The organism is Allobosea sp., assembly GCF_017308015.1.
In the GTDB taxonomy this organism is placed as follows: domain Bacteria; phylum Pseudomonadota; class Alphaproteobacteria; order Rhizobiales; family Beijerinckiaceae; genus Allobosea.
Window position 1 is genome coordinate 1 of sequence record NZ_JAFKFW010000011.1, and the last position, 55,664, is coordinate 55,664.

The window sequence follows — 55,664 nt, forward strand, 5'->3', positions numbered from 1 at the left end:
CAACCGCCCCAGACGATTCACTATCGTCTTCTAGCAGGGGCTGCGCCCCGGATCATCCATCGGGCGGATGTGTCAGGGCAGGTGAGCGGCATTGCCGCGACGTCTCCCCTGTCCCCGTTGCGCGCGATCTCAGATCGACTCGATCAGCAGCTTGCGCGCTGCATCGACCGTGAGCTCGACCGGGTTCCCGCCGGTCGAGGGATCGGCCACCGCAGCCTCAGCCAGCTCGTCGATCCTGTCGGTGCCGACGCCGAGGGCGGCGAGCTTGTCCGGGATGCCGAGGTCAGCCCGCAGCTTCAGCACGAAATCATAGAAGCCGTCGAAGCCCCCGGCGATGCCGAGATAGGCGGCGGCGGCCGCGATCCTCTCCTCGATCGCCGGGCGATTGAAGCGCAGCACAGGCGGCATGACGACCGCATTCGTGGTGCCGTGATGGGTGTGGTAGACCGCGCCGACCGGGTGGGAGAGCGAATGGATCGCGCCCAGCCCCTTCTGGAAGGCGACGGCGCCCATCGCGGCAGCGGCCATCATCTGCGTGCGCGCCTCGATATCCCCGCCATCGGCATAGGCGCGCGGCAGGTAGGTCTTCACCAGCCGCATGCCTTCGAGCGCGATGCCTTGGCTCATCGGATGGAAGAACGGCGAGGAATAAGCTTCCAGGCAATGCGCGAAGGCGTCCATGCCGGTGCCCGCGGTGATCGTCTTGGGCATGCCGACCGTCAGCTCTGGGTCGCAGATCGTCACGCCCGGCAGGAATTTCGGGTGGAAGATGATCTTCTTGGTATGGGTCTGCGAATTGGTGATGACCGAGGCGCGCCCGACCTCGGAGCCGGTTCCCGCCGTGGTCGGCACCGCCACGATCGGCGCGATGCCCTCGACCGAGGCACGCGTCCACCAGTCGCCGACATCCTCGAAATCCCAGACCGGCCGGGTCTGGCCGGCCATGAAGGCCACGCATTTGCCGAGATCGAGGCCGGAGCCGCCGCCGAAGGCGACGACGCCGTCATGCCCGCCCGCCTTGAAGGCGCGCACGCCGTCATCGAGATTGCGGTCGTTCGGGTTGGGGTCGACATCGGCGAAGATCGCCCGGCCGAGCCCGCCGGCTTCCAGGATGTCGAGCGCGTTGGCGGTGATCGCCATGCTCGCGAGTCCGCGATCGGTGACCAGCAGCGGCCGCTTCATGCCGAGCGCCTTGCAGTGATCGGCCAGTTCCCTGATCCGCCCGGCGCCCAGCTTGACGGCGGTCGGATAGCTCCAGTTCGCGGTGATCGGCATCAGCCAGCTCTCTTCAGATGGTAGGATTTCGGGCGGGTGAGGTTATGGAAGCCGATGACCGAGAGCGAGCCGCCGCGCCCGGTCTCCTTGACGCCGGTCCAGCACAGGGCCGGGTCGAGATAATCGGCGCGATTCATGAAGACGGTGCCGGTTTCGAGCTCTTGTCCCAATCGGGCTGCGCGCTCGGCATCGCCGGTCCAGAGCGAGACGGTGAGGCCGTATTTGGAATCGTTCATCAGCGCGACGGCCTCGGCGTCGCTGCGCACCTTCATGATGCCGACAGCCGGACCGAAGGTCTCCTCACGCATGATCGTCATGGAATGGTCGACATCGACCAGAACCTGCGGCGCGAGATAGGCGCCGCCATCGTCCTGCGGGAAGAGTTTCGGATCGACCAGCGCGCGTGCCCCTTTCGCGGTGGCCTCCGCGATCTGCTCGCGAACCACCTGCGCGAAGCGCTTGTGGGCCATTGGCCCGAGCGAGGTCTCAGAATCGAGCGGGTTGCCGAGGCGGTAGTTCGAGACCCAGGCGACCGATTTCTCGACGAAGGCGTCGTAGAGGCTCTCGTGGACGTAGATGCGCTCGATGCCGCAGCAGCACTGCCCGGAATTGAAGGTCGCGCCGTCCATCAGCGTGTCGACCGCCTTGTCGAGGTCGGCGTCCTCCGTGACATAGCCGGGGTCCTTGCCGCCGAGCTCCAGCCCGATGCCGGTGAAGGTGCCGGCAGCCGCGCGCTCGATCGCCTGCCCGCCGGCGACCGAACCGGTGAAGTTGATGAAGTCGAACTGCTTCCCGGCGATCAGGCGCGACGAAGTCTCATGATGGAGGAAGACATTGGCGAAGACCTCTTCCGGCACGCCCGCCTCATGGAATGCCTGCGCCAGTCGCTCGCCGGTCAGCAGCGTCTGGCTGGCATGCTTGAGGATGACCGCATTGCCGGCGATAAGCGCCGGCGCGACCGAGTTGATCGCGGTCATATAGGGATAGTTCCACGGCGCGATCACGAAGACGACGCCATGCGGCTCTCGCGCGATGAAGCGCTTGAACGCCTCGCTGTCCTCGATCACGAGCGGCGCCAGCGCCTCGTTCGCGATCGAGGCCATGTAATTCGAGCGCTCGTTGAAGCCCCTGAACTCGCCGCCATACTTCACCGGCCGGCCCATCTGCCAGGCGAGCTCGGTCACCACTTCGTCGCCCATCTCGTTGAGCCGCGCGACGCCCTTGAGCACCAGCGCGATGCGCTCGTCGAGCGGGCGCCGCGCCCAGGCCTTCTGCGCCTTGCGGGCGCGGGCGACCACGGCCTTGGCACCGTCGAGGCTCAAGGCCGGCCGCTCGGCATAGACCGAGCCGTCCACCGGCGACACGCATCGGATCATCGTCATCGTCACTATCCGTCTGGCTGAAATTCGCTGATGAAGGGAGGTCGGGTCAGGCGCGTTCGAAGCCGCGCTTCACTTCCCAATCGGTGATCCGGCGGTCGTATTCCTCCTGCTCCCATTCGGCGGCGCGGACATAATGGTCGATCACCTCGTCGCCGAAGGCCTTGCGCAGCATCTGCGAGCCCTTCAGCGCGACGGTCGCGTCGCGCAAGGTCTTCGGGATTTCGCGGATGTCCCGGCCGCCATAGGCGTCGCCGACGAAGGCCTCTTCCAGCTCCATCTTCTTCTCGATGCCGTCGATGCCGGCGGCGAGCAGCGCCGCCATGGCGAGATAGGGGTTGAGGTCCGAGCCGCCGACCCGGCATTCGATGCGGATGCCCTTGGTGCCGGCGCCGCAGAGCCGGTAGCCTGCCGTGCGGTTGTCGGCGCTCCAGATCGCCTTGGTCGGCGCGAAGGTGCCGGCGACGAAGCGCTTGTAGGAGTTGATATAGGGCGCGAGGAAACCGGTGATGTCGGAGGCATGCGCGAGGAGCCCCGCCACATAGTTCCGCATCAGCGGCGACATGCCGTATTTCGCTTGAGCATCGAGGAAATGCGGGGTCTTGCCGTCGGCGCTCCAGAGCGACTGGTGGATATGCGAGGAGGAGCCTGCATGCGCATTGCTCCACTTGGCGAGGAAGGTGATCGACTTGCCCTGCGCCCAGGCGATCTCCTTGCAGGCGTTCTTGATGATCGCATGCCGGTCCGCCATCGTCAGGGCGTCGGCATAGCGCACATTGATCTCCTCCTGCCCGGCCGAAGCCTCGCCCTTGGAGTTCTCGACCGGGATGCCGGCGCCCTGCAGACCGTTGCGGATCGCCCGCATCACCGCCTCTTCCTTGGTCGTCTGGAAGATGTGGTAGTCCTCGTTGTAGCTGCTCGCAGTCTTGAGATCGCGATAGCCGCTGGCGCAGGCGTTTTCGTAGGTCTGGTCGAACAGGAAGAATTCGAGCTCGGTCGCCATATAGGCCTTGAGCCCCATCGCCTCGAGCCGCTTGACCTGCTTCTTCAGCACGGCGCGCGGCGAATGCGCGATCTCGTGCCCATGATGGTCGAGCACATCGCACAGCACCAGCGCGGTCCCTTCGAGCCACGGCACGCGGCACAGCGTCGAAAGGTCCGGCTTCATCGTATAGTCGCCATATCCGGCGGCCCAGCTCGTCGCCGCATAGCCGGCTACGGTTTCCATCTCCATGTCCGTGGCGAGCAGGTAGTTGCAGCTATGCGTCTCGTGATGCCCGCTCTCGACGAAGAAGGCGGCATGGAAGCGCTTGCCCATCAGGCGCCCCTGCATGTCGACGAGACAGGCCAGGACGGTATCGATGCGGCCGGCAGCGACATCCTCTTTCAGAGCATCGAACGTGTAGGCTTGCGTCATGCCGATCATCCATCCCCCGATGCACGATCTTCACACGGGAATGCGTCCGGCGGAATAGCCGGCTCGCATGTTTTCGCGCGCTGAGCGCGGCTGCATTTTGCCGCCGGATGCAGAGTTCGGGTCAGCTCTTCTGAAGCCTGCCGCCGCATCCCGTTTCCAGGTTTTCCCTCCTGTTTTCGCCGGGAGGCCGAGCGCCGGAATGAATGGCAGAACCGGACGCGCTTGATACGCGGTGATCCGTGAGATGGCCGCTGTGCCCCTTGGCGGCTGCGGCGTCCCGGCTACGCCCAGTGGCTCTCGCGAGAACCTGGAAAGGCAGATTCAGCGCAAGGGCGCCGTATCCTTCGCCCGAGACGCGGCATGCTCTCTACGGGATCGGGCTCGCGATCCCTGCGCGTGGACCGCGCCTGTCGGGTTCCGGTGCGCGCACCCGCCTCTTGGTCTGCTGCTCGCCTCACGGCTCTCAGTTGCGCTTCCGCCTGGCCCGAAAGCGATCGAGGAGACCGAGGCACCATAGCGCGAAGCGCGCCATCGGCTTTTGCAGGATCGGCACGTCGGCGGCGAGAAGCAGCAGCCCGAGCGGCAGCATCCAGGCGCCCAGCAGGGGCAGGAACGAGAAAACCCCTCCGGCGATCAGGCAGATGCCGGAGGGAATGCGGACCAGCCGGGATGCGGGATGGCGCAGCCATCGCAGGCCCGTGGCGAGCCTGGGAGGCAATTCACTCTCGATGCGCTTGAAGGCCCGGCGCAGTTCCTGCCTGGGGGAGAGCGTTTGCATGATCCCGCTTGTCATCTCGCTGGGCTAGCGGACGACGAAACCTTGCCGGCGCCCTCTCGACGTCCGGCAGGTGCAGTCGTCCCCGAGCGTCGCGGGCCGCGCCAGGGCACATTGTCGAGCTGCCGTCCGGCAATGGCGTCCGGGGCCGTTCGTCCGCTCCGCCCTGCGATAGAGCCTGGGCGGTGACGGGCTCGGTTCGTAGAAGCGCGGATTGGCTGCTCCGAGCGGCGGCCCTGCTCCCGGAATGCCGCCCTGGCTCGAATGCAGCCGCAGATCCGGCACATGATCGGTGATCGACGGCGGTCCCAGCCCTTGCCGCGGACCGCCGGGATACAAGGGGGCGTTGCCGGGCGTCGCGTCGAACTGGGCGCTGGCGGGCAGTGCAGCCAGCACAGCCAGCAGGGTCGCCGTTGCTGCGAGGAGGGTGCGCATCATGCTGTGCCTGTTTTCCCGGAATGATCGACTCGTCTGGTCGTCCAAAGCGATGAGCATAAGGCCGGTCTCGTGATCGTGCCGCTTTTTCAGGTAGCCGTGCTGCTCGGTCAGGTTGACCTCCAGGGTTGGGCGGACGATCCCCCTGTTGAGATGTCCCGCGATGGCGCTGCCATCGCGGCGGCCGAGAACGGCATGGACATGGACTCCCGGTGTGCCATCGGGCTCGACGGCGATGTCTCCGGCGAGCGAGGCGACCTCTACGTGCTCGTCGATCGGGATCGGTTCATGGGTTTTCGTCGCCCGGTCGAAGAAACTGAGCTCGGCGCGTTCGAAAGCGCCGATCGCCTTGAAGCTTGCGGCCGTCGGACGCTTGTCGCGGGCGAAGATCTTCACTGCGGCCAGAGCTTCGTTGCCGGCATCCAGGATGATGGCGAAAGTCTTCTGTCCGTCGGCTTCATGGATCTGCTTGTCTCGCATTGTCCAACCATCTTGCTCGGGTCAGCTTGGAACGCGAGGCGCAGGGTCGTGTTCCGGACTTCGGTGCTCCGGGTTGGAAGGTGCGACTGAGCATCCGCGCCGGCATTGCGGTCGTCCATCGCCGGCACCGCGACCGTCGAGGCCGGCCAGCGCGGGAGGTGGCCTTCGGCGCGTATAAGTCCGCCGAATAGAGGCCGGAAATATATCATAGTGCGCGGGCGCTCCGTTCCCGAGCCTGCCCGCTAAGATCGAGGCGGCGCCGAGAAAGGCGCTCGGTTGTCGAACGCACCTGTCTTCGGGGCCTGCGGTTGCGCCAGCCGGCAAAAACGGGGAACCAGGATGACCGCTCATTTTCCGGCCGGACGATTCCTTTCGGTGGCAGCCGCCGCCGTTGCATTCGCGCTTGCTGCCGCAACGCCCGCCTCCGCCCAGCAGGGCAGCATCGCGCTGCCGGCAGCGCTGAAATCGGCCGGGCATATCGTCGTCGGCATCGAAACCACCTACCCGCCGATGGCTTTCAAGGATCCGAAGACCAACGAGCGGGCCGGCTTCAATGTCGAGCTTGTCAACGCAATCGCCAAGGAACTCGGCGTCACCGTCAAATGGGAGGAGATGAGCTTCGAACAGCTCATGACCTCGCTGACGACTGGCCGCATCGATATGATCGGCACTGCGATCAGCGATCTGCCGTCCCGTCGCGACAAGCTTACCTTCGTCGACTATCTCGCGACCGGCGCGCAGCCCTTCGCCCTTGCGGCCAAGGCCGGCGAATTGAAGAGCAATCTCGACCTCTGCGGCAGGACGGTCGGCGCGCCGCGCACCACCAGCTATATGCCGGTGACGGCGGCCTGGAGCGAGAAGAACTGCATTGGCGCCGGCAAGCCCGCGATCATGGTGAACGGCACCGCTGGCGCGACCGCGACCCGGCTCGAACTCAAGCAGGGCCGGCTCGACGCCGCCGTGCTCGGCCCGGAATATGTCGCCTATCTCATGGCGGATGAGCCGAACACCTACGCCTTCGTCGGCGAGCCCCTGAACAAGACGCTGTTCGGCTTTGCCTTCGAGAAGAAGAACGCCGAATTGCGTGACGCCGTCGCCAAGGCGACCGCGGCGGTGATGAAGAATGGCGGCTATCAGCAGGCGCTGAAGAAATTCGGCCTCGAACGGCAGAGCCTCTCCGAGCCCACGATCGACGCCGGCCAGTGATGCCGGCCCGGGCGATCGGCGGCGACAGGTCGATGAAGGCTGCTGTGCTCACACAATTCGGCGGGCCGGAGGCGCTGGTCTGGGACGATGTCCCGGCTCCGCGCGCCGGGCCGGGCGAGATCGTCCTGTGCGTCCATGCCGCGGCGTTGAACTATGCCGACCTCCTTCAGCGCCGCGGGACCTATGGCATCGAGCACAGCCTGCCGCGCATCATCGGCTATGAATGCTCAGGGATCGTCGCGGAGATCGGCGCCGGCGTGAGCGGCTGGAGCGTCGGTGATCCCGCCTGCGCCCTGGTCTCGAGCGGGGCCTATGCCGGCCTCGTTGCGGCGCCTGCGGCGCAGGTCCTGCCGGTTCCGGCCGGTATCGATCTGATTGAAGCCGCCGCCTTGCCCGAGGCGGCCTGCACCGTCTGGTCGAATGTGCTTGATCTCGGCGCCCTCAAATCCGGCGAGACCCTGCTCGTCCATGGCGGCGCCGGTGGCATCGGCTCCTTCGCCATCCAGGCCGTCAAGGCGATCGGCGCCCGCGTCTTCGCCACGGCCGGCAGCGCCGACAAGCTGCAGCGCTGCCGCGATTTCGGCGCCGACCGCGCGATCTCCTATGCCGACGAGGATTTCGTCGCCGTGATCGAGGTCGAGACCGGCGGGCACGGCGTCGATGTCATCCTCGACAACATGGGGGCCGCCTATCTCGGCCGGAACGTTGCGGCACTGGCCTTCGATGGTCGGATCGCGATGATCGGCTTGCAGGGCGGGCGGGATGCTGCGATCAATCTCGGTGCGATGATGCGCAAGCGCGCCGCTTTGTTCACGACCTCGCTGCGTGACCGGCTGCCTGCGGCGAAGGCGCGGATCGTTGCCGGCGTTCTCGATGATCTCTGGCCGCATGTTGCCGCCGGCCGCATCCGCCCGGTCATCGACCGCAGCTTTCCGCTGGCGGAGGCCGCCGCCGCCCATCGCTACATGGAAAGCGGCCGCCATGTCGGAAAGATCCTGCTGATTGCGCCGGAGACCGGCCGAGCCGGCAAGCCTTTCGCCTGAACACCGCCTTCCACCGAAGACCTCAAGCCATCGGGGCCAGATGACCGCAGAAACCGAAAACCTCATCATCGTTCCGCGCCGGCATTTCGGGCGGATCATCGGCGCGGCCGTGGTCTGCATCGCACTTGCCGCGATCGTACGGGCCTTCGCCGTCGGCCAGATTGAGTGGGATTACGTCGCCGAATTCCTGACCGTGCCGGCGATCCTGACAGGCCTTGTGAACACGATCGTCATGGCGATCCTGGCAATGGTGCTCGGCATCACGCTCGGCGTCATCTTCGCGGTGATGCGGCTCTCTGCCAATCCCGTGCTGTCGAGCACGGCGATCGGCTATATCTGGTTCTTCCGGGCCGTGCCGGCGCTGCTGCAATTGCTGCTCTGGTTCAACCTCGCGCTGGTCTTTCCGACCATCGGCATTCCCGGCCTGGCCTCGTTCAAGACCGTCGACGTGATGACGCCCTTCGTCGCGGCTTTGCTCGGCCTCGGCATCCAGCAGGGCGCCTTCACCGCGGAAGTGGTCCGCGCCGGCCTGCTCTCGGTCGATAACGGCCAGTACGAGGCCGCGCAGACGCTGGGCATGACGCGGCTCCAGCTCCTGCGGAGGATCATCATGCCGCAGGCCATGCGCGTGATCGTGCCGCCGATCGGCAACGAGTTCATCGGCATGGTGAAGCTCACCTCGCTCGCCAGCGTCATCCAGTTCGCCGAGATCCTGCACAGCGCGCAGAACATCTACTACGCGAACTCGCGGGTCATCGAGCTGCTGATCGTCGCGGCTATCTGGTACCTGGTCGTGGTCACCGTGCTCAGCCTGATCCAGGGCCGGATCGAGGCCTATTACGCCCGCGGCGTCGCCGCGCCGGCGCAGCGCTGAGGAGCGGCACGATGACCGACACCCTCTCCCAGGTCCGTACGACCGATCCGGATCATCTCGCCGCCGGCGCCCCGCTCGTCCTCGCCCAGAAGGTGGAGAAGCATTTCGGCCCGCTCAAGGTGCTGAAGGGCATCGACATCGCCGTCCCGAAGGGGGAGGTGCTCTGCATCATCGGCCCTTCCGGATCGGGCAAGAGCACCTTCCTGCGCTGCATCAACCAGCTCGAACGCATCGATGGCGGCGCGCTCTGGGTCTCCGGCGAGCGCGTCGGCTATCATCGCGAAGGCAATAGGCTCTACGAGCTCGACGACAAGGCCATCGCCCGCCAGCGCCGCTCGATCGGCATGGTGTTCCAGCGTTTCAACCTGTTCCCGCATCTGACCGCCCTGCAGAACATCATCGAGGGGCCGGTTCAGGTGCTTCGCGAGCCGGCCGCGGATGCGACGGCGCGGGCGCTGTCTCTGCTGGAGCGCGTCGGTCTCGCCGACAAGCGCGATGCCTATCCCTCACAGCTCTCCGGCGGCCAGCAGCAGCGCGTCGCCATCGCCCGTTCGCTCGCCATGCGGCCCGAACTGTTGCTCTTCGACGAGCCGACCTCGGCGCTGGACCCGGAACTGGTTTCTGAGGTGCTGAAGGTGATGCGCGATCTCGCCGAGACCGGCATGACCATGATCTGCGTCACCCATGAGCTCGGTTTCGCCAGGGATGTCGGCCGCCGTGTCGCCTTCATGGACCAGGGTCAGATCGTTGAGATCGGCGACCCGTGCATCGTGCTGTCCGATCCCAGGGAGGCGCGCACCCGCGCCTTCATCAACGCCGTCCGTCACTGATCAAAGAAGGGGAACGCCATGTCGAAGACATCCATCCTGCTCGGCCTGACCGCCATCGCGCTCTGCGCCACCGCCGGCTTCGCCCAGGCCCAGAGCCTGCCGGCGCGCATCCTGGAGAAGAAGACGCTCTCCGTCGCCAACGTGCCGAACTATCCGCCGCTGGAATTCAAGGACCCCAAGACCGGCACGCTGACCGGTCTCGACATCGATCTCGGCAATGCGATCGCCCAGAAGCTTGGCATCGCCATCAAGTGGGAGGAGATCAGCTTCGAGGGCATGGTCCCGGCGCTGACCACCGGGCGCGTCGACATGATCCTGTCCGGCATGAGCGATCTGCCGAGCCGGCGCGAAACCCTCGATTTCGTCGATTATCTCGCCTCGGGCGCCCAGTTCTACACCAATGCCGACCGCAAGGACGAGTTCAAGGACCTCGCCGCGCTTTGCGGCAAGAAGGTCGGCGCAAGCCGCCGCACCTCCTTCCCGAAGGAGATGGAAACCTGGAGCAAGGCGAATTGCGAGGCCAAGGGCAAGCCGGCCATGCAGATCGTCGGCACGGAAGGCTCGGCCGATGCCCGCACGCAGTTGCGCCAGAAGCGCCTCGATGCCGCCGTGCAGGGCAGCGAGACCTTGCCCTACCTGATGAACCAGGAGCCCGGTGTCTATGCCATCCTCGGGGCGCCCTTCACCACTGTCTATCAGGGCCTGGCCTTCGCCAAGAAGGACACTGAACTGCGCGACGCTGTCGCCAAGGCGTTCGCCACGATGCTGGCCGACGGCACCTATGCTGCCGTGCTGAAGAAATGGGAACTCGGCGAGGCCAAGGTCGACAAGCTGATGATCAACGGCGAAGCCAAGAACTGATCGCGCCCGTAACCTGCATCCATTCCGCCCCGGCCATCCGGCAGGGGCGCTTTTTCTGAAAGACGCCTCTCATGCTGACCGACTTCCCTCACCGGATCGCCAACCCCTCCGACCCGGCACCTGACTATCCCTGGCCGGCCGGCTATCGCTGCGCCGTGTTCCCGGCCTTCGACGTCGATGCCGAGACGGCCTGGCTGCAGTACGACGCCAAGAACACCGACCGGCTGGTGACGCTGTCCTTCGGCGGCTACGAGGAGCGGGTCGGCGTGCCGAAGATCCTGGAGCAGCTCCGCCATCAGGAGATCAAGGCGACCTTCTTCATTCCGGGCTGGGTCGTCGAGGTTCACCCTGCAATGTGCGAAGCCATCGTCAAGGACGGGCACGAGGTCGGCCATCACGGCTATTCGCACAAGCGCCCCGATCCCGACGACTTCACCGTCGACAAGGAGGAGATCGACAAGACGCTCGACATCTTCAAGCGCATCCTCGGCGTAACGCCGGTCGGCTACCGCGCGCCCTCGGGCGAGAACTATGACGAACTGCTCGGCTATCTCCGCGATAAGGGCATCCTCTATTCCTCCTCCTTCCGCGACGACATCCGGCCCTATCGCCACAAGCTGCGCGACGGCTCGAAAGGCCCGATCGAGTTGCCGGTGGACATGTATTTCGACGACTGGCTCTACGGCCTGTCGCAGCGCTTCTCGCCGCGCCCGATGTTCCCGAAGGAGCATGTGCTCTCGATCTGGAACGATGAACTCGACCAGCTCCGCGAATGGGGCGGCCTCGTCTCGATGGTGATGCACCCGCAGGTCTCGGGCCGGCCGATGCGGATCGGCATCATGCGCGAATTCCTGGCACGGGCGCGCGGGTTCGGCGACGTCTGGATCGCGACCGGTCAGCAGATCGCCGAACATTTCCTCGCGCAGGAGAAGAAGGCGGGTTGAGCGCATCCGTGTAACCTCTTCCGGGCAACCGCCGTCATTCCCGGGCTTGACCCGAGAATCTCAGCTCGACAGAGGTGTCCGGACCTCCACGTCACGAGATGCACGGGTCAAACCCGGGCATGATGCACTTTCCGGCTTCCAACGTCACGAGATCGCCATGACTACCCGCATCCGCAACGCCGACATCGTCATCGCTTATGACGGGGCCGCTGACGACCATGTCTATCGCCGCAATCTCGATGTCGTCTTCGACGCCAGCGGCATCCTCCATCTCGGCGACGGTTTCACGGGCGAGGTTGCGCGCGAAATCGACGGCAAGGGCTTCATGGTCATGCCGGGTCTCGTCGACATCCATTCCCACCCGTCGAGCGAGCCCGGCAACAAGGGCATGACCGACGAGGTCGGCACGCCCAAACTCTATAATTCCTCGCTCTACGAATTCCTCTGGCTCTTCCGCGCCGATGCCGAGGGCATCCCGCACCTCAATCACGTTGCCTGGTCGGAACTGCTGATGTCCGGCACGACCACGCTGGTCGACGTCTCCTTCCCGAGCGAGGGCTGGGTCGATCGCGCGGCGGCAAGCGGCCTGCGCATGGTAATGGCGCCGATGTATCGCAATGGCCGCTGGTTCACCCGCAACGGCTATACGGTCGAGTACGAACTCGACGACGCGGCCGGCCGCAAGGCGATGGAAGATGCCTTCAAGGTCATCGACGCCGCTCTGGCGCATGAATCCGGCCGGCTCTCCGGCATGGCCTGCCCGGCCCAGATCGACACCTGCACGGAAGAGCTGTTCCGCGCCTCTATCGCGGCTGCCTCCGAGCGGAATATCCCGATCCAGACCCACGCCGCCCAGTCGATCAGCGAATTCCACGAGATGGTCCGTCGCAGCGGGCTCTCCCCGGTGCAGTGGCTGGACAGCATCGGCTTCCTCGGGCCGAACGCCTCGATCGCCCATGCGATCTTCCTCGACGACCACCCCTGGGTGCGCTGGCCGACCCGTACCGATCTCGCCCGTCTGGCCGAGACCGGCACCTCGGTCGCGCATTGCCCGACCGTCTTCGGCCGCCGAGGCGTCACCTTGCGCGATCTCGGTCGCTATCTGAAGGCCGGCGTCAATATCGGCATCGGGACCGACACCTTTCCGCACAACATGCTGGAGGAATTGCGCCATGCCGGGGTTTTCGCCCGCATTACCGGCGAGAACCATGCCGTGGTGACGACCGGACAGGTCTTCCGCGCCGCGACTTTGGGCGGGGCGAAGCTGCTCGGCCGCGACGATATCGGCCGGCTGGCCAAGGGGGCCCAGGCCGACCTCGTCATGATCGACCTGACCCATCCGATGATGCGCCCGACACGTGACCCGCTGAAAAGCCTGGTCAATGCGGCTGCCGACCGCGCCGTCGCCCATGTCTTCGTGCAGGGCAGGCAGGTTGTCGCCGACGGCAAGGTCCTGACCATGGACTATCAGGCTGCGTCCGATGGAATGGAGCAGGCGCAAAGGCGTGCGCTCGCCAAGGCCTCCTCGCTCGACTGGGCCGGGCGCTCGGTCGACGAGCTTGCGCCGCCGAGCCTGCGCTGGGCCTGAGACTGGCCTATGATTTGCTGAACGAATAGAGTTGGCCTGCTCTATTCGGGATGCTCCTATGAACCTTCGCCAGATCGAACTTCTGCGCGCCGTCGTCCGTTGCGAGACGACGGTGCGCGCCGCGCAGGAATTGGGACTGTCGCAGCCGGCCGTCAGCAACGCGATCAAGCATCTCGAGAGCCAGGTCGGTTTCCCGCTGTTCGAGCGCGTCAACAACCGCCTCTTCCCGACGGCCGAGGCGCGCGCGCTCTACAAGGATTCGGAGCCGATCTTCGCCCTGCACGCCGCCTTCGAGGCAAGGGTGCAGGACATCAAGGAGAATCGCGCCGGCCATATCCGCATCATCGCGACGCCCCCGCTCGGCTATGGCGTCCTGCCCGCAGCGCTGCGCAATTTCCTCGTCAAGCGGCCGAAGGTGCGGGTTTCCTTCGATATCCGGCGTTTCGAGCATGTCGTGGAGAGCGTCGAGAACGGTACCGCAGAACTCGGCTTCGTCATGGGGCTGGACGACGATCGCGGGCTCGATGCCGAAACCTTCTTCGCCGGCAACATGGTCTGCGTCATGCGTCCCGAGCATCCGCTCGCGGTCAAGGCGACGGTCACGCCCGAGGATCTGCGCGAAGCACCCTATATCGCCCTCGAACAGGGAACCCGCATGGGGACCATCGTCCGCCGGGCCTTCGCCCAGGCCGATGTGCCGTTCCGCTTCTCCGTCGAGGTCCGCTACTGCAACACGGCCTGCGTGCTGGCGGAAAGTGGCGTCGGCGTCGCCGTGGTCGATCCGTTGTCCCCGGTTTTCAGTGGCCATTACGACCTTGCCATCCGCCCGTTCGCCCCGGCTTCGGAGGTCCGGGCCTCGGCCGTCCGCTCGCGCAAGCGTCCGATCTCGCGTGCGGCGGACGCCTTCCTGCGCGAGGTCCGGCTCGTCGCCGCGGAAACGGCCGCAAAGCTTGGCGCCGGCTGAAGTCGGCAGCGCTATTCAGCTTGCGAATGTCGCCCCGGAAATCCGCATAGATGGCGCCATTGTCCGGCCGGACCGGCTGGCCCAAAGTTCTCCGGCTGCCGTCCGGCAGCGCGTATCAAGAGATGAAGCAGGCTCGATCCACGCACGCCGATCACCGGCACGTGACCGGGCCGCGCCCACACCTGACCGGACCGAGATGACTGCAACAGCCAGGACGCTCCACACCGACGCGGCGATCGCCGCGGCCGTCGCCTCCCAGCGCGACTGGGTGGAGGGCCTCTTCGGCCGGCTGGCGACCGGCAGTCGTGATGCCCCTGGCATCACGCGCGACACCTATGGCGCCGGCGAGGATTTCGGCCATCGTCTGCTGGCGCAGCATGGCAAGGCATACGGGCTCGCCGTGTCGCGTGATTTCGCGGCCAACACCTATGTCACCCTGCCGGGCCGCGACGCCACCGCTCCACGTATCCTGATGGGCTCCCATCTCGACAGCGTGCCGCATGGCGGCAATTTCGACGGCGCGGCGGGTGTCGTTGCCGGCCTGGTGATCATCGAGACGCTGCGCGCGCTCGGCATCGCGCCGCGCTGCGACGTCACCGCGATGGGCGTGCGAGCTGAGGAGAGCGTCTGGTTCCAGGTTTCGTATATCGGCAGCCGCTCCGCGCTCGGCACCCTGCCGGATGGGGCTCTCGACGCGAAACGCATCGACGACGGCCGTGTCCTCGCCGCGAGCATCGATGCGAGCGGCGGCGATTCCGATGCGATCCGCCGGCGTGAGCGCCATCTCGAACCCGCGACGGTCCGGGCTTTTCTCGAAGTTCATATCGAGCAGGCGCCGAGCCTGGTCGAATCCGGCCTGCCGGTCGCGATCTGTACCGGTGTGCCCGGCAATTTCCGCTATCCCGACGCACATATTGTCGGGCGCCACGACCATGTCGGCACGCCCCGCCGCTTCCGCCGCGACGCCGCGATGGCCGGCGCCGATTTTGCCGTGATGCTCGATCGGCTCTGGCAGGACGAGGAGGAAGCCGGTTTCCCGATGGCCGTCACACTCGGCCGCTTCCACACCGACCCGGCCGTCCATGGCCTGACCACGGTGCCAGGCAGCTTCGCCTTCAGTCTCGACGTGCGCGCCTATGACCCCGCGGTGCTGGAACGCGTCGAGGCTAGGATGCTGGCCGGTATCCGCGAGATCGAGGCGCGCCGGCATGTCGGCTTCGAACTCGGCGCGCGCGCCAGCGCCGCCGTAGGCCCGGTCGATCCCGCCATCGTCGCGGGGTTTGAGGCGGCGGCGCAGCGGCAGGGCATCGCGACGATGCCCCTCGGCAGCCCGGCCTCTCACGATTCCGCGGCCTTTGCTGCAGCCGGCGTTCCTATCGCGATGCTGTTCGTGCGCAACGAGCATGGCAGCCACAATCCGCGGGAAGCGATGGGGATCGACGATTTCCTTGCCGCCTGCACCATTCTGGCGGATTGGGTCGTGCGAGAGGTCGCCTGAACCGGCAGGCAATGCCATGCTGAACCACAGATTCTTCACTTCGGACCCATCGCGATGAATCGCCGCCCCCGCATCCTCGTCATCAATCCCAATTCCAACGAGACGGTCACCGAGGGTTTGCGGCAGGCTCTGATCCCGCTCGCCTTCGCCGAGGGGCCGGAAATTCTCTGCGAAACCCTGCGCGAGGGGCCGGCCGGCATCGAGACGCAGGAACATGTCGAGAGCGTCACCCTGCCGCTGCGCCGCCGGGTCGAGGCCGCCAACAATGTCGATGCCTTCGTCATCGCCTGCTATTCCGACCCGGGACTCCATGTCGCCCGCGAAGGCACGGCCTGTCCTGTTTTCGGCATCGCCGAATGCGGCGTGCTCACCGCCCTGACGCGCGCCGACCGCTTCGGCGTCATTGCGATCAAGTCGCGCTCGATCCCGCGCCATATCCGCTATCTCCGCCAGATGGGGCTGATGGACCGTCTGGCGGGCGAGCGTCCGCTCGAAATGTCGGTAGCGGAGAGCGCGTCCGGCGAAGGTACGCTCGAGCGCATGATCGCGGTCGGGCGGGAATTGCGGGATGCGGACGGTGCGGGCGCGGTCGTCATGGGCTGCGCGGGCATGGCGCGCCATCGCCGGCCGCTGGAAGATGCGCTGGGCATCCCCGTGATCGACCCGACGCAAGCCGCGGTCGCCATGGCGATCGGCACCTTGATGGTGCGTTGAGAAGGACGAGGGCAGATGACGGCGAACTATGATCTGGTCATTCGCGGCGGCACGGTCGGCAGCGCGACGGGCAGTTTCCGCGCCGATGTCGCGGTCAAGGACGGCAAGATCGCGGCGCTCGGCCTCGGCCTTGCGCCCGGCGTCCGCGAGATCGACGCGACGGGCAAGCTCGTGCTGCCGGGCGGCATCGATACCCATGCCCATGTCGAGCAGGTTTCGGCCGGCGGGCTGCTCAATGCCGATACCTTCGAGAGCGCCACGGCCTCTGCCGCTTTCGGTGGCAACACCACGCTGATCTCCTTCGCCGCCCAGCATCGCGGCCTCGATCTGCGGAAGGTCGTCGACGATTATGCCGCGCTCGCCCGGCGGGGAGCCTTGATCGACTATGCTTTCCATCTCATCGTCGCCAATCCGGACGCCAAGACGATCCAGCAGGATCTGCCCGCCCTGATCGGCGAGGGCCATGCCTCGATCAAGGTCTTCATGACCTATGACCTGATCAAGGTCGACGACGAGCCGCTGCTCGACCTGCTGTTGACGGCCAGGCAGCACCGGGCGCTGGTCTGCGTTCATGCCGAGAATCACGGCATGATCTCCTGGATGGCCAGGAAGCTGGTGGAGAAGGGCTATGTCGCGCCGAAATACCACGCGATCAGCCATCCTCGCGGCTCGGAGGCTGAGGCCTTCAACCGGCTGATCACGGCGGCCGAACTGCTCGATGTGGCCATCATGATCTTCCATGTCTCGACCGCCGAGGGCGCGCAGGCTATCCGCGACGCGCGCGGGCGCGGCCTCAAGGTTTTCGCCGAGACCTGCCCGCAATATCTCTTCCTCACTCGGCACGATCTCGACAGGCCCGGTCTCGAAGGCGCGAAATGGATATGCTCGCCGCCGCCGCGGGAAGAGGCGGATCAGGACGCGCTCTGGCAGGCGCTGGCGCTCGGCGATATCCAGACGGTCTCCTCCGATCACGCCCCCTATCGCTTCGACGAGACCGGCAAGCTCTCCGCTGGCCCGAACCCCAGCTTCAAGCAGATCGCCAGTGGCCTGCCGGGCTTGGAAACGCGGCTGCCTCTGCTTTTCGATGCGCTGGTCTCGCAGGGCCGGCCGGAATTCTCGGGGCGCGGGCTCGAAGCCTTCGTGAACCTGACGGCGACCGCGCCTGCCGAAATCTACAACCTGCCTGGCAAGGGCGCGCTCAAGCCCGGCTACGATGCCGATATCGCGATCTGGGATCCCGGCAGGCAAGTGACCATCACCGATGCGGCGATGCATGATCTGACCGGCTTCACGCCCTTCGCGGGCCGCAACGTCACCGGCTGGCCTGAACATGTTCTCGTCCGCGGGCAGGATGTCGTCAGCGGCGACACGCTGCATGCCGCTCCGGGCTCGGGCCGCTGGCTGGCGCGCACTGGCGGCCATGCGGCGACCCCCACCGGCCGGCTCGTCGCCGATATGGATCCGCAGCGGAATTTCGGCGCGCGTCTGCTCGACTGAAGGTCTGGTTGCCGCGGGTAAAGATGATGAAATTCTTCGGGAGGCGGCCGGGTTGTTCCCGGTATCTATTGTCGACAAGAAATATGCAATATACGGTGGCCGCATCGGGCCGCCGTGGATATCTGCCATTCGTCGGGGCGCCGGGCCGCATGCGGACACCGAGCGAAAGAGGATGATGACCGATGAGCATCGGGGTGGGAGGTTCGAGCTTCGAAGAGGAACTGGCCGGGCTCGAAGCGACGGTCGCCGGCATCGCGCCGATCGCGGTCGGCGAATTCAAGGAGCGGATCGCGAAGGTGCAGCGCCTCCTGCGTGAGCAGGGCTTGCAAGCCCTGTATCTCGATAGCTCGGTCAATCTGCACTATTTCACCGGCATCCAGCTCAAGTTGACCGAGCGACTGCACGGCGCGATCATTCCGGCCGAGGGGGAGGTCGTCTACCTCAGCCCGGCGTTCGAGGAACCCAAGACGCGCGAATACATGCAGTTCGGCGACGATGTGCGCTGCTGGGAAGAGCATGAGGATCCGACCGCGCTGGTCGTGGAGACCATCCGCAGCCTCGGCTACGAAAATGGCTCCATCGCGCTCGATCCGGACACGCCGTTCTATACCGTCGACGGGTTGCGCAAGGCGGGAAACCGCTTCGACTTCACGAATGGTGGCGCTGTCACGGCCGCTTGCCGCCAGTTGAAATCGGCGGCCGAGATTGCCCTGATCCAGCGCGCCATGGATATCACCATGGCGGTTCATCGCGCTGCCGCGCGCACCCTGCGCGTCGGCATGACGACGACGGAACTCGTGGAATTCCTGGAGAAGGCCCATCGCAAATTCGGCCTGAGCCTGACATTCGGTGCCGCGCAGTTCGGCGAGGCGACCGCTTACCCTCATGGCGTGCCTCATCCCCAGACGCTGGCCGAAGGCGACATGGTCCTCGTCGACATGGGCGCCAGGGTCGGCGGCTACCATTCGGACATCACCCGCACCTATGTCTTCGGTGAGCCGACGGAGCGTCAGCGGGAGATATGGAACCTGGAGAAGCGGGCTCAACTCGCCGGCTTCCAGGCGGCTGTGCTCGGCGCGCCGTGCGAGGCCGTCGACCGGGCTGCGCGTGCCGAGATCGAAGCAGCCGGCTTCGGCCCCGGCTACAAGGTGCCGGGCCTGCCGCACCGGACCGGTCATGGCCTCGGCCTCGCGATCCACGAGGAACCGTTCATGGTCACCGGCAATCTCACGCCGCTGGCGCCGGGGATGTGTTTCTCCGTCGAACCGATGATGTGCATCTACGGCGAGTTCGGCGTTCGCCTCGAGGATATCGCCTATATGGCGGAAGACGGTGCACGCTGGTTCACGCAGCCGGCCCACAGCGTGGACGATCCGTTCGGCTACGAGGCCTGAGCGTTCCGGCGGCGGTTCGGCGCTCACGCTAGGCCTGCACCATCGGCACCGGCTCGCTTCCATCACGGTTGCGCGGAAGGTGCTGACGGTGACAGTGAGGCAATGCCGATTCTCAGCGATATCCCCGCCGACATCCGGCGCGCCGCCTGCGCGTTTCATGAGGCCGGCCATATCGTCGCCGGCTGGCAGCATCGGCGCTACATCACGCATGCCTGGCTGCGGCCGCCTTACGGCTTCTCCGGAGAGACCTGTTTCGAGCCCTACCAGCGCGGCTTCCGGAGCGACAGCCCGGTCGATCGCGAACGTGCCGAGATCGAGATCATCATCCTGTCCGCCGGCTATTGCGGCGAGATGATCTACTGGAACGGCGCTGGGCTGAAATGGTATCCGGGCGCCATCGCCTCGCATGAGGACGATCTCAGGCAGATGAAGCCCTATCTCGCGCTGCTGCGGCTGCCGGACGAGGCTGCGCTGCGAGCGCGCTGTGCCAATGCGGCGACCGCCATTCTGTACCGCCCGGCGATGCTCGCGGCTCTTGCCGCCATCGCCCGGCGATTATCCGACCGCCGCCGCATCGATCGCGGCGAGGTCGATGCGATCCTCGGGGGAGCGGCGAGCTGATGACCGGCGCGCGCCCGAGCCGATGACCGGCGGTTGGTTAGGCCGCCTTCTTGCCGGCGTCGAACGGCACCTCGATATCGACCGCGAGCGTCGAGACCTGGGCGCCGCGTTCCATCCGGACGCTGACCTTGTCGTCGTCGATCTGCATGTGCTTCGAGATCGCGCGCAGGATTTCGTCGCGCAGCTTGGCGAGCAGATCGGCATCGCCACCGGTCGCAGCGCGCTCATGGGCGAGCAGCACCTGCAACCTTTCCCGGGCGGCGGGGGCCGAGCGTGGGCGGGAGAAGAGACGAAGCAGGTTCATGCCGCCTTCCTTCCGAAGATCTTGCCGAAGAAGCCGCGCTTCTCGCCGGGGACGGAGACCGGGATCTGCTCGCCCTTGAGCCGGCGCACGGCATCGAAATAGGCGATCGAGGGGGCGCTGCCCTGATCGGCCAGTGTGACCGGCGAGCCGATGTTGGAAGCGCGCAGCACGTCCATGCTCTCCGGGATGATGCCGAGCAGCGGGATCGACAGGATTTCGAGGACGTCGTCGACCTTCAGCATGTCGCCACGCTCGGCCCTGACCGGGTCGTAGCGGGTGAGCAGCAGGTGCTTCTCCATGTGCTCGCCATTCTCGGCCTTGACCGTCTTGGAATCGAGCAGGCCGATGATCCGGTCTGAATCGCGGACCGAGGAGACTTCCGGATTGGTCACGACGATCGCGATGTCGGCATGGCGCATCGCCAGCGTGGCGCCGCTCTCGATGCCGGCGGGGCTGTCGCAAATGACCCAGTCGAAATTTGCCTTGAGGGCGCCGATCACCGCCTCGACGCCCTTGGCCGTCAGGTTCTCCTTGTCGCGGGTCTGCGAGGCCGGCAGCAGGTAGAGCGTTTCGACCCGCTTGTCGCGGATCAGGGCCTGGGTGAGCTTGGCCTCGCCCTGGATGACGTTGACGAGATCGTAGACCACCCGCCGCTCGGCACCCATGACCAGGTCGAGATTGCGCAGGCCGACGTCGAAATCGACGACCACCACCTTTTCCCCGCCCTGGGCGAGCGCGGCGCCGAGCGCGGCCGACGATGTCGTCTTGCCGACGCCGCCCTTGCCCGATGTGACGACGATGACCTTGCCCATTGACCGCTCCTTGTGACTGTTGATGCCTTCGCCTCAGGCGAGCGCTTCGACCTTGAACGCTTCGCCATCGAGCCAGATCTGCACGGGCTTGCCGCGGAATTCGGGGCCCATGTCCTCGGCCGTCTTGTAGTAGCCGTCGATCGCGATCAGTTCGGCCTCGAGCTTGCGGCAGAAGATGCGTGCGGCGGCATTGCCCATGGTGCCGGCCATCGCCCGCCCCCGCAGGGTGCCGTAGACATGGATCGAGCCGCCAGCGACGATCTCGGCGCCCGAGGCGACCGAGCCGACGACGGTGACGTCGCCTTCGAGAAAGACCAGCGACTGGCCCGAGCGCACCTGCTGCGTCACGATGATCGACGGCACTGCCTTGGGCAGGTCGGGCATGACCGGCTCGGCGGTGGCGACCTCGGCCTTGACCGCTTCAGGCGCGGCGGCCGGTGGTTCGAAATCGGCGGTCGGGCGTCCGTCGGCCATGGCCGGCGGCAGGTCCGAGCCGAGGAGGGCGGGGGAGGCGCCCTCGATGCCCATGATCCGCACCTGGCGCGTGCCGAGCTGGCTGACGAAGCCGCGAAGCTGCGCCCGGTCCACATCCAGGCCGGTGATGTCGAGAACGACGGGGCGCCGCAGGAAGAAGCCGGCGGAACGCGAGGCGAGATCGTCGAGCCGCGCCAGCCAGTCCTCGAAGGGCAGCTCCGGGGTCAGCGTCAGCGCAAGATAGGACCGCCCCTTGAGGCGGATGGGCCGGGGTTGAGTTAACACGTCGGTTATCTTGGTAAATTTTCGGTTGCTTCGGTGTATCGATGGAATGGTTAACAGATGGTAAACCGCGCCCTCGAACGGGCCTGCTCGATACCGACTGTTGGAAGCTGTCCACAGCCTCGTGGCGGCGGAACGAAAAGGCCGGAACGCGCCCAGGTCAAGGCAGGAGCGCAAGGGGCGCGATGCTTTAATAAACTGATTTTAAAAGGGTATTTTCACCGCTCCGGGGGCGGGGCTTCTGCCCGCTCCCGGAGTGGTGGTGCAATGTCGTAGAATGCCGGAGCGGCTACCCCTGAAACACTTCCGGGTAGGCGTAGAGCCCCGGCGCACCGCCCGTATGCCAGAAGACGACGGTCTCGTCGGGGCCGATGGCGCCGCTCCTGAGCAGCGCGATGAGCCCGGCCATCGCCTTGCCGGTATAGACGGGATCGAGAAGGATGCCTTCCGTCCGCGCGACCAGTTCGACGGCCTCGATCATCGCGGGCGTCGGCTGACCGTAGCCGGGCCCGACCTGCGAATCATCGATCTCGAGTGCGGTGTGTTTGCCCCGCTGCCGGCCCTCCAGCGCAAAGATGTCGCCGACCAGCCCCGAGACGATCGTGCCGGCCTGCTCGGCCGAGCGCGAGACGCTGACGCCCTGCACCCGGCAGCCAAGTCCGGCATCCTCGACGCCGGCGAGGATGCCGGCATGGGTGCCGCCGCTTCCCGTGGGAACGACGAGATGGTCGACGCGGACACCTTCGGTCTTCGCTTGCTCGGCCAGCTCCAGGAGGGCGTCGCGATAGGCGATGCTGCCCAGCGCGTTGGAGCCGCCGACGGGGATGAAATAGGGGCGCTTCCCCTGTGCCTTAAGCTCCGCCACAGCCTCATCAGCGATGGCGGTTGCATCGCCGCCGGCGGGGAGCAAGCGAATCTCTGCGCCGAAAATCCGGTCGAGCAGCCAGTTGCCGTTCGTCCGGTAGGATTCGCTGCGGTTTGCCACCGAATCGGTCAGCAGCAGCACGCAGGCGAGGCCGCTGCGGGCGGCGGCGGCAGCCGTCTGGCGGGCATGGTTCGACTGGATCGCGCCCATGGTGACCAGCGTATCGGCGCCCTGTTTCAGGGCCTCTGCGACCAGGTATTCGAGCTTGCGCACCTTGTTGCCACCGCCGGCGAAGCCGGTGCAGTCGTCGCGCTTCATCCAGATCGATGGACCCTTTCCGTTGCGACCGAGGGCCTCCGAGAGGCGCGGCAAGGGTTCGAAGGGGGTCGGCAGCAGTGCCAGTTTGATCGTGTCGCGTCGGTTCATTCCGGCAGCTCCCAGCTTCGCGTTCGTTTGACAGTGCTGTCAGCATAGCGCGGCGCCGCAGATTCGCCGGGCGTGCCGATGCATGCCCGGCGTGCGGTCCGGGCTTGAGGTTAGAGGCGCCGCGACAGGCGCGGGTCGAGCCTGTCGCGCAGGCCGTCGCCGAGCAGGTTCACCGCGAGCACGACCAGGGCGAGCGCGATCGCCGGGCAAAAGATCGTCCAGGGCGCGCGGGCGAGATAGAGCCGGCTCGACGCGATCATGTTGCCCCAGCTCGGCACTTCCGGCGGCACGCCTGCGCCGAGGAAGGAGAGCGAGGCTTCGACGAGGATCGCCGAGGCGCAGATATACGTCGCCTGCACGATCAAGGGCGCGATCGTGCTCGGCATGATGTGCCGGAACAGGATGCGCGGCGTCTTGGCGCCGCAGGCGCGCGCAGCCTCGACGAAGGGCAGCTCTTTCACGCTGAGCACGATCGAGCGGACGAGTCGGACGACGCGTGGCAATTCCGGGATCGAGATCGCCGCGACGACGATGGCGATGCTGCCCTGGTTCAGCGCCACCATGGCGATTGCCAGCAGGATGGCGGGGATCGCCATCAACCCGTCCATCAGCCGCATGACGATGGCGTCGAACCGCCGATAATAACCGGCGAAGAGGCCGATCGTCAGCCCGACGAGGATCGAGATCGTCGCGACGCTCAGGCCTACGATGAGCGAGACGCGGGCGCCGTAGACGGTGCGCGCGAAGACGTCCTGGCCGAGTTGGTCGGTGCCGAACCGCAACTCGGCGGAGGGCGGCTGCAGGCGCCGCGTGGGTAGCTTGAGCATCGGATCGCCGGCGATCAGGGGCGCGATAATGGCCACTCCGACGAAGAAGATCAGGATAGCGGCGCCGATCAGCATCGTCGGGTTGCGGCGCGCGAAACGGCCGAAGCGGAAGAGCCGGTTTCCGGCGGTGGGAGCCGGGGTGGCGGGGGCATCGATCGCGGTCATCGGTCGTGCCTCCTCAATGCCGGATGCGGGGGTCGATGAGCGAATAGGAGAGATCGACCGCCAGGTTGATCAACACGTAGACGCCGGAAAAGACGAGGATGACGCCCTGGATGATCGGGTAGTCTCGCTTCGAGATCGCGTCGACCACGAGGCGGCCCACGCCGGGAATATTGAACACGGTCTCTGTGATCACGACGCCGCCGATCAGGAGCGCGACGCCGATGCCGATCACGGTGATGATCGGAACGCCGGCATTCTTCAGCGCATGCTTCATCAGCATCGTGCGGGCCGGGACGCCCTTGGCATTGGCCGTGCGGATATAGTCCTCTTCCAGCACCTCCTGCACCGAGGCGCGGGTCATGCGCGCGATCAGCGCGACATAGGCGAGGCCGAGCGTCACCGTCGGCAGCACGAGATGCAGGAACCAGGGACCGATGCCGTCCATGATCGGCCGGTAGCCTTGCACGGGCAGCCAGCGCAACTCGATCGCGAAGACATAGATCAGGCAGTAGCCCACGACGAAAGTCGGCATCGAGAAGCCGAGCACCGAAAAGCCCATCAGCAGCCGGTCGATCGGCCGTCCGGCCTTCCAGGCGGCAAGCACGCCGAGCGTGACCGCGATCGAGACCGCGAAGATCATGGTGAGGATGGCGACCGACAGCGTCGGCTCCAGCCGTTGCAGGATGAGCGTCGAGACAGGCGTGCTGGAGAAGATGGAGACGCCGAGATCGCCCTGGATCACACGTAAGCCCCAGCGCCCGAACTGGATGAGCAGGGGATCGTCGAGGCCGAGCCGCTGGCGGATCGCGACGATCTGCTGGGGCGTGGCGTAGTCGCCGGCGATGATGGCGGCGGGGTCGCCGGCCGAAAGATGCAGAAGAAGGAAGACGAAGATGCCCACCAGCGTCATCACCAGGATGGTCGATGCCAGGCGCTGTACGAGATAGCTCAGCATTGCGTCGTTCGTCCTCCGTCGGCTGGTTCATTCGGTACGGGCTGCTGGAAGGCGCTGCCCGGACACGGCTTGCGTGCACGCCCTCACGCCGCCGGCACGATCACCTGAAGACGGTCGGACAGGTGGAGCCCGCCGTGAGGCGGACTCCACAGGTCGTTTGCTGCCTCGGCGGGGCTGAGCTCAGCCCTTCTTGACGTTCCAGAACGGGATCAGCTCGGGCATGCCGATCAGGCCCGTCAGGTTGCGCAGGGCGGCCGGCTGGAACCATTGGCCGAAATACGCATGCGGCACGAAATCCCAGGCGTTCTGCTGGATGTCGCGGGCGATCTGCTTGCGCTCGGCATCGCTCGAGGCGCTGGCCCATTTGTCGCGGAGCTGCTCGTGCAGTTCGTTGGTCGGCCAGCCGAACCAGCCCTTCTCGCCATTGGCCGCGTGGCCGCTGAGCGAGACGGGATTGCCGAAGGCGTTGACCGAGCCGGAGGTGAAGAACACGTTCCAGCCGCCCTGGTCCGGCGCGGCCTTGACGGCGCGGCGGGTGACCACTGCGCCCCAGTCGGAGGCCTGCAACGAGACGTTGAAGCCGGCCTGGCGCATCCATTGCGCGATCAGGTTCGCGGCATTGTTCATATAGGCGATGTTGGTCGCCTGCAGCACCACGACCGGGCGCCCGTCATAGCCGGATTCCTTGACGAGCTGCTTCGCCTTCTCGATGTTCGGCGCGGTCTTGAACCAGTCGATATTGGCGTCGTTCTCCATCGGCGTGCCCATGCCGAACAGCGACGAGCAGCCGCGGAAATACTTCTCGTCGCCGAAAGTCGCCTTCATCACCTCGGTCGGGTGGATGAGGTGCAGCATGGCCTGCCGGGCCTTGACGTTGTTGAACGGCGGATGGAGCCAGTTCACGCGTGCCCAGCCGAGCTGGCCCTGCTTGTTGAGGACCTCGAGCTTGATGTCCTTCTCGCCGGCGAGCGAGTCGAGCAGGTCGACATTGGGATATTCGATCATGTCGATCTCGCCGGCGCGGATCGCCGCGATCGCGGTCGCCTCGTCGGCGATGTTCTCGTAAACGACGCGGTCGACATTCACCACCTTGCCGCCCGAGGTCATCACCGCAGGCTCTGAGCGCGGTACGTAGTTCGGATTCTTGTCGTAGACGTAGCGCTGGCCCTGGACGACGGCACCCTCGTTGAAGATGAACGGCCCCGAACCCATGATCGTGCTGATCTGCTGGTTCGGGTCGGTCCCGGCTTCCTTCTCACGCATGATGTAGCAGGCATTGGTCGCCGCCTTGGCGAGCCATTCCACCACGAGCCCGTAGGGCTCCTTCATCACGATCTGGAAGGTCTTGTCGTCCTTGACGGGCGTGTCGGCGAGGCGCGCCATCATGTGCTGGCCGCCGCCGTCGCGGGCGCCCCAGCGCCGGATCGAGGCAACGCAGTCCCTGGCGGTGACGGGCGTGCCGTCCGTGAACCGCAGGCCGTCTCGCAGCTCGAACGTATAGGTCTTGCGATCGTCCGAGACCGACCATTTCGAGACCATCTGCGGTTGCGGCTCGAATTTGTCGTTCACGCCGAACAGCATGTCGTAGACCATGCCGGCGTGATACGAGGTCATGTTCGCGGTGGTCCAGACCGGGTCGAAGACGCGGAGATCCCCGTGCAGGACGGCGCGGATGGTGCGGGCTGCTGTAGGCGTGGTCTGGGCGCTGATCCTGGCGGGGGCCGCGATGAGCGCGCCGGTTGCCAATCCGCCCTGAACGAAACGTCGGCGTGTCGTGGTCATGTCGTTCTCCTCCTCTTTGCAATAGAGGGCCGCGGGCATTCGCCTCGTCTGGCCCTCATCGGGTCATGCTTCTTCTCTCCTGTTCCTTCCGGGAGGCGGGGCGTCAGACGACGAGCCGGCCCGGCGGGAGCGGATCATGCGGCCAGAGCGGCCGGTTGATCTTGCGGTAGGGATATTTGCGCACGTCGAGATGCGAGGGGCCGCCGCCATCGGTGTAGATCACCTCGCTGGCGATCGGGCCGTAGGCGGCGTGGAAATGGTTGGTCGACTTGACGCTGACGATGCGCTTTTGCGTCGGGTCGATGCCGACGCTGGTGAAGATCTCCAGCCCCAGCGCCTGCGTGCGATGCGAAAGCAGGGCGACGTCAATGCCGTCGATGCGGATGCCGACGGCATCGCCGATCGGTACCTTGGCGGTGCCGAAGCTCTGCGTGCCCCCGCGGATGGCGCCGAGCACCGTCACCTCGCCATCGACCGGCGTGCCCGAGGTCGCGGCCGCCTTGCCGCCGAAGCGCAGCGGAATGGTCGCGCCGACCCCCGCCGTCAGGCAGAATTCGACCGCGACCGGGTCCCAGACCGGGCCGACCGCAGCATCGCCGATGCCGCGCTCGCGCAGGCGATGGATGATGTTGGTGTTGTCGGAGGCTGCGCCGCCGCCGGCATTGTCGGTGGAGTCGGCGATGACGCGCGGGCCGTTGGCAGCGCCGCCGAGCGCGCGATCGAGCGCCTCGTCGAGCGGGGTCACCGGCGGAGCGAACTGCCCCTTGAGGGAGCGGAATTCCTCGCCGAGCTTCGCGGCCAGCGCATCGCCCTTCGCCTTGTCGTTGTCGGTGATGACGAGCACGCGGGTGCCGATCTCCGGCACGTCGCCCTGCTGGAAGCCATGCGCCAGCGAGACCGAGAGAATGCCATCCTTGCCTTCGAGCGCGCTCATCCGGTCGACGAAGGAGCGGCCGGGCTCGCGCGTCGTCGGCACAAGCTCGATCATCCGGCAATCGTAGAGCGACATCACCGGTTTGATCTCGCCGCGGATGGTGCGCAGGATGATGTCGACCAGCTCCTCGGCCCGCTCGACGAAGTCGATATGCGGGTATTCCTTGTAGAGGATGATCGCATCGGCGAGGCGCACGCGCTTCTCGGTCAGGTGGCAATGCGGATCGAGTTCGACGCCGATCGGCACCGACGGTCCGACGATCGCTCGGACATGCTCGAGGATGTCGCCTTCGCAATCGTCATAGCCATGCGCGACCATGGCGCCGTGCAGGCCGAGCAGCACGCCGTCGACCGGCATCGCTGCCTTGAGCTGGGTGAGGATCTCGTCGCGCATCTCCTCGTAATCGGCCTTGGCGCAGGTCCCGGACGGCTCGGCCCAGAAGCAGGAGCCTTCGACCAGCTCGAAGCCGTCCGGCTTGGCGCGCTGCCGCGCGGCATAGAGCGGGGCGGTGGTATGAGTGGCCCGGTCGGGGTGCTGGCCCGCCGGGAAATAGGCGGAAGCCTCGAAATTGGCCCGGGATGTCGGGATGGGGGAGAAGGTATTTGTTTCGGTCGCGAGCGACGCAGCAAACAGGCGCATAAGCTACCTTTCCGAAGGGATGAGCCTCATGTTCGGTTGGCCGAGAAGGCCGTGTCAAGCTGCAGCGCGAGCAAGGAATGTTGCAGGCGCGGCATCGAGCGAGATTTCACACAACTGCAAATAAAAATCTTTCTCATTTGCAATTATAGGTTCATTTCCGGCGGCGATCCTTTCGAAGTCCGCGGCTATAGCGAGAGTTGCGAGCCGGCCTCCGTACAGCTCGCCTTGAGCGCCCTGAGGATCGCCTTCTCGTCCGTCGCGATGCTGTGGCGCTGCAGGCAGGGCACGAGGATCGCGGCCTCGGCTTGCCCGCCGGGGCCTATGACCGGGCAGACGATATCGGTCACGGCCAAGATGTCGCGGCTCGCGGCGACGCGATGTCCGAGGGCACGGATTTCCGCGAAGGTCCGTTCGGTCTCGGCCGCTTCGAGGCGCCGCTTGTCGGCTTCCGAGGCTTCCCGCATCAACTGGCGGCGGCGCGTCTCGCTCTGGAAGGCGAGGATCAGCAGGCCGGAATTGGCGTCGAGCGCGGGGCGGCCATAGCCCGGCCGGACGATGACGCTGGCATCGAGATGGCCCGAAGTAGTCGCCAGCACCACGGTCTGCGCCCGGCTCAGCACGACGAGATGGGCGACCTGCCCGCTCGTTTCGCTGAAGCGCTCCATCACCGGCAGCACGATCGAGGTGAGCTGGCGTCCGGCGGGCGTGCGGATGCCGAGGTCGAACAGCCGTCGCGAGAGGCCGAGCCGGTCCGTCCCCGCCTCGCGGGCGAGATAGCCGCGCTGCTGCAGCACGAAGACCATGCGGAAGATCTCGCTCTTCGAGCGGGCGAGACGTTCGGCGATCTCGCGTGTCGAGAGCGGCTCGCCGACCTCGGCCAGGAGCTCGAGGATATCGAGCCCCTTCTCCAGCGCCGGCGCTGCATAGCTGCCCTTGTCTCCGGTCTCGGTATCCGGCAGGTCGCTCATGCCATCCTGTTTCATATATGAAGCTTGACATCAAATAAGATACGAACCTAGCCTCGCCGTCAAAGGGGAGGCGGATGGTACGATCGTCGGATCATGTCGCAGGTTCTTCGGGCAGGGCGCTGCCGCGGGACGGCCGGCCATGAAATACGGCCTGCAGTTCCGTGATGTCTTCGCCGCCTGGGAATCGATCCTCGACGGCGTCTGGATCACGTTGCTGCTCTCGGCTCTGGCAATGGTCGGCGGCCTCGTCATAGGCATCGCCTGCGCCGCCGCCCGCGTCTACGGTCCCGCCTGGCTGCGTCGCATCGTCGGCACCTATGTCGAGGTCATTCGCAACACGCCGCTGCTGGTGCAGCTCTTCCTGATCTTCTTCGGCCTGCCGAGTTTCGGCGTCAGGCTCGACGGGCTGACCGCCGCGATCATCGCGCTGGTGATCAATCTCGGCGCCTACACCACCGAGATCGTCCGCGCCGGGCTGGAGGCCGTGCCGAAAGCCCAGGTCGAGGCCGGCCATTCGCTCGGGCTCTCCGGCCTGCAGGTCTTCCGCTATGTCGTGATGTTCCCGGCGCTGAAGGCGATGTTCCCGGCGCTCGCCAGCCAGTTCGTGCTGCTCATGCTGGCGACCAGCATCGTCTCGCAGATCTCGGTCGAGGACCTCTTCCACGCGGCCTCGATCGTGCAGTCCCGCACCTTCCGCGATTTCGAGGTCTACACCGTCATCGGAGTTCTCTATCTCGGGCTCGCCTTCGCCTTCCGCGGCCTGTTCGCGGGCATCTACTACTGGGCGTTCGTCAGGCGATGATCCGCGAATTCGGCCTCATCGATGTGATGTATCTGATCGCGGCGGCGCGCTGGACACTGGCGCTGACCGCGACCGCCTTCATCGGCGCGTCGCTGATCGGCATCGTCATCGCCATCGCCCGCATCCTGCCCCTTGCGCCCGTGCGCTGGGTCGCAGCCGCCTATATCCATATCGTCCAGGGCACGCCGCTCCTGGTCTGGCTCTTCGTCATCTTCTTCGGCCTGCCGCTCGCCGGCATCTCCGTCAATCCGTGGATCGCGGCGGCGACCGCCTTCTCGGTCTATGGCAGCGCCTTCCTCGGCGAGATCTGGCGCGGGGCGCTGGTCTCGATCGCCAAAACCCAGTGGGAGGCCGGCGCCTCGCTCGGCCTCTCGCTCGGAGAGCAGCTGCGCCATGTCATCGTGCCGCAATCGATCCGGGTCGCGATCCCGCCGACGGTCGGCTTCCTCGTCCAGCTCATCAAGAACACCTCGCTCGCGGCCGTGATCGGCTTCGTCGAGCTCACCCGCGAGGGCCAGCTCACGGCTGCCGGCACCTACAAGCCCTTCGCCGTCTACATCACCGTCGCCGCGATCTATTTCGCGATGTGCTTCCCCCTCTCGCAATGGAGCCGCTCGATCGAGCGGAAGCTCGATGTCGCTCGTTGAAATCCAGGGGATCAACAAGAGCTACGGCTCGGTGCAGGTGCTGAAGGACGTCTCGCTCGATGTCGCCAAGGGCGAGGTCGTCGCCGTGATCGGCCGCTCCGGCTCGGGCAAGAGCACGATGCTCCGCTGCATCAACGGGCTGGAGCCGATCCAGGCCGGCGTGATCCGTGTCGACGGCACGCAGGTCAACGACCCCGCGACGAACCTGCGCAAATTGCGCCAGGAGGTCGGCATCGTCTTCCAGAGCTTCAACCTGTTCCCGCATCTCTCGGTCTGCGACAACATCACGCTCGCCCCGCGCGTCGTGAAGAAGCAGGCGCCGCAGGCCGCCCGCGAGGTCGCGCGCGAGGTGCTCGCCCGCGTCGGCCTCGAGGACAAGCTCGACGCCTATCCCTCGCAGCTCTCCGGCGGCCAGCAGCAGCGCGTCGCCATCGCCCGTTCGCTCGCCATGCGGCCGAAGCTGATGTTGTTCGACGAGGTCACCTCCGCGCTCGATCCGGAGTTGACCGGCGAGGTGCTCAAGGTGCTCGAATCCGTCGCGAAAGAGGGCATGACCATGATCCTCGTCACCCACGAGATGGGCTTCGCCCGCCGCTTCGGCTCGCGCGTCGTCTTCATGCATGAGGGGCGCATTCACGAGCAGGGCCCGGCTGCAGCCGTATTGGCCGAGCCGAAGACGCCGGAACTCCAGACCTTCCTCAGTGCAGTCCTGCACTGAGGCTGAATGCCAACGACATCAACGAGGGGAGAAAAGACGATGCGCTCACTGTTCGCAGGTTTAGCCGCCCTGGCCATCGCCGCCTTCGGCGCCGCCGAGGCCAAGGCCGACAAGCTCCAGGACATCCTGTCCAAGGGCGTGGTCCGCATCGGCGTGCCGCTCGATGCACCGCCCTTCGGCTCGCAGGATGCCGACCGCAAGGCGATCGGTTTCGATATCGAGATGGCCGAGATGGTCGCCAAGGGCCTCGGCGTGAAGCTGGAGATGCAGCAGATCACCGGCGCCAACCGCATCCCCTTCCTGATGACCGACAAGGTCGACATCGTCATCTCGGTGATGGGCCTGACGCCTGAGCGCGCCAAGCAGATCCAGTTCACGGCGCCCTATGCCAACACCTTCCTCGCGGTCTACGGCGCGAAAAGCTCGACGGTGTCGAGCCCGGAGACGATTGGCTCGGCGCGTGTCGCCGCCGCCAAGGGCACGACGCAGGAACTCGCCATCTCCGCCGCCGCGCCGAAGGCCAGCCTGATGCGCACCGAGGACGACGCGACGGCCGCCGCGGCCTATATCACCGGCCAGGCCGATCTGCTCGCCACCAACTCGATCGTGGCGCAGGCGCTCGCCAAGCAGAACCCGAGCAAGGAATTCGAGCGCAAATTCGTCATCCGCCGCAGCCCGGCCCATATGGGCGTGCAGATGGACCAGCATAATCTCGTGCGCTGGCTCGACGGCTTCATCTTCTTCAATTCGATGAACGGCGAGCTCGACCGGCTGCATCGCAAGTATCTCGACATGCCGATGGACCCGCTGCCGACGCTGTGAGGCGGTGGAGAAACGCGAAGCCTATCCACAAAGAGCGCAGGGAACCCCTCTCCTGTAAGGAGAGGGGCAGGGGTGGGGTGTAGGCCCCCGGACCAGTTCGCCATGTCCTTCCGCAGCAGCGGTCAGGTCACGGCCACGGTGTCCAACGGCCTACCCCTCACCCTGCCCTCTCCCTCCGGGAGAGGGTTCCCCGCAGCTCGTCTTGAACCTAAGCGCCCGATGTTGCCGAGCCCGCCATGACCAGCCCCCGCCCCAAGCCGACCCCGCGCCCGTCCAGCGCCTTTCTCACCGTCGATCTCGACCGCGAGGGCAAGCAGACCGGCTTCCTGATGATCCCGCATTCGCCGCATGACGATGCCTGGGGCGCGACCCGCGTGCCGATCGCCGTGATCAAGAACGGCACCGGCCCGACCGTGATCATGGAGGGTGGCAATCATGGCGACGAATACGAGGGGCCGATCACGATCTGCGACCTGATCCGCGATCTGGATCCCGGCCGCGTCCAGGGCCGCCTCATCCTGATGCCGGCGAACAACGTCCATGCCGTCATGGCCGGGCAGCGTACCTCGCCGGTCGACGGGCTGAACTTCAACCGCACCTTTCCCGGCGATCCGCGCGGCACTATCACCCAGCAGATCTCGGCTTTCGTCAGCGACCATATCCTGCCGGTCGGCGACGCCTTCCTCGACCTGCATTCCGGCGGCTCCTCGCTCGACATCATTCCGAGCGCCATCGTCGAGCCGACCGACGATCCCGCCCTGCACAAGCGCAATGTCGCCGCCGTGCAGGCCTTCGACGCACCGATGATGGTCGTCATCAGCAATCTCGGCGAGCCGCGCACCGCGACTGCTGCCGCCTGCCGGGCCGGGCTCGTCACGGTCGGCACGGAGATGGCAGGCGCCGGCACGGTCTCGCTGGAGGCACTTGCCGTTTGCCGGCGCGGCGTCGCCAACGTCCTTGATCATCTTGGCGTTGTCGTCCGTGACAAGCCCGAGCCGAAGCGCGGCGACGGCCAGATCCTCGAACTGCCCGGCATCTCCGCTTACGTCTACGCGACGGCGGACGGCATCTTCGAGCCGTTCCATGCCAATGGCAGCAAGGTCAGCGCCGGCGAGCCGGCCGGGCGCATCCATTGCACCTGGGACCCGACGCGCCCGCCCGAGACGCTGCACTATGCCGCCGACGGCATCCTCTATGGCCGGCGGCAGCCGGGCCGGGTGAAGCCGGGCAATTGCTGCCTGATCGTGGCGGCCCCCTATCGCGGAACCCTGTGATGATCGCGCTCGACGATATCCGCGCCGCCCGCAAGCGCATCGCGCCCTACATCCGGAAAACCCCGACGCTGCCCTATGCGAAGACGCGCGGCAGCGATTTCGGCGGCGACGTCACGCTGAAGCTCGAATTGCTGCAGGCGGCAGGCTCCTTCAAGGCGCGTGGCGCGATGAACCGCCTCTTGACCCTGTCGAAGCACGAACTCGCGCGCGGCGTCGTCACGGCGTCGGGCGGCAATCACGGCCTCGCCATCGCCCGTTCCGCCCATGTTCTCGGCGTGTCCGCGACGATCTTCCTGCCGTCCAATGCCGCGCCGGACAAGATCGCCAAGCTGCGCGACTGGGGTGCCGACGTCCATATCGTCGGCGCGATCTGGGACGATGCCAATGCTGCTGCGCTTGCTCATTCCCGCGAAACCGGCGCGACCTATGCCCACCCCTTCAGCGATCCGGTCGTGGTCGCTGGCCAGGGCACGCTCGGTCTCGACATCCTCGACGACATGCCCGAGGTCGATGTCATCCTCGTCGCGATCGGCGGTGGTGGCCTGATCACCGGCCTTTCGACGGCGGTGAAGGCCCTGCGGCCGCAGACCCGGATCATCGGCATCGAGCCGGTCGGCTCGCCGACGCTGCATGCCTGCCTCGCCGCAGGCCGCCTCGTCGCGCTCGACAAGCTGGAGACCCGCGTCGCCACCATGTCCTGCCGCCAGACCGACCAGGCGATCTATGAGGCGACGGCTCGCAATGTCGATGAGATCGTGCTGATCACCGATGCCGGGATGGAGGAGGCGGCGAAATCGCTCTGGTTCGAGTTCGGCATCGCCGCCGATCTCTCGGGCGCAGCGGCGTTGGCGGCGCTCCGGTCAGGTCGGGTTGCGCTTTCCGGTGGCGAAAAGGTCTGTGCGCTGGTCTGTGGCGCCGGCACGGACGGTTGCCTGCCGGGGTAGGCCGACTTGCGTTTCGCGAAACAAAGAGGGAACATGGGCTCATGTCTCCCTCCGATTCCGCTCTGAATCCGCCTCCGGCGCGCCCCGATATCACGCGCATTGTCTGCCGCGGAGCCGCCCGGCATCTGCGCGAGCGCGGCTATGCCATCGTCAAGGAGATGACCTTCGCCAATGGCAGGCGCGGGGACATCGTCGCGCTTTCACCCTCGGGCGAGCTCTGGATCGTCGAGGTCAAATCGGGCATCGCGGATTACCGCGTCGACGGCAAATGGCCGGACTACCGCGATTACTGCGATGGTTTCCTTTTTGCCGTCGCACCGGAATTCCCGCGCGAAATCCTGCCCGGCGATGTCGGGCTGATTGTCGCCGATGCCTATGGCGGCGATTTGCTGCGCGAGCCGCCGCGTCATCCCCTGAGCGCGGCGCGGCGCAAGATGTTGACGATAGCGCTGGCGCGCCTGGCCTCGAGCCGGCTGGCGCTCATCGAGGATCCCGAAGGCTTGTCCTAGTTGGAGTCGTCAGCGCGGGGCACGCTTGGCGAGGATGCGCTGCAAGGTACGCCGATGCATGCCCAGGCGGCGCGCTGTCTCGGAGACATTACGGCTGCATAATTCGTAGACGCGCTGGATATGCTCCCAGCGGACCCGGTCTGCCGACATCGGATTCTCCGGCGGCTGCGGGCGAGCATCGCGCTGCGCGGCGAGCGCGGCATGGATCTCGTCGGCATCGGCCGGCTTGGCGAGGAAGTCGAAGGCGCCGAGCTTCACGGCGCTGACGGCGGTTGCGATATTGCCGTAGCCGGTCAGTACGACGCCGCGCGCATCGGGCCGGCGCTCCTTCAGGCGAGCGATGACGTCGAGGCCGTTGCCGTCGCCGAGGCGCAGGTCGATCACGGCGAAGGCGGGGGCGGCCTCCTCGACCGCGGCCATGCCCGCGGCGACGCTGTCGGCGATGCGGACCGCATAGCCACGGCCTTCCATGGCGCGGGCGAGGCGGGTCAGGAACGGCTTGTCGTCGTCGACCAGCAGAAGGGACATGTCGGCGGCGGGGCCGGTCCTGTCGGTTTCGCTCGCTGCGTCCTGCATCGTCTTCTCCTTGCCGCTTCTCCGCGCGCTGCGGCTTGCGCGTATTAAGGCTTCGGGCGTCGAGCGATCCTCCTCGCGGGAGCCAGCTCGACTAAGCTGATGTAATACCGATGCTTCCTCCTGGGTACCCCCCATCGAGCGGCAGATCGACTTCGAAGTCGTCGCGCGACCAGGTGATCCGGATCGAGGCGCCGCTGGCAGGTGTCGGCCGGTTCGAGAATTCCAGGGTCGCGCCGCCCCGTTCCAGCAGCGTCTTGGCGATGAACAGCCCGAGGCCGAGGCCGCCACCGGCGCGACCTTCGCCGGAGCCGCGCGAAAGATAGGGGTCGCCCGCGCGCATCAGTACGTCCTGTGGGAAGCCGGGCCCGTCGTCGGCGATGACCAGAACGACCTCGCTTTGGCTCCACTCCGCTGCGATGGTCACCGTGGAGCTCGCGAAATCGACGGCGTTGTCGACGATATTGCCGAGACCATAGATCATGCCGGGATTGCGGCGGCAGACCGGTTCCGGCTTGTCGCCGCTCATGGTGATCTCGAAGGGCACGCCGAAGGGTCGTTGCGGCCCGGCCGCCTCCTCGATCAGCAGGCGCAGACTGAGCTGGCCGAGCGGACCCGCATCCTCGTCCTGCAGGCTTGAGAGCTTGCCGAGGATGCCGCGGCAGCGCTCGACCTGTTCGCGCAGCAGCGCGATATCCTCGGCCATCTCGCCCTCCGGTGGGGCGAGGCGGGTCAGTTCGCGGGCGACCAGCGCGATCGTGCCGAGTGGCGTGCCGAGTTCATGGGCGGCGGCGGCGGCGAGCCCGTCGAGCTGCGACAGATGCTGTTCGCGCGCCAGCACGAGTTCGGTCGCGGCGAGCGCGTCGGACAGGTCGCGCGCCTCCTTGGCGACACGCCAGGCATAGATGCCGGTGAAGGCGAGGCCGAGCACGAGCGCGACCCAGGTGCCGAGCTGGTAGAAGGCCGGCAGCATCGGCCGGTCGTCGCCAGCCCAGGGCAGGGGCAGATGGTAGCGGCTGAGCAGGGTCGCAAGCCCTATCGCCATCGGTCCGAGCACAAGGGTGCGCTGCGGTGGCAGGGCCGTGGCCGAGATCATCACCGGAGCGAGGAACAGGATCGCGAACGGGTTCTGCAGGCCGCCGGTCATGAACAGCAGGGCGGCGAGCTGCGCGATGTCGAAGCCCAGCAGGGCAGTCGCCGCCGTGTCGCGGAGGCGATGGCTCAGCGGAAAGCGGATGCGCAGCGCGATATTGAGCCAGGCGGAGACCGCGATGACGCTGAAGCACCAGCCGAAGGGCAGGGGAAAGCCGAGGCCGAAATGTACGCCGGCGACGGCGGAACTTTGTCCGGCGATGGCGAGCCAGCGTAGCCGAACCAGGGTGTCGAGACGCAGGTGGCGGCCGGAACGCGCCAGAACCGGGGCGGAGAGGTCCGGGAAGCTCACGATTCGAGGGTCTCCTGCACGGCGCCTGCCGATGTTTTTTCCGGCTTCATCCACATCGCAGGAAAATCTTAGCCTTTAGCCGGGTTGAATGAGAACAAAATCAACGTAAGGTGCGATGGTGCGTCGCATCATCGCATGTTGCGCCGCCGGAAGGGTGTCTGATCGCATGCACGGGGCCGCCATGTCGTTTGCCTATCATGCCTACGAAGCGGTTCACATGATGGTGAGCCCGGTGCGCGGGATTTCGGATGCGATGCATCTGGCCTTCAAGAACCCGGCCAATCCGTTGACCTATACGCCGTTCGGGCGCAGCGTCGCGGCCTCCTGCGAATTGTTCGAGCGCATGACGCGCCGTTACGGCAAGCCCGCCTTCGGTCTCGATGAGACCACGATCAACGGCGTCAAGGTCGCCGTCGAGGAGCGGGTCGTCTGGGAGCGGCCGTTCTGCAAGCTGGTTTATTTCGACCGCAAGATCCCGGCCAGCCGCCGCAAGCCGCAGCCGAAGGTGCTGCTGGTCGCGCCGATGTCCGGCCATTACGCAACGCTGCTGCGTGGCACGGTCGAGGCTTTCCTGCCCGGCCACGAGGTCTACATCACCGATTGGGTCGATGCCCGCCTCGTGCCGCTCTCCGAGGGCCGTTTCGACCTCGACGACTATATCGACTATGTCATCGGCATGCTGCAGATGCTGGGTCCGGACACCCATGTCATGGCGATCTGCCAGCCGTCCGTGCCGGTCATCGCCGCGATCGCCCGCATGGAAGCCGAATCCGACCCCTGTGCGCCGCGCTCGATGACGCTGATGGGCGGCCCGATCGACACCCGCCGCTCGCCGACCGCCGTCAATCAGCTCGCGATGGAGCGCGGCACGGACTGGTTCCGCCGTAACTGCATCACCGTCGTGCCCTTCCCGAGCCTCGGCGCATTCCGGCAGGTCTATCCCGGCTTCATGCAGCTCTCGGGCTTCATGGCGATGAATATCGACCGCCACGTCACCGCCCATTACGACATGTTCAAGCATCTCGTCAGCGGCGACGGTGACTCCGCCGAGAAGCATCGCGACTTCTACGACGAGTACCTCGCGGTGATGGATCTGACCGCCGAGTTCTACCTCCAGACCGTCGACACCGTCTTCGTGAAGCACTCTCTCCCGAAGGGCGAGATGATGCATCGCGACAAGCCGGTCGACCTCTCGGCCATCCGCCGCGTCGCGCTGATGACGGTCGAGGGCGAGATGGACGACATCTCCGGCGTCGGGCAGACACAGGCCGCGCATGATCTCTGCGTCAACATCCCCGCTGGCAAGCGCGCCCATTATCTCCAGCCGAAGGTCGGCCATTACGGCGTCTTCAACGGCTCGCGTTTTCGCGCCGAGATCCAGCCGCGCATCTCCGATTTCATGGTCAGCCTCGACATGGAGGCGGCCCGGGAGCGCCGTAACGACAGCGCCAGGGAACAGCGCAAGGCGCTGAAGGTCGTCGGTTAAGCCCCTTTCGGATCGCTCGCGAATCCCGCACAATCGCGGGCGATGCGCATTTCCCTGTTCAGGCGCCAGCCGGACCCCGACCGGATCGAGGTCGTGCATGCCGGCATGCGCTATGCCGTTCTGGTCAAGCGCCGCGTCGCCGCGCGGCGGATGACCTTGCGCGTCTCGCAGGCGACCGGCGAGATCACCCTGACCTTGCCCGAGCGGGCCGATTTCGCCGCAGGCCGCAGCTTCGCCGAGAATCATGGCGGCTGGATCGCGGCGCGCATGGCCAAGCGCCCTCGCGCTGTGCCCTTCGAGCCCGGCCAGAGCATTCCCTTGCGCGGTGTGCCGCATCGCATCGTCCACTGGTCGAAGGCACGCGGGCTGACGCAGGCGACGCGCGATGCCGACGGCGCACCCGTCATCGCGGTGGCCGGCGACGCCGCCCACGTTTCCCGTCGGGTCAAGGATTTCCTGCGGAAGCTCGCGCTCGACGATCTCGAAAAGGCAGTGCGCCGCCACACCGCGACGCTCGGTATTCCGGCCCGCAAGATCACTATCCGCGATACGACGAGCCGCTGGGGCTCTTGTTCCTCGCAGGGGCATCTCAGCTTCTCCTGGCGATTGATCCTCGCGCCGTCCCCGGTGCTTGATTATCTCGCGGCCCATGAGGTGGCGCATCTCAAAGAGATGAACCATTCGCATCGCTTCTGGGCGCTGACCCACAAGCTCTGTCCCGGTACCGAGGAGGCTGAGGCCTGGCTCAAGCGCTATGGTGCGGGCCTCCACGGCTATGGTTAAGCCGGCAGCCTTGCCGCAATTCCGCCGTTAACCACTTTCTGAAGCCTGCCCCCGCACACTGAAGACCGATTCGTTTTCAGCGTGAGTATGCCTATGGGTCAGGTCATCGCGTTCCGCCTTCCGCAACAGCCGGCTGCCGCCGTCGAGCCGGCGCTCGGCCTGATGTCGGCCGTCGATTTCGCCTTGCGCGATCTCGCCGAGATTCTTCCCCATATCGCGCTGGATTCGGCGCGCCAGCAGGCCGAGGCCTGCCGTGCGATGCTGGCACAGGCTTTCGACGCCGAGATCGAGGCCGAGCTCGGAAACTGATCCGGCCCCCGCGCATGCCGCCCCCGGCGACGGTGCGGGTTGCTGAACCGGCTGAAATATCGAACCTTTCCGGGAAAGAGCCGGTGATCCGCCGGCCGGCATAACGCCCGGGAGGCTTCATCCGTGTTTCTGACCAACAGCGATATGGTCGATCTCGTCGATCTCCGGCATCGGCTGCATCGCCGCCCCGAAATCTCGGGAGAGGAACGCGAGACCGCCGCGACGATCGTCGCGTTCCTGAAGCCGACCTGTCCTGATCGCATCGTTACCGAGCTCGGCGGCCATGGCGTCGCCGCGATCTGGGAGGGTTCGGAGTCGGGCCCGACCGTGCTGATCCGGGCCGAGCTTGACGCGCTCCCCATCGAGGAACTCTCGGACAGCGACCATCGCTCCGAAATCCCCGGCAAGGGCCATCTCTGCGGCCATGACGGCCATATGACCATTCTCGCCGGTCTGGCGCGCGGCCTGCAGCGCAACCCGCCGAAGAAGGGCCGTGCCATCCTGCTGTTCCAGCCGGCGGAGGAGACCGGCGCCGGCGCCGCCGCCGTCATGGCCGATCCGAAATTCGAGGAGATCGTGCCGGACTACGCCTTCTCCCTGCATAACCGCCCGGGCGTCCCGGTCGGCCATGCCCGCATCTCGGAAGGTGCCGCCAACTGCGCCTCGCGCGGCATCAAGATCATCCTCACCGGCGAGACCTCGCATGCCTCGACGCCGGAGCATGGCCGCTCGCCGGCTCCGGCCGTAGCAACGCTGATCCCTGCTCTGACAGCCTTGGGACCGGGCGGGGCGCTCGATGCCGATTTCCGGCTCGTTACCGTGACACATGTCGAGATCGGCGAGCAGGCTTTCGGCATTGCGCCGGGCCATGGCGAACTCTGGGCGACCTTGCGCACCGTCAATGACGCGCAGATGGGCGCGCTCTGCGAAGCCGCCGAGAGGCTCGCGCGCGAGGCGGCCGAGGCTGGCCGGCTGACCGTCGAGATCAGCTATCACGACATCTTTCACCACTGCGAGAACGAGCCCGAGGCCGTCGCGATGCTGCGCCGGGCGATGGACGAGGAGAAGGTCCCGCATGGCCCGACGCCGCCCTCGCGCGGCTCGGAGGATTTCGGCCTGTTCGGGCGCCGCTCGAAGTCCGCGATGTTCCTGCTCGGCTCGGGCGAGACCGCGCATCTGCACAACCCCGATTTCGATTTCCCGGATGATGCGATCGGCCCCGGCGCGCGCGTCTTCATGCGGGCCTTGCGCAATCTGCTCGGCGAAGCCCGCTCGCAGGCCTGAGGGAGCAAGACATGGCTATGAACTGGACCGGCGCCGCGACCCGTGCGCAGGAGATCGTCGCGAACTGGCAGCGCGAGGCGGGGCCGGGCGGCGCCGTCGTGCTCTTCGATCGCGACGGGGTGCGTGAGACTTTTGCTGGCGGTCTCGCCAGCATCGAATACGGTGTCCCCTTCACGCCGCAGACGCCGAACCGCTTCGCCTCGATCAGCAAGCATATCCTCGCGGTCGCCTTGCTGCGGGCCGGCATCCCGCTCGATGCGCCGCTCGGCCGTTGGCTCGGCGAACTGCCGGCGACGCTCGCCGAGGTCGAATTCGGGCGTGCCCTCGACATGACCGGCGCTCTGCCGGACATGATGGAGTGCTTCTGGCAGCAGGGCTTGCCCTTCACCGCGACATTGAATGCGGAGGAGGTCTTCGCGCTTGCCCGCCGCTTGCCCTCGCTGAGTGCCGAGCCCGGCACCGAGATGGCCTATTCCAACACCGGCTGGCGGCTGGGGCAGCGCATCCTCGAGCAGGTCACGGGCAAGCCGTACAAGGAGACCGTCGCGGAACTCTCCGGCGAAGTGGGAGCCGCCTTCCGCCTGCCCTATGACGGCTCGGAGATCGTGCCCGGCCTCGCCACCGGCTACTGGAACGACGGGGCGGCCTGGCGGCGTGGCCATAACGGCCCCCATTTTTCCGCATCGGGCGGAATCGTCGGCTCCGCCGCTGATCTCGCCGGCTGGGCCTCGGCTCTGCTGGCCGGCCGCGGCCCGCTCGCGGGCATGCTGGAGCGTCTGACGGCGCCCCGCCATTTCGCTGACGGCAGCGAGAGCGTCTATCGGCTCGGCCTCGTCGCCAGCCGGCTCGGCGAGACCGCGATCGTCGGCCATGGCGGCTCGCTCGCCGGTTATCGCAACCATTTCTGGATGTCGCCGGCCCATGGCGTCGGTGTCGTCGTGCTGAGCAATCGCGAGGAAGAGGCGCTCTGGCCGGCCCTGACCGTGCTGGCGGACCTGCTCGGGCAGGACTTGCCGACGCTCGCAAACGCGCCGGTCGGCCTCTTCGCCAGCGACGAGGGGCCGTTCTGGGCCGAGCTCGCTGCGGATTCGATCAGCTACATGGGTGGTTTCGAGCGCCTGATCACCGATGGCGACGGCGGTCTGCGCAGCCTGCCCGCCTATCTCGATATCCGCCTGAAACAGGACGGGCAGGATCGCCTTACCGGCCTGATCGGCGGCGTGCGGCGCTCGCTCGCGCGCGTGCCGGCCGATACCCCGCTCGATGCGCGATTGATCGGGCGCTGGCGCGATCCTAACTTCGGCACGGAGATCGAGATCCGGGCCGATGGCACTGCCTTGATGCCCTGGCCTTCAGGCGGAACGGTCTCGCAACTGACGCCGCTGCCGAATGGCCGCGCGCTCGCCGATCTCCTGCACGGACCCTGGCGGTCGCGGCCCTGTCTGTGGCTCGATGCCGAGGGCGACTTGCGGGTCGCCAGCCATCGGGCAAGGATCTTGCAGATGAAACGCGTCTGAAACGCGCCGACTGAGGTGGCTCCGCTGAGGGGTGGGGCCGCAAGGCCGGCGACGAAGGAGGAGAATGCCCGATGCAACTGTCCCGTTTCACCGCCGCGCTGCTGCTGTCGGCGGCTGCACTCCTGCCGCTATCGGCTTCGGCACAGTCGCAGCCGGCTTCGAACCGCGTCCTGCGCGTCGCGCCGCATGCCGATCTGAAGACGCTCGATCCCGTGGCAGCCTCCATCGTCATCACCCGCATGCACGGGCTGATGATCTACGAGACACTCTTCGCCTGGGATTCGAACCTTCAGCCGAAGCCGCAGATGGTCGAGAGCTTCGAGACCTCGCCGGACAAGCTGACCTGGACCTTCAAGCTCCGTCCCGGCCTGAAATTCCATGACGGCCAGCCGGTCACGACCCGGGACGTCATCGCCTCGCTCGGCCGCTGGATGAAGCGCGACACCATCGGCGGCAAGCTCGCGGAATATACCGACGGCATGGAAGCGGTGGACGACGCCACCTTCCGCCTCAAGCTGAAGCGCCCGATGGCGCTGGTGCCTTTCGCGCTGGGCTCGGCGGTCGGCCAGATTCCCGTCATCATGCGCGAAGCCGACGCCAAGTCGGACCCGATGAAGCCGATCACCGAGACGATCGGCTCCGGCCCGTTCAAGTTCAACCGCGAGGATTGGCGCAGCGGCTCGAAGGTCGTCTATGACCGCAATCCAGACTACGTTCCGCGCTCCGAGCCGGCCGACGGGCTCGCCGGCGGGCGCGTCGTCAAGGTCGATCGCGTCGAATGGCAGATCATGCCGGATGCGGCGACCGCCGCTGCCGCGCTCCAGACTGGCGAGATCGACATCTGGGAGCAGCCGAGCCAAGACCTGATTCCGGTCATCTCGGCCAACAGCCAGGTCAAGGTCGACCGCTATTCCAACCTCGCCAACCAGGTGATGCTGCGGCCGAACCATCTCCACCCGCCTTTCGACAATCCCAAGGCCCGGCTCGCCTTGGCCTATGCCACCGATCAGGCCGATTTCCTCGCGGCGGGCTTCGGTGACGAGGAATGGTGGAAGCGTTGCAACGCCTATTTCGTCTGCGGCGGCCCGAACGGCACGGAAGTCGGCAGCGAAAGCTATGCCAAGCCCAATCTCGACAAGGCGCGCGAGCTTCTGAAGGAGAGCGGCTACAAGGGCGAGAAGCTCGTGCTGTCGACCAGCAACGACATCGCCCCGATCGGCCGCATGGCCGAGGTCGCGGCCGCCTCGCTCAAGGCCGTCGGCTTCAATGTCGATGTCCAGTTCGCCGACTGGGGCGCCGTCACCACGCGCCAGCAGAACAAGAGCCCGCCGGACCAGGGCGGCTGGAACCTCTTCGTCACCTATGCCTCGGGCGCTACCATGCAGTCGCCGCTGACCAATATCGGCACCAACATGGCCTGCGAGCGCGCCTGGTCCGGCTGGCCCTGCGATGCCGAGGCCGAGAAGCTGCGTGGCGCGTTCGTCGATGCGCCCGACGATGCCAGCCGCAAGGTGGCGCTGGAGGCATTGCACAGGCGCCTGACCGAGATGCAGCCCTATCGCGTGCTCGGCCAGTTCGACCAGCCTTATGCAAGGCGCACCAATGTCGCCGGCGTCCTGGCGGCGCCGGTCATGCTGTTCTGGAACGTCGAGAAGAAGTGACGCGCTAAAGCGTCGCGCGCCACACGAAATCGCGGCTCTCGCCCGGCGCCAACTTGAGGATGCCGGGCTTCTCCGCGATTTCGCCTTGCCAGCCGGCGGGGCTCGCCATGCTGTACCAGGGCTCGATGCACAGGAACGGCGCGCCTGTCGGCTTCGACCAGATGCCGAGGTCCTTGTAGCCTTCCCAGCTCACGGTCAGGGCGCGGCGCTCTCGTCCTGACGCGTCGAGCGCGGCAAAGCGCACGGAGCGGTTTGCAGCGTCCGGGATCACGATCGCATCGTTGGCGAAAAGGCTCTCATCGAGTGGCAATTCGGTGCCGGAGAAGGGCAGGGGGATCGGTGCTGTCAGCAGGCCGGCCTCGACGCCGAGACCCTGACCGGGCTCTGTCTGCGGGAAGGTCAGGCGATGCGCCTGCTTCGAGACATCCTCGCTCAGCGGCCAGAGAAAGGCCGGATGCGCGCCGACACCGCAGACCAGCTCGACCTCGGCGGGATTGCTGACCCGCGAGGTCACGGTCAGCGTATCGCCCGCGACTTCGTAGATCATCTGCAACACGAACCGGAACGGATAGATCGCCAGCGTCTCCGGGCTTTCCCGCAGTTCCAGCACGGCCCGTTCGGCGCTGCGCTCGACCCAGGTGAACAGGCTGTCGCGCGCGAAGCCGTGCTGCGTCAGCCGGTAGGAGCGTCCCTGATGGATCAGCGTGTCACCCGTGAGCCGTCCGACGATCGGGAACAGCACCGGCGCATGGCGCGGCCAGTCCGGCCCGCCATGCCAGAGCGCCGGTCCGTCCGCGTCGGAGAGCGCGATCAATTCGCCGCCTTGCGCCCGGAGCGTCGCACGCAGCCGGTCGGAAGCAATCTCATGGGTCTCGCTCATCATCGTCTCCGTCGGCCGCTCCTGTCCCGATAGCCGATCGGTGCCGGCGAAATCCACTGCGCTTTCCGGATGTGTCGCATGCCTTCAGATGCGCGCGCCTCTTGCGGCGGGGCGCGTTTCGCGCGATTCCGCTACCTGTGCCGAAGGAGGCAAGCCTTGCTGATCACCCGCCGCCACTTCGCCGCCGGTTCGCTCGCCGCGCCAGCCATCTTGAACGGTGGTTTGGCCTTTGCGGCCGGTCGTCCCATGACCGTCGCGTCGCTCCTCGGCGAGGACAAGCCGGAGACCCGGGTCTGGCGGCGTATTGCCGAGATCCTCGCCAGCACGGCGCCCGGCCGTTTCGACCTGCGGATCGTGCCCAATGCGGCGCTTGGTGGCGAGAAGGAGGTGGCCGAGGGCCTGCGTCTGGGTTCGATCCAGGCGGCGCTCTCGACCGTGTCCTCGCTGTCAGGCTGGGTTCCTGCCGGGCAGATCCTCGACCTGCCCTTCCTGTTCCGCGATCGCGGCCATCTTGCGCGCGTGCTGGCCGGGCCGCTCGGCGTGGAGCTCAGGAAGCTCTACGAGGCACAGGGCTTCGTCGTGCCGGGCTTCATCAATTACGGCGCCCGCCATTTGCTGGCGAAGGAGCCCTTGACGACGCCTGCCTCGGTCAAGGGCAAGCGCATTCGCGTTATCCAGAGCCCGCTGCACACCGCGCTCTGGTCGGGCTTCGGCGCCTTTCCCACGCCGATTCCGATCCCCGAGACCTATAACGCTCTCAAGACCGGCGTGGTCGACTGCATGGACCTGACCAAATCCGCCTATGTCGGCTTCCGTCTGCATGAAGTTGTGCCGGTGCTGATCGAAACCGGCCATATCTGGGCGAGCGGCGTCGTGATGTTCGCGGCGCCCTTCTGGAAAGCGCTGACGCAACAGGACCGCGAGGCGCTGACGGCCGCTGTGACCGAGGGTATCGCCTATTTCGACGAGTTGATGCGGGCGGACGAGGAAGCCTCGATGGCGCGCGCCAAGGCCGAAGGCGGCAAGGTCGTGCCGGCCGAGAACCGCCAGGGCTGGCAGGATGGCGCGCGCAAGGTCTGGGAAGGCTTCGCCCCGCAGCTCGGCGGCATGTCGGGCATCGAAGCCATCGCGCAGAGCGCGTGAAACCAGCATTGAGGACGAGGACCATGACGCTTTCGATCGACCATATCGTCATCGCCGTCGCCGATCTCGACGCCGCCATCCGCGACTACACCGCGCTCGGCTTCACGGTTCTGCCCGGCGGCGAGCATCCGCGCGGCTCGCGCAATGCGCTGGTCGTGTTCGAGGACGGCGCCTATCTCGAGATCATCGCCTTTCCGCGCCCGCTGCCGGACTATCGCTGGTGGCAGGTGCTGGACCGTGCCGGCCCCGGCCTCGTCGACTATGCCGTGCTGCCGGATGATCTCGACGCCGATCTCGCCCGTGCCCGCGCCGCCGGCATCGTCATGGACGGCCCGATCGACGGCGGCCGGCTCAAGCCCGACGGCACGCGCATCGCCTGGCGTTCGGCCCGTCCGCCCGAGCCCGATATCCCTTTCCTCTGTACCGATGTGACCGCCCGCAGCCTGCGCGTTCCTGAAGGAGCGGCCCGCCGCCATGCCAATGGCGTGACCGGGGTCGCCGGCGTCACCGTGGCGGTGCAGGACCTTGCAACCTCGGTCGCGCGCTATCGCGCTCTGCTCGGGCAGGAGCCGGTCGCTCTGGGCGGCCTCCCTGGGTTGGGCTTCGGGCTCGCGCAGTTCCGCATCGCCCGGCAAACCCTGTCCCTGACAGAGCCGCGCGGCCCGGCCGCGGCCAGCCTCGGTGAGCACCTCGTCCGCCGCGGGCAGGGCGCTTACGCCGTCTCCTTCTACGGCCCGGACGACGCCCGCCTGGACGAAGGCCTCGCCCATGGTGCCCGCCTGGAAATCGTCCGCGACCTCTGAGCGCAGGGCTCCGTCATGATGCGGTCACGCGGGCGGGCGAGAGCGGCCCGTTACCTTAAAATAGTTCTATTTATGTAGTAATAACAAGCTCTTGCATCGAATCACCGGTGCGCTTATCTCTCCCTCGCGATCAGTGAATCAGCCGACGGAGGGACCGGAATGGGTGGAGTCACCGAGGTCGATGTCGCGGCCGCGATCGGCCGCATCGACGAGATCATCATCCGCGAAATCGTCCGCACCGGCGCGAGCCGGCCTGAACTGCGCCGGGCGCTTGCGCTGGCCAAAGGACCGGGCGATCTCGATGCCGATGCGGCATTGCCGCCTCACATGCAGCGCCTCGTGGAGTTGCTCGCAGTTGCCTTGCCTGAGCAAGGACCGAAACCCATCCAGGGGCCACAGCGCCGCCTCCATGCCGCCATCAAGGGCATCGAACGTGCAGCCTGATCTGGGGAGCGCCGAATCGCTGGGGACCGCCCGGGCCGAGATCCGGGAAGCGGTCATGACAGCTTTTTGCGCCGCGCTCCGCGATACTCGCCTGCCGCCTCTCGCCCTGATCGAGCTGGCGGCGGCGGTGGTCGGTTCTGTCTACAGAGAGGTGGCGGATGCTCATTGCGGTGACCAGCCATGCCCTTGCGGCTGGCATCCGCGCCTCCCGGAGGATCTGGAGGCGCTTCAGACGGCGTTGGCGCTGAGCGCCACGCCCACCCTGCAGCCCGATCTCGCCAGCATGGTCGTGCTCGGCCGGGCCTGATCTCGCATTCCGCGCGCCGGCCATGCTAGATCGCCGCAAAGCGGCGGAGCGGCATGCGCAACATCCTCATCATCGGCATCGGGTCCGGCAATCCCGACCACATGACGGTCGAGGCGATCGAGGCGCTGAACCGTGCCGATATCCTGTTCATCCCCGACAAGGGCGAGGAGAAGGCCGCCTTGCGCGCCCTCCGCGAGGCGATCTGCGCCCGCTTCATCCGCAAGCCGGGCTACCGCACGGTTCCCGTCGAGATCCCGCGCCGGGCCGAAGCCGGCAGCGACTACCATGGCGTCGTCGACGACTGGCATGAGCGCATCGCCGCGCGCTACCGCGCCCTGTTCGAAGCCGAACTGCAGGACGGGCAGACCGGCGCGCTGCTCGTCTGGGGCGACCCGGCACTCTACGATTCGACGCTGCGCATCATGGAGCGCGTCGCCGCCTCGGGCCTCGGCCTCGACTGGCGGGTTCATCCCGGCATCAGCAGCGTCCAGGTCCTGGCAGCGCGCCACCGCATCCCGCTCAACACCATTGGTGCGCCGATCCTGATCACCACCGGGCGTAAGCTGGCGGCCGGCTTCCCGGCCGATCAGGACAGCGTCGTCGTCATGCTCGACGGCGAGCAGACTTTTGCAAGGGTCGATCCTGTCGGGATCGACATCTACTGGGGCGCCTATCTCGGCACGCCCGACGAGATCCTGCGTGCCGGCTCACTGGCCGAACTCTCCGCCGAGATCGCCGAGGTGAGGGCGGAAGCCCGCGCCCGGCATGGCTGGATCATGGACACATACTTGCTGCGCCGCCGCCCGGCTTGACGCAGGCGCCTGCATCCGCCATCGCTCGCGCCGATCTTTCTGGAAGCGCCGGAGCCGCCCGATGTCCCTTACCGATCTCGCCGCCACCATCGACGCCGCCTGGGAAAACCGGGCCGAGATCGGCTTCCAGACCAAAGGCGCTGTCCGTGAAGCCGTCGAGCAGGCGATCGAGATGCTCGATGCCGGCCAGGCACGCGTCGCCGAGAAGCAGGGTGCCGACTGGATCGTGCATCAGTGGCTGAAGAAGGCGGTGCTGCTCTCCTTCCGCCTCACCGACAACGTCATCATGGCGCATGGCCCGGGCGAGAGCGTGTTCTGGGACAAGGTACCGTCGAAGTTCGAGGGCTGGGGCGAGAACCGCTTCCGCGCGGCGGGCTTCCGCGTCGTGCCGCCGGCAGCAGCGCGCAAGGGCTCCTTCATCGCGTCCGGCGTCGTGCTGATGCCATCCTTCGTCAATATCGGCGCCTATGTCGATTCCGGCACCATGGTCGACACCTGGGCGACGGTCGGCTCCTGCGCCCAGATCGGCAAGAACGTGCATCTCTCGGGCGGCGTCGGCATCGGCGGCGTGCTCGAGCCGCTGCAGGCCAACCCGACCATCATCGAAGATAACTGCTTCATCGGCGCCCGCTCCGAGGTCGTCGAGGGCGTGATCGTCGGCGAGGGCTCGGTGCTCTCGATGGGCGTTTTCATCTCGGCTTCGACGAAGATCGTCGACCGCGCCACCGGCCAGGTCCATGTCGGCAAGGTGCCGCCCTATTCAGTGGTGGTGCCGGGCTCGCTGCCGGGCAAGCCCTTCCCGGATGGCACGCCGGGCCCGGCGCTCTCCTGCGCCGTGATCGTCAAGACGGTCGACGCGCAGACGCGCTCCAAGACCGGTATCAACGAGTTGCTCCGCGACTGACCTGGTCGCGCTACGTCATGCCCGGGCTTGACCCGGGCATCCCGGAAGCCAGCATCTTCTCATTCTGAGATTCTCGGGTCCGCGCGATGCGCGGCCCGAGAGCGACGTGGTGCGGGTGCCTCAACCCACCGGGGAGGGAGCGCCTGTGCCCTGCGGATAGGGCTCCGGCGGCTCGGTGGCGGGTGGCGTCGTGCCATGGGCGTCGGCCAGCGCATCGCGCAGCTTCTGCTCCTGCGAACGGTCCAGCGAGGTCTTGAGCACGGTGCCGCCGGTGCCGCGGATCGCCTCCAGCACCTTGTCGCCGGTCACCTTGTTGACCAGTACGAACAGCGCCGCATTGCCGGGCTGCAGGCTGGTGGACAGATCCTTCATGAATTTGTCGTCAACGCCGTAATCGGTCAGCGCTCCGCCGAGCGCGCCGGAGGCTGCGCCGAGCGCGGCACCGAAGATCGGCATCAGGAAGATCGCGCCGATCAGCAGTCCCCAGAAAGAGCCGGAGACGGCGCCGAGCGCGGTCGTGTTCAGGAGCTGGTTCAGCTTCACCTTGCCGCCTTCGTGCATAACCGCGATGGCGGCATCGCCGATCTCGATCAGGTATTCCTTCTGCAGGCCGATCAGCTTCTGGCGCATCTCCTCGGCGCGGGCCTCGGTCGGATAGACGATGACGACGAGATCGGACATGGCGGAACTCCTGGCTAGCGGATGCTGGCCCGTGTGCATGACGGGCTCATGGCAACGCGCAGTCCGGAGCGGTGGTTCCAATCCTGTCTATTCGCCTCCGATCGCCTTGGCCGCCTCGACCGCGCGGCCGCGCAAGGGCAGTTCCTGCATTCGCGCCAAAGACAGCCAGGCGAGTGCGAAGCCGAGGCTCGCGGCGCCGAAGACATAACGGAACAGCACGACCATGATCTCGCGATCGACGGTGCCGAGCTTCAGCGCCTCGGGCGAGAGTTGTGCGCCCGCACCCCCGACGCCGCCGAGTACGATCGCGCCGAACACCGCGACGATCAGCGCCCCGCCGATCTGGCGGAAGAAATTGGCCACCGCCGTCACCGTGCCGAGCTGATGCGCCTGCACGGCATTCTGGATCGCCACGGTGGCGACGGGCAGCAGTGTGCCGAAGCCGATGCTGACGATCGCCAGGATCACGCAGAAGGGCAGGAGCGGGATCTGTCCCGAGAAGACGGCGAGCACGGCAGCGCCTGTCATTGCGACGAAGAGCCCGGCCAGCGGCACGCGCTTGTAATGGGTGAGATGCGACATCGCCCGGCCGGAACTGGTCGCGCCGACGACCGTGCCGCAGGTCAGCGGCAGCAGGCCGAGGCCGGAATGGGTGGCGCTCAGGCCCATCACCGTCTCGAAATAGAGCGGCAGATAGATGGTGAGGCCGATGAATGTTCCCATGCCGAACCCGGCCGCGACCGTCCCGCGCCTGACCACGCCGTTGCCGAAGAGATCGAGGGGGATCAGCGGCTCCGCGGCCCGGCGCAGGCGCCAGGCGAACAGCATCCAGAGCACGAGCGAGGCTGCGACGAGGCCCGCGATCGGCAGGGAGCGCCAGGGATAGGCGGTGCCGCCCCAGGACAGGGCGAGCAGCAGCGACACCGTCGCCAGCGTCATCAGCATGGCGCCGAGCACATCGAGCTTGTGCGGGCGCTCATGGCGCGGCAGCCGCTTCAGGGCCGCGTTCGACATCCAGTAGGCACCGAGCCCGAGCGGCAGGTTGATCCAGAAGATCACCGACCAATGCAGCTTTTCCGCGAGGAAGCCGCCCAGCACCGGGCCGAGCAGCGAGGAGGACATGAACACGCTGGCGAAATAGACCTGATAGCGCCCGCGCTCCTTGGGCGGCACCATGTCGCCGACGATGGTCTGGGCGAGCGCGATCAGCCCGCCGCCGCCGAGCCCCTGCACGAAGCGGGCGATGACGAGCAGCCAGAGCGAAGGCGCCAGCGCGCAGGCGATCGAACCGATCACGAAGACGACGATGCCGGCGAGCAGCGTCACCCGCCGGCCGTGGATATCGGCGAGCTTGCCGTAGAGCGGTGTCACCGCCGTCGAGGCGAGCAGATAGATCGTGACGATCCAGGAGAGATGCGTCACGTCGTTGAGGTCGCGGCCGATCGTCGGCAGGGCGGTCGCGACGATGGTCTGGTCGAGGGCGGCGAGAAACATCGCCAGCATGACGCCGATCAGGATCGAACGGATATCCGCGGGCGTCATGGCCGCGGCCTGGGCTGGGGTGTCGAGCCGCTTGTCCATGAACTGTATTCTTGCTTGCGTATCAGGAATGGCAGGAGCGTACTCATAGCGGGCGTTATGCGCCAGAGACACAGTGGCGGGACGGCTCTGCGGCATGGGCGGGGCAAGCAGCCGCGGCTCAGCCGAGGCTGCGCAGGGTCTCGCGCAAGGTTTCCGGTGCGGCGCCGGGCATCGCGGTCTCGATCGCTGCGTGTGTCTGCTCCCAGATCGGCACTGCCGATGCGAGCAGCGCCCTGCCGGCTTCCGTCAGCGTCAGAAGTCGGCTGCGGCGATCGGCCGGGTCGACCGCGATATCGACGAGGCCGCGCCGCTGCAGCGGCTTCAGCGCGGCGGTGAGCGTCGTGCGGTCCATCGCCAGCAATTCGGCCAGCGGGCCGAACGTAGCCGGTACCGGGCGGTTGAGGGCCATCATCAGCGAGAATTGGCCGTTGGTCAGGCCGACCGGCCGGAGCGCGTCGTCGAAACGGCGCGCCAGCGCCCGGGCCGCGCGCTGCACATGCAGGCACAGGCAATGGTCGCGCACATGCAGCGTCATCGCAAAGGGAACGATTGGTTTGCCGTCCATGTCGTCTGCATGTTGACTGCCGTTAGGCAAGTCAAGCCAAGCTCGACCAAAGAGATTCCATGCCGATTGATGAGGCGGCGCCGGGAAGCGCTATGGGGTTCCCGGATGGCGCCAGGAGGAAGGGTCGATCATGCCGCTGCTTGCCGCGAAGAATGCCACTCTGGTCATCATCGACTTCCAGGCGAAGCTGATGCCGGCGATCCATGACGGTGAGACGGTCTTGCTCAATGCCGGGCGCCTCGCCGAGACGGCGCGCCTGCTCGGCGTGCCCGCGGTCCTGACCGAACAATATCCGCGCGGCCTCGGCGCGACGGTTCCTGCACTGGCGGGTGTCGCTCCGCCCGTGACCAAGATGAGTTTCGACGCCTGCGCCGAGCCGGCCTTCCTCGAGGCTGTGGAGGGGGATCGTGAACTAGTGGTCTGCGGCTGCGAGGCGCATGTCTGTGTCGGCCAGACCGTGCTCACCTTGCTGGAGCATCGCCGCCGCGTCGTGGTGGTCGCCGACGCGATCGGCTCGCGCGTGCCGGAATCGCGGGCGGTCGCATTGAAGCGCATGGCGAACCACGGTGCCGAGATCGTCACCACCGAGATGGTGCTGTTCGAATGGCTGCGGAGCGCCGAGCATCCGCAGTTCCGGACGGTCTCGAAGCTGATCCGCTAGAGCCCTGCGGACGCCGCGATCAGAGCGGCTTCTTGATCGCCTTTGCGATGACGCCGACGATGCCTTCGCGGAAGAGCAGGACGCAGAGCACGAAGATCACGCCCTGGACGACGGTGACCCAGGCACCGAGCGTCGCGAGATAGTTCTGCATCGCGACGATGACGATGGCGCCGACGATCGGGCCGAATACGGTGCCGAGCCCGCCGACCAGCGTCATCAGCACGACCTCGCCTGACATCGTCCAGTAGACGTCGGTCAGCGACGCCAGCTGGAAGACGATCGCCTTGGTCGCGCCGGCAAGGCCCGCGAGCGTCGCCGAAAGCACGAAGACCATCAGCTTGTACTGGTTGGCGCGGTAGCCGAGTGAGATCGCGCGGGGCTCGTTGTCGCGGATCGCCTTGCAGACCTGCCCGAAGGGCGAGTGTATGACGCGGTAGATCAGCAGCAGTCCGCCCATGAAGATGGCGGCGACGAGCCAGTAGAGCGCGCGGTCGTCGGCGAGGCTGACGAGGCCGAGGAACTTGCCGCGCGGCACCGCCTGGATGCCATCTTCGCCGCCGGTGAAGCGCGGCGTCTGCAGCGAGAAGAAGAACACCATCTGGGCCAGCGCCAGCGTGATCATGGCGAAATAGATGCCCTGGCGGCGGATGGCGAGCGCGCCGAAGACGAGACCGAGCACGGCGCCGACGGCGGTGCCGAACAGGATCGCGAGCTCGGGCGTCAGGCCCCAGTTCTTGGCGGTATAGGCCGACACATAGCTCGCCATGCCGAAATAGGCGGCGTGGCCGAAGGACAGCAGGCCGCCATAGCCGAGCAGGAGATTGAAGGCGAGCGCGAACAGCGCGAAGCACAGCACCTTCATCACGAAGACGGGGTAGGCGACGAAGGGCGCGATCACGAGCGCCACGGCGATGGCGATGAACAGGTTGCGGTGCAGGCGCGCCGTGCTGTCGTCGGTCTCGGCGAGCGTGAGGCCGGTGGCGGCAGCGTCGGTCGAGGCAAGGTCGGTCATGTCGTTGTCCTTGCTTGCGTCAGGCCGTGCGGCCGAACAGGCCGGCGGGCTTCACCAGCAGCACCAGCACCATGATGACGAAGATCACGGTCGCCGCGCCTTCCGGGTAGAACACCTTGGTCAGGCCCTCGATCAGGCCGAGCGAGAAGCCGGTGATGATCGCGCCCATGATCGAGCCCATGCCGCCGATCACGACGACGGCGAAGACGACGATGATCAGGTCGCCGCCCATGTTCGGGTTGACCGAGTAGATCGGTGCGGCGAGCACGCCGGCGAAGGCGGCGAGCGCCACGCCGAAGCCGTAGGTCAGCGTGACCAGCAGAGGCACGTTGATGCCGAAAGCCTGGGTCAGGGTCGGGTTCTCTGTCGCGGCCCGCAGATAGGCGCCGAGCTTGGTCTTCTCGATCAGGAACCAGGTGCCCAGGCAGACCACGAGCGAGGCGACGATCACCCAGGCCCGGTAGTTCGGCAGGAACATGAAGCCGAGATTCTGGCCGCCGGTGAGCTGCGGCGGGATGGCATAGGGCAGACCGGAGGAGCCGTATTGGTTGCGGAACACGCCCTGGATGATCAGCGCCAGGCCGAAGGTCAGCAGTAAGCCGTAGAGATGGTCGAGATGGGCGATGCGCTTCAGCAGCAGCCGCTCGACCGCGACGCCGGTCGCGCCGACGATGATCGGCGCCAGCAGCAGCGCTGCCCAGTAGTTGAGGCCGAGGTAGTTCAGACACATCCAGGCGACGAAGGCGCCCATCATGTACTGCGCGCCATGCGTGAAGTTGATGATGTTGAGCAGCCCGAAGATCACCGCCAGCCCGAGGCTGAGGATGGCGTAGAACGAGCCGTTGATCAGGCCGAGGAGAACCTGACCGAACAGCGCCTGCGGCGGGACTCCGAGAAGTTCGAACATGCGGGGCTCAGATCATCATGTGGGGCGGGCTCTTGAACCTCTTCGTCATCCCGGCCAGGCGAAGCGCAGGGCCGGGATCCATCGTAGAGTTCCGGAGCCTCCGATGGATCCCGGGTCGACCTGGGGTCGCCCGGGATGACGGCGGAGGACGTCTGGGCGGCATTCAGCCGCGCGTTACTTGACGAGCGAGCAGCCCGTCTCGGCCAGCGGCTGGAAGGCCTGTTCCGCCGGCAGCACCGAGATCTGCTTGTAGTAGTCCCACGGCCCCTTCGACTCCGAAGGCTTCTTGACCTCGTAAAGATACATGTCGTGCATCTTGCGGCCGTTCGGGCGGATCGTGCCCTTGCCGAAGAGCGGATCGTCCGTCGGCATTTCCTTCATCTTGGCGACGACGGCGGCCGCATCCTTGCCCTTGGTCGCCTCGACCGCCTTCAGATAGTGCAGCAGCCCGGAATAGACGCCGGCCTGGACCATGGTCGGCTTCTTGCCGCCGTTGAGCTTGGCGAAGCGCTCCGACCAGGCGCGGGTCCCGTCATCCTTGTCCCAATAGAAGGATTCGGTCAGGACGAGGCCCTGCGCCGCCTGCAGGCCGAGCGAGTGCACGTCGGTCAGGAAGACGAGCAGGCCGGCGAGCTTCTGGCCGCCGGCGACGATGCCGAACTCGCCCGCCTGCTTGATCGCGTTGGTCGTGTCGCTGCCGGCGTTGGCGAGGCCGATGACCTTGGCCTTGGAAGCCTGCGCCTGCAGCAGGAAGGACGAGAAATCGGTGCCCGGGAACGGGGTGCGGACCGCGCCGAGCACCTTGCCGCCGTTCTTGATGACGGTAGCGCTGGCGTCGCGCTCCAACGCGTGGCCGAAGGCGTAGTCCGCGGTCAGGAAGAACCAGGTGTCACCGCCGGCCTTCACCATGGCGCCGCCGGTGCCCTGCGCCAGGGCGTAGGTGTCATAGGTCCAGTGGATGGT

The 55,664-nt window shown here is 66.5% G+C and carries 56 protein-coding genes (1 of these 56 running past the window's edge); 33 read left to right on the plus strand and 23 right to left on the minus strand.

From position 1 onward, the window contains the following. Positions 1–129: 129 nt before the first annotated feature. The 5 genes from J0I42_RS11125 to J0I42_RS11145 form a co-directional block, all read right to left on the minus strand. The gene (locus J0I42_RS11125) at positions 130–1,275 is read right to left on the minus strand and encodes an iron-containing alcohol dehydrogenase (protein WP_291654895.1); all 1,146 of its coding nucleotides are present in this window, start codon (positions 1,273–1,275) and stop codon (positions 130–132) included. Beyond that, on the minus strand, positions 1,275–2,657 hold the full coding sequence (locus J0I42_RS11130; protein ID WP_291654896.1) for an aldehyde dehydrogenase family protein: 1,383 nt from the start codon (positions 2,655–2,657) through the stop codon (positions 1,275–1,277). The genes J0I42_RS11125 and J0I42_RS11130 overlap by 1 nt, the downstream gene beginning before the upstream one ends. A 46-nt stretch (positions 2,658–2,703) precedes the next feature. Further along, entirely contained in the window at positions 2,704–4,071 is a 1,368-nt protein-coding gene (locus J0I42_RS11135; RefSeq protein ID WP_291654897.1) for a glutamine synthetase family protein, read from the minus strand. A gap of 463 nt (positions 4,072–4,534) precedes the next feature. After that, positions 4,535–4,849 (minus strand): hypothetical protein, encoded by a 315-nt coding sequence (locus J0I42_RS11140; RefSeq protein WP_291654898.1) that lies wholly within the window; start codon positions 4,847–4,849, stop codon positions 4,535–4,537. Between the two features lie 24 nt (positions 4,850–4,873). Beyond that, positions 4,874–5,761, minus strand: a complete 888-nt coding sequence (locus J0I42_RS11145; RefSeq protein ID WP_291654899.1) for a PPC domain-containing DNA-binding protein — start codon at positions 5,759–5,761, stop codon at positions 4,874–4,876. 339 nt (positions 5,762–6,100) lie between these two features. Between J0I42_RS11145 and J0I42_RS11150 the strand changes: the two genes are divergently transcribed. The 13 genes from J0I42_RS11150 (at position 6,101) to J0I42_RS11210 (ending at position 19,795) form a co-directional block, all read left to right on the plus strand. Then, complete coding sequence (locus J0I42_RS11150; RefSeq protein ID WP_291654900.1) at positions 6,101–6,967, plus strand: ABC transporter substrate-binding protein; 867 nt, start codon at positions 6,101–6,103, stop codon at positions 6,965–6,967. 32 nt (positions 6,968–6,999) lie between these two features. Beyond that, positions 7,000–8,010, plus strand: a complete 1,011-nt coding sequence (locus J0I42_RS11155) for an NAD(P)H-quinone oxidoreductase (protein WP_291654901.1) — start codon at positions 7,000–7,002, stop codon at positions 8,008–8,010. A gap of 40 nt (positions 8,011–8,050) precedes the next feature. Then, positions 8,051–8,884, plus strand: coding sequence for an amino acid ABC transporter permease (locus J0I42_RS11160; protein ID WP_291654902.1), 834 nt, complete (start codon positions 8,051–8,053; stop codon positions 8,882–8,884). Positions 8,885–8,895: 11 nt separating this feature from the next. Next, a complete protein-coding gene (locus J0I42_RS11165; RefSeq protein WP_291654903.1) occupies positions 8,896–9,714 on the plus strand; it encodes an amino acid ABC transporter ATP-binding protein in 819 nt (272 codons plus the stop codon). An 18-nt stretch (positions 9,715–9,732) separates the two neighbouring features. Further along, positions 9,733–10,575 carry an ABC transporter substrate-binding protein gene (locus tag J0I42_RS11170; RefSeq protein ID WP_291654904.1) on the plus strand — a complete coding sequence of 281 codons (843 nt, stop codon included), beginning with the start codon at positions 9,733–9,735 and terminating at the stop codon, positions 10,573–10,575. 71 nt (positions 10,576–10,646) lie between these two features. Then, positions 10,647–11,519, plus strand: coding sequence for a polysaccharide deacetylase family protein (locus J0I42_RS11175; protein WP_291654905.1), 873 nt, complete (start codon positions 10,647–10,649; stop codon positions 11,517–11,519). Positions 11,520–11,676: 157 nt separating this feature from the next. Next, complete coding sequence (locus J0I42_RS11180; protein ID WP_291654906.1) at positions 11,677–13,107, plus strand: amidohydrolase family protein; 1,431 nt, start codon at positions 11,677–11,679, stop codon at positions 13,105–13,107. Positions 13,108–13,165: 58 nt separating this feature from the next. Further along, positions 13,166–14,071 (plus strand): LysR family transcriptional regulator, encoded by a 906-nt coding sequence (locus J0I42_RS11185; RefSeq protein WP_291654907.1) that lies wholly within the window; start codon positions 13,166–13,168, stop codon positions 14,069–14,071. A gap of 196 nt (positions 14,072–14,267) precedes the next feature. Further along, a complete protein-coding gene (locus J0I42_RS11190; protein WP_291654908.1) occupies positions 14,268–15,569 on the plus strand; it encodes a Zn-dependent hydrolase in 1,302 nt (433 codons plus the stop codon). 54 nt (positions 15,570–15,623) lie between these two features. Further along, positions 15,624–16,283, plus strand: coding sequence for an aspartate/glutamate racemase family protein (locus tag J0I42_RS11195; protein WP_291654909.1), 660 nt, complete (start codon positions 15,624–15,626; stop codon positions 16,281–16,283). 15 nt (positions 16,284–16,298) lie between these two features. After that, positions 16,299–17,780, plus strand: coding sequence for a dihydropyrimidinase (gene hydA, locus J0I42_RS11200; protein ID WP_291654910.1), 1,482 nt, complete (start codon positions 16,299–16,301; stop codon positions 17,778–17,780). Positions 17,781–17,962: 182 nt separating this feature from the next. Beyond that, a complete protein-coding gene (locus tag J0I42_RS11205; RefSeq protein WP_291654911.1) occupies positions 17,963–19,174 on the plus strand; it encodes a M24 family metallopeptidase in 1,212 nt (403 codons plus the stop codon). 102 nt (positions 19,175–19,276) lie between these two features. After that, positions 19,277–19,795, plus strand: a complete 519-nt coding sequence (locus J0I42_RS11210) for a hypothetical protein (RefSeq protein WP_291654912.1) — start codon at positions 19,277–19,279, stop codon at positions 19,793–19,795. 37 nt (positions 19,796–19,832) lie between these two features. Here J0I42_RS11210 and minE read toward each other — a convergent pair whose 3' ends face one another. The 9 genes from minE to J0I42_RS11255 all read right to left on the minus strand — a co-directional run bounded on the left by minE (position 19,833) and on the right by J0I42_RS11255 (position 29,228). Further along, entirely contained in the window at positions 19,833–20,099 is a 267-nt protein-coding gene (minE, locus tag J0I42_RS11215; protein ID WP_291654913.1) for a cell division topological specificity factor MinE, read from the minus strand. Further along, a complete protein-coding gene (gene minD / locus J0I42_RS11220) occupies positions 20,096–20,911 on the minus strand; it encodes a septum site-determining protein MinD (protein ID WP_291654914.1) in 816 nt (271 codons plus the stop codon). Before minD ends, minE begins: the two co-directional genes overlap by 4 nt. A gap of 33 nt (positions 20,912–20,944) precedes the next feature. Further along, complete coding sequence (gene minC, locus J0I42_RS11225) at positions 20,945–21,679, minus strand: septum site-determining protein MinC (protein WP_291655008.1); 735 nt, start codon at positions 21,677–21,679, stop codon at positions 20,945–20,947. A 277-nt stretch (positions 21,680–21,956) separates the two neighbouring features. After that, positions 21,957–22,958, minus strand: coding sequence for a D-cysteine desulfhydrase family protein (locus J0I42_RS11230; protein WP_291654915.1), 1,002 nt, complete (start codon positions 22,956–22,958; stop codon positions 21,957–21,959). A 110-nt stretch (positions 22,959–23,068) separates the two neighbouring features. Beyond that, positions 23,069–23,950: an ABC transporter permease gene (locus J0I42_RS11235; RefSeq protein WP_291654916.1), complete on the minus strand. Its 882-nt coding sequence runs from the start codon at positions 23,948–23,950 to the stop codon at positions 23,069–23,071. Positions 23,951–23,963: 13 nt separating this feature from the next. Next, positions 23,964–24,905, minus strand: coding sequence for an ABC transporter permease (locus tag J0I42_RS11240; RefSeq protein ID WP_291654917.1), 942 nt, complete (start codon positions 24,903–24,905; stop codon positions 23,964–23,966). A gap of 180 nt (positions 24,906–25,085) precedes the next feature. Next, complete coding sequence (locus J0I42_RS11245; RefSeq protein ID WP_291654918.1) at positions 25,086–26,687, minus strand: ABC transporter substrate-binding protein; 1,602 nt, start codon at positions 26,685–26,687, stop codon at positions 25,086–25,088. A 103-nt stretch (positions 26,688–26,790) separates the two neighbouring features. Next, positions 26,791–28,260: a M81 family metallopeptidase gene (locus tag J0I42_RS11250; protein WP_291654919.1), complete on the minus strand. Its 1,470-nt coding sequence runs from the start codon at positions 28,258–28,260 to the stop codon at positions 26,791–26,793. 185 nt (positions 28,261–28,445) lie between these two features. Beyond that, positions 28,446–29,228 (minus strand): IclR family transcriptional regulator, encoded by a 783-nt coding sequence (locus J0I42_RS11255; RefSeq protein WP_291654920.1) that lies wholly within the window; start codon positions 29,226–29,228, stop codon positions 28,446–28,448. Positions 29,229–29,367: 139 nt separating this feature from the next. Here J0I42_RS11255 and J0I42_RS11260 point away from each other — a divergent pair, with 139 nt between their 5' ends. The 7 genes from J0I42_RS11260 (at position 29,368) to J0I42_RS11290 (ending at position 34,944) form a co-directional block, all read left to right on the plus strand. Then, positions 29,368–30,030: an amino acid ABC transporter permease gene (locus J0I42_RS11260; RefSeq protein WP_291654921.1), complete on the plus strand. Its 663-nt coding sequence runs from the start codon at positions 29,368–29,370 to the stop codon at positions 30,028–30,030. Next, complete coding sequence (locus tag J0I42_RS11265) at positions 30,027–30,677, plus strand: amino acid ABC transporter permease (protein WP_291654922.1); 651 nt, start codon at positions 30,027–30,029, stop codon at positions 30,675–30,677. The genes J0I42_RS11260 and J0I42_RS11265 overlap by 4 nt, the downstream gene beginning before the upstream one ends. Continuing rightward, the gene (locus J0I42_RS11270; protein ID WP_291654923.1) at positions 30,664–31,395 is read left to right on the plus strand and encodes an amino acid ABC transporter ATP-binding protein; all 732 of its coding nucleotides are present in this window, start codon (positions 30,664–30,666) and stop codon (positions 31,393–31,395) included. The genes J0I42_RS11265 and J0I42_RS11270 overlap by 14 nt, the downstream gene beginning before the upstream one ends. A 39-nt stretch (positions 31,396–31,434) precedes the next feature. Beyond that, positions 31,435–32,217, plus strand: coding sequence for a transporter substrate-binding domain-containing protein (locus J0I42_RS11275; protein ID WP_291654924.1), 783 nt, complete (start codon positions 31,435–31,437; stop codon positions 32,215–32,217). Between the two features lie 236 nt (positions 32,218–32,453). Beyond that, positions 32,454–33,491 carry a succinylglutamate desuccinylase/aspartoacylase family protein gene (locus J0I42_RS11280; protein WP_291654925.1) on the plus strand — a complete coding sequence of 346 codons (1,038 nt, stop codon included), beginning with the start codon at positions 32,454–32,456 and terminating at the stop codon, positions 33,489–33,491. Further along, positions 33,491–34,435: a threonine ammonia-lyase gene (locus J0I42_RS11285; protein WP_291654926.1), complete on the plus strand. Its 945-nt coding sequence runs from the start codon at positions 33,491–33,493 to the stop codon at positions 34,433–34,435. The genes J0I42_RS11280 and J0I42_RS11285 overlap by 1 nt, the downstream gene beginning before the upstream one ends. Positions 34,436–34,476: 41 nt before the next feature. Further along, positions 34,477–34,944 (plus strand): MmcB family DNA repair protein, encoded by a 468-nt coding sequence (locus tag J0I42_RS11290; RefSeq protein ID WP_291654927.1) that lies wholly within the window; start codon positions 34,477–34,479, stop codon positions 34,942–34,944. Between the two features lie 9 nt (positions 34,945–34,953). On the opposite strand, the gene J0I42_RS11295 is transcribed toward J0I42_RS11290, so the two are convergent. Together J0I42_RS11295 and J0I42_RS11300 are read right to left on the minus strand one after the other, a co-directional pair. After that, entirely contained in the window at positions 34,954–35,520 is a 567-nt protein-coding gene (locus J0I42_RS11295) for an ActR/PrrA/RegA family redox response regulator transcription factor (RefSeq protein ID WP_291654928.1), read from the minus strand. A gap of 91 nt (positions 35,521–35,611) precedes the next feature. Next, positions 35,612–36,961 (minus strand): ActS/PrrB/RegB family redox-sensitive histidine kinase, encoded by a 1,350-nt coding sequence (locus J0I42_RS11300; RefSeq protein WP_291654929.1) that lies wholly within the window; start codon positions 36,959–36,961, stop codon positions 35,612–35,614. A 181-nt stretch (positions 36,962–37,142) separates the two neighbouring features. Between J0I42_RS11300 and J0I42_RS11305 the strand changes: the two genes are divergently transcribed. The 6 genes from J0I42_RS11305 (at position 37,143) to J0I42_RS11330 (ending at position 44,001) form a co-directional block, all read left to right on the plus strand. Then, positions 37,143–38,447, plus strand: coding sequence for a polyhydroxyalkanoate depolymerase (locus J0I42_RS11305; RefSeq protein WP_291654930.1), 1,305 nt, complete (start codon positions 37,143–37,145; stop codon positions 38,445–38,447). Between the two features lie 42 nt (positions 38,448–38,489). Further along, complete coding sequence (locus J0I42_RS11310) at positions 38,490–39,230, plus strand: M48 family metallopeptidase (RefSeq protein ID WP_291654931.1); 741 nt, start codon at positions 38,490–38,492, stop codon at positions 39,228–39,230. A gap of 93 nt (positions 39,231–39,323) precedes the next feature. Then, positions 39,324–39,539, plus strand: coding sequence for a hypothetical protein (locus J0I42_RS11315; RefSeq protein ID WP_291654932.1), 216 nt, complete (start codon positions 39,324–39,326; stop codon positions 39,537–39,539). A gap of 123 nt (positions 39,540–39,662) precedes the next feature. Beyond that, entirely contained in the window at positions 39,663–40,823 is a 1,161-nt protein-coding gene (locus J0I42_RS11320; protein ID WP_291654933.1) for an amidohydrolase, read from the plus strand. Between the two features lie 11 nt (positions 40,824–40,834). Continuing rightward, on the plus strand, positions 40,835–42,340 hold the full coding sequence (locus J0I42_RS11325) for a serine hydrolase domain-containing protein (RefSeq protein WP_291654934.1): 1,506 nt from the start codon (positions 40,835–40,837) through the stop codon (positions 42,338–42,340). 71 nt (positions 42,341–42,411) lie between these two features. Beyond that, positions 42,412–44,001 carry an ABC transporter substrate-binding protein gene (locus J0I42_RS11330; protein WP_291654935.1) on the plus strand — a complete coding sequence of 530 codons (1,590 nt, stop codon included), beginning with the start codon at positions 42,412–42,414 and terminating at the stop codon, positions 43,999–44,001. A gap of 4 nt (positions 44,002–44,005) precedes the next feature. Here J0I42_RS11330 and J0I42_RS11335 read toward each other — a convergent pair whose 3' ends face one another. Next, complete coding sequence (locus tag J0I42_RS11335; protein ID WP_291654936.1) at positions 44,006–44,881, minus strand: aldose 1-epimerase family protein; 876 nt, start codon at positions 44,879–44,881, stop codon at positions 44,006–44,008. Positions 44,882–45,037: 156 nt separating this feature from the next. Here J0I42_RS11335 and J0I42_RS11340 point away from each other — a divergent pair, with 156 nt between their 5' ends. From J0I42_RS11340 to dapD, 6 genes are all read left to right on the plus strand, one after another. Continuing rightward, positions 45,038–46,024, plus strand: a complete 987-nt coding sequence (locus J0I42_RS11340) for a TRAP transporter substrate-binding protein (protein ID WP_291654937.1) — start codon at positions 45,038–45,040, stop codon at positions 46,022–46,024. A 23-nt stretch (positions 46,025–46,047) separates the two neighbouring features. Continuing rightward, positions 46,048–46,827, plus strand: a complete 780-nt coding sequence (locus J0I42_RS11345) for a VOC family protein (RefSeq protein ID WP_291654938.1) — start codon at positions 46,048–46,050, stop codon at positions 46,825–46,827. 159 nt (positions 46,828–46,986) lie between these two features. Further along, positions 46,987–47,271 carry a hypothetical protein gene (locus J0I42_RS11350; protein ID WP_291654939.1) on the plus strand — a complete coding sequence of 95 codons (285 nt, stop codon included), beginning with the start codon at positions 46,987–46,989 and terminating at the stop codon, positions 47,269–47,271. Positions 47,272–47,326: 55 nt separating this feature from the next. Further along, entirely contained in the window at positions 47,327–47,578 is a 252-nt protein-coding gene (locus tag J0I42_RS11355) for a hypothetical protein (protein ID WP_291654940.1), read from the plus strand. A 53-nt stretch (positions 47,579–47,631) separates the two neighbouring features. Further along, entirely contained in the window at positions 47,632–48,390 is a 759-nt protein-coding gene (gene cobF, locus J0I42_RS11360; protein WP_291654941.1) for a precorrin-6A synthase (deacetylating), read from the plus strand. Positions 48,391–48,451: 61 nt separating this feature from the next. Then, positions 48,452–49,294 carry a 2,3,4,5-tetrahydropyridine-2,6-dicarboxylate N-succinyltransferase gene (dapD, locus tag J0I42_RS11365; RefSeq protein WP_291654942.1) on the plus strand — a complete coding sequence of 281 codons (843 nt, stop codon included), beginning with the start codon at positions 48,452–48,454 and terminating at the stop codon, positions 49,292–49,294. 120 nt (positions 49,295–49,414) lie between these two features. Here the strand turns inward: dapD and J0I42_RS11370 are convergent, their stop codons facing one another. The 3 genes from J0I42_RS11370 to J0I42_RS11380 all read right to left on the minus strand — a co-directional run bounded on the left by J0I42_RS11370 (position 49,415) and on the right by J0I42_RS11380 (position 52,121). Next, positions 49,415–49,975 (minus strand): DUF1269 domain-containing protein, encoded by a 561-nt coding sequence (locus tag J0I42_RS11370; RefSeq protein ID WP_291654943.1) that lies wholly within the window; start codon positions 49,973–49,975, stop codon positions 49,415–49,417. An 87-nt stretch (positions 49,976–50,062) separates the two neighbouring features. Further along, positions 50,063–51,556, minus strand: coding sequence for an MDR family MFS transporter (locus tag J0I42_RS11375; protein ID WP_291654944.1), 1,494 nt, complete (start codon positions 51,554–51,556; stop codon positions 50,063–50,065). A 118-nt stretch (positions 51,557–51,674) separates the two neighbouring features. After that, positions 51,675–52,121: a MarR family winged helix-turn-helix transcriptional regulator gene (locus tag J0I42_RS11380; RefSeq protein WP_291654945.1), complete on the minus strand. Its 447-nt coding sequence runs from the start codon at positions 52,119–52,121 to the stop codon at positions 51,675–51,677. A 130-nt stretch (positions 52,122–52,251) separates the two neighbouring features. Between J0I42_RS11380 and J0I42_RS11385 the strand changes: the two genes are divergently transcribed. Beyond that, positions 52,252–52,782, plus strand: a complete 531-nt coding sequence (locus tag J0I42_RS11385; protein WP_291654946.1) for an isochorismatase family protein — start codon at positions 52,252–52,254, stop codon at positions 52,780–52,782. A gap of 19 nt (positions 52,783–52,801) precedes the next feature. Here J0I42_RS11385 and J0I42_RS11390 read toward each other — a convergent pair whose 3' ends face one another. The 3 genes from J0I42_RS11390 to J0I42_RS11400 form a co-directional block, all read right to left on the minus strand. Then, a complete protein-coding gene (locus J0I42_RS11390) occupies positions 52,802–53,794 on the minus strand; it encodes a branched-chain amino acid ABC transporter permease (RefSeq protein WP_291654947.1) in 993 nt (330 codons plus the stop codon). Positions 53,795–53,813: 19 nt separating this feature from the next. Then, on the minus strand, positions 53,814–54,701 hold the full coding sequence (locus J0I42_RS11395; RefSeq protein WP_291654948.1) for a branched-chain amino acid ABC transporter permease: 888 nt from the start codon (positions 54,699–54,701) through the stop codon (positions 53,814–53,816). Positions 54,702–54,875: 174 nt separating this feature from the next. Beyond that, a protein-coding gene (locus J0I42_RS11400) for an ABC transporter substrate-binding protein (RefSeq protein ID WP_291654949.1) crosses the window boundary here: on the minus strand, positions 54,876–55,664 show its 3' portion. It continues 414 nt past the right edge of the window; 789 of the gene's 1,203 nt are visible here — the last part of the coding sequence; its start codon lies beyond the right edge, outside the window; the stop codon is at positions 54,876–54,878.

Coding starts and splice junctions, on each gene's coding strand:
- J0I42_RS11125 (WP_291654895.1), bottom strand. CDS start 1,275: ATGCCGATCACCGCGAACTGGAGCTATCCGACCGCCGTCAAGCTGGGC.
- J0I42_RS11130 (WP_291654896.1), bottom strand. CDS start 2,657: ATGACGATGATCCGATGCGTGTCGCCGGTGGACGGCTCGGTCTATGCC.
- J0I42_RS11135 (WP_291654897.1), bottom strand. CDS start 4,071: ATGACGCAAGCCTACACGTTCGATGCTCTGAAAGAGGATGTCGCTGCC.
- J0I42_RS11140 (WP_291654898.1), bottom strand. CDS start 4,849: ATGCAAACGCTCTCCCCCAGGCAGGAACTGCGCCGGGCCTTCAAGCGC.
- J0I42_RS11145 (WP_291654899.1), bottom strand. CDS start 5,761: ATGCGAGACAAGCAGATCCATGAAGCCGACGGACAGAAGACTTTCGCC.
- J0I42_RS11150 (WP_291654900.1), top strand. CDS start 6,101: ATGACCGCTCATTTTCCGGCCGGACGATTCCTTTCGGTGGCAGCCGCC.
- J0I42_RS11155 (WP_291654901.1), top strand. CDS start 7,000: ATGAAGGCTGCTGTGCTCACACAATTCGGCGGGCCGGAGGCGCTGGTC.
- J0I42_RS11160 (WP_291654902.1), top strand. CDS start 8,051: ATGACCGCAGAAACCGAAAACCTCATCATCGTTCCGCGCCGGCATTTC.
- J0I42_RS11165 (WP_291654903.1), top strand. CDS start 8,896: ATGACCGACACCCTCTCCCAGGTCCGTACGACCGATCCGGATCATCTC.
- J0I42_RS11170 (WP_291654904.1), top strand. CDS start 9,733: ATGTCGAAGACATCCATCCTGCTCGGCCTGACCGCCATCGCGCTCTGC.
- J0I42_RS11175 (WP_291654905.1), top strand. CDS start 10,647: ATGCTGACCGACTTCCCTCACCGGATCGCCAACCCCTCCGACCCGGCA.
- J0I42_RS11180 (WP_291654906.1), top strand. CDS start 11,677: ATGACTACCCGCATCCGCAACGCCGACATCGTCATCGCTTATGACGGG.
- J0I42_RS11185 (WP_291654907.1), top strand. CDS start 13,166: ATGAACCTTCGCCAGATCGAACTTCTGCGCGCCGTCGTCCGTTGCGAG.
- J0I42_RS11190 (WP_291654908.1), top strand. CDS start 14,268: ATGACTGCAACAGCCAGGACGCTCCACACCGACGCGGCGATCGCCGCG.
- J0I42_RS11195 (WP_291654909.1), top strand. CDS start 15,624: ATGAATCGCCGCCCCCGCATCCTCGTCATCAATCCCAATTCCAACGAG.
- hydA (WP_291654910.1), top strand. CDS start 16,299: ATGACGGCGAACTATGATCTGGTCATTCGCGGCGGCACGGTCGGCAGC.
- J0I42_RS11205 (WP_291654911.1), top strand. CDS start 17,963: ATGAGCATCGGGGTGGGAGGTTCGAGCTTCGAAGAGGAACTGGCCGGG.
- J0I42_RS11210 (WP_291654912.1), top strand. CDS start 19,277: ATGCCGATTCTCAGCGATATCCCCGCCGACATCCGGCGCGCCGCCTGC.
- minE (WP_291654913.1), bottom strand. CDS start 20,099: ATGAACCTGCTTCGTCTCTTCTCCCGCCCACGCTCGGCCCCCGCCGCC.
- minD (WP_291654914.1), bottom strand. CDS start 20,911: ATGGGCAAGGTCATCGTCGTCACATCGGGCAAGGGCGGCGTCGGCAAG.
- J0I42_RS11230 (WP_291654915.1), bottom strand. CDS start 22,958: ATGAACCGACGCGACACGATCAAACTGGCACTGCTGCCGACCCCCTTC.
- J0I42_RS11235 (WP_291654916.1), bottom strand. CDS start 23,950: ATGACCGCGATCGATGCCCCCGCCACCCCGGCTCCCACCGCCGGAAAC.
- J0I42_RS11240 (WP_291654917.1), bottom strand. CDS start 24,905: ATGCTGAGCTATCTCGTACAGCGCCTGGCATCGACCATCCTGGTGATG.
- J0I42_RS11245 (WP_291654918.1), bottom strand. CDS start 26,687: ATGACCACGACACGCCGACGTTTCGTTCAGGGCGGATTGGCAACCGGC.
- J0I42_RS11250 (WP_291654919.1), bottom strand. CDS start 28,260: ATGCGCCTGTTTGCTGCGTCGCTCGCGACCGAAACAAATACCTTCTCC.
- J0I42_RS11255 (WP_291654920.1), bottom strand. CDS start 29,228: ATGAGCGACCTGCCGGATACCGAGACCGGAGACAAGGGCAGCTATGCA.
- J0I42_RS11260 (WP_291654921.1), top strand. CDS start 29,368: ATGAAATACGGCCTGCAGTTCCGTGATGTCTTCGCCGCCTGGGAATCG.
- J0I42_RS11265 (WP_291654922.1), top strand. CDS start 30,027: ATGATCCGCGAATTCGGCCTCATCGATGTGATGTATCTGATCGCGGCG.
- J0I42_RS11270 (WP_291654923.1), top strand. CDS start 30,664: ATGTCGCTCGTTGAAATCCAGGGGATCAACAAGAGCTACGGCTCGGTG.
- J0I42_RS11275 (WP_291654924.1), top strand. CDS start 31,435: ATGCGCTCACTGTTCGCAGGTTTAGCCGCCCTGGCCATCGCCGCCTTC.
- J0I42_RS11280 (WP_291654925.1), top strand. CDS start 32,454: ATGACCAGCCCCCGCCCCAAGCCGACCCCGCGCCCGTCCAGCGCCTTT.
- J0I42_RS11285 (WP_291654926.1), top strand. CDS start 33,491: ATGATCGCGCTCGACGATATCCGCGCCGCCCGCAAGCGCATCGCGCCC.
- J0I42_RS11290 (WP_291654927.1), top strand. CDS start 34,477: ATGTCTCCCTCCGATTCCGCTCTGAATCCGCCTCCGGCGCGCCCCGAT.
- J0I42_RS11295 (WP_291654928.1), bottom strand. CDS start 35,520: ATGCAGGACGCAGCGAGCGAAACCGACAGGACCGGCCCCGCCGCCGAC.
- J0I42_RS11305 (WP_291654930.1), top strand. CDS start 37,143: ATGTCGTTTGCCTATCATGCCTACGAAGCGGTTCACATGATGGTGAGC.
- J0I42_RS11310 (WP_291654931.1), top strand. CDS start 38,490: ATGCGCATTTCCCTGTTCAGGCGCCAGCCGGACCCCGACCGGATCGAG.
- J0I42_RS11315 (WP_291654932.1), top strand. CDS start 39,324: ATGGGTCAGGTCATCGCGTTCCGCCTTCCGCAACAGCCGGCTGCCGCC.
- J0I42_RS11325 (WP_291654934.1), top strand. CDS start 40,835: ATGGCTATGAACTGGACCGGCGCCGCGACCCGTGCGCAGGAGATCGTC.
- J0I42_RS11330 (WP_291654935.1), top strand. CDS start 42,412: ATGCAACTGTCCCGTTTCACCGCCGCGCTGCTGCTGTCGGCGGCTGCA.
- J0I42_RS11335 (WP_291654936.1), bottom strand. CDS start 44,881: ATGAGCGAGACCCATGAGATTGCTTCCGACCGGCTGCGTGCGACGCTC.
- J0I42_RS11345 (WP_291654938.1), top strand. CDS start 46,048: ATGACGCTTTCGATCGACCATATCGTCATCGCCGTCGCCGATCTCGAC.
- J0I42_RS11350 (WP_291654939.1), top strand. CDS start 46,987: ATGGGTGGAGTCACCGAGGTCGATGTCGCGGCCGCGATCGGCCGCATC.
- J0I42_RS11355 (WP_291654940.1), top strand. CDS start 47,327: ATGACAGCTTTTTGCGCCGCGCTCCGCGATACTCGCCTGCCGCCTCTC.
- cobF (WP_291654941.1), top strand. CDS start 47,632: ATGCGCAACATCCTCATCATCGGCATCGGGTCCGGCAATCCCGACCAC.
- dapD (WP_291654942.1), top strand. CDS start 48,452: ATGTCCCTTACCGATCTCGCCGCCACCATCGACGCCGCCTGGGAAAAC.
- J0I42_RS11370 (WP_291654943.1), bottom strand. CDS start 49,975: ATGTCCGATCTCGTCGTCATCGTCTATCCGACCGAGGCCCGCGCCGAG.
- J0I42_RS11375 (WP_291654944.1), bottom strand. CDS start 51,556: ATGGACAAGCGGCTCGACACCCCAGCCCAGGCCGCGGCCATGACGCCC.
- J0I42_RS11380 (WP_291654945.1), bottom strand. CDS start 52,121: ATGGACGGCAAACCAATCGTTCCCTTTGCGATGACGCTGCATGTGCGC.
- J0I42_RS11385 (WP_291654946.1), top strand. CDS start 52,252: ATGCCGCTGCTTGCCGCGAAGAATGCCACTCTGGTCATCATCGACTTC.
- J0I42_RS11390 (WP_291654947.1), bottom strand. CDS start 53,794: ATGACCGACCTTGCCTCGACCGACGCTGCCGCCACCGGCCTCACGCTC.
- J0I42_RS11395 (WP_291654948.1), bottom strand. CDS start 54,701: ATGTTCGAACTTCTCGGAGTCCCGCCGCAGGCGCTGTTCGGTCAGGTT.